Source organism: Actinomycetospora chiangmaiensis DSM 45062 (assembly GCF_000379625.1).
Classification (GTDB): domain Bacteria; phylum Actinomycetota; class Actinomycetes; order Mycobacteriales; family Pseudonocardiaceae; genus Actinomycetospora; species Actinomycetospora chiangmaiensis.
On sequence record NZ_KB903230.1, the window covers coordinates 1 to 45,294 of the forward strand.

43 protein-coding genes and 1 pseudogene are annotated in these 45,294 nt (G+C 69.7%); 18 read left to right on the plus strand and 26 right to left on the minus strand.

Annotated elements, in window-relative coordinates; all coding sequences use genetic code 11:
* A partial coding sequence (locus tag A3CO_RS32545; RefSeq protein WP_425393412.1) for a transposase occupies positions 1–287 on the minus strand: 287 nt, incomplete at its 3' end.
* A 29-nt stretch (positions 288–316) separates the two neighbouring features.
* The gene (locus A3CO_RS32550) at positions 317–1,543 is read right to left on the minus strand and encodes a serine/threonine-protein kinase (protein WP_085942372.1); all 1,227 of its coding nucleotides are present in this window, start codon (positions 1,541–1,543) and stop codon (positions 317–319) included.
* Between the two features lie 317 nt (positions 1,544–1,860).
* Between A3CO_RS32550 and A3CO_RS0115870 the strand changes: the two genes are divergently transcribed.
* Positions 1,861–4,971 carry an FAD-dependent oxidoreductase gene (locus A3CO_RS0115870; protein WP_018333235.1) on the plus strand — a complete coding sequence of 1,037 codons (3,111 nt, stop codon included), beginning with the start codon at positions 1,861–1,863 and terminating at the stop codon, positions 4,969–4,971.
* A 7-nt stretch (positions 4,972–4,978) separates the two neighbouring features.
* Here the strand turns inward: A3CO_RS0115870 and A3CO_RS0115875 are convergent, their stop codons facing one another.
* The 4 genes from A3CO_RS0115875 to ygiD all read right to left on the minus strand — a co-directional run bounded on the left by A3CO_RS0115875 (position 4,979) and on the right by ygiD (position 8,579).
* Positions 4,979–6,073: an FHA domain-containing protein gene (locus A3CO_RS0115875; protein ID WP_018333236.1), complete on the minus strand. Its 1,095-nt coding sequence runs from the start codon at positions 6,071–6,073 to the stop codon at positions 4,979–4,981.
* Entirely contained in the window at positions 6,070–6,630 is a 561-nt protein-coding gene (locus A3CO_RS0115880) for a DUF6529 family protein (RefSeq protein WP_018333237.1), read from the minus strand. The genes A3CO_RS0115875 and A3CO_RS0115880 overlap by 4 nt, the downstream gene beginning before the upstream one ends.
* Before the next feature lie 25 nt (positions 6,631–6,655).
* Positions 6,656–7,330: a hypothetical protein gene (locus A3CO_RS0115885; protein ID WP_169510952.1), complete on the minus strand. Its 675-nt coding sequence runs from the start codon at positions 7,328–7,330 to the stop codon at positions 6,656–6,658.
* A gap of 385 nt (positions 7,331–7,715) precedes the next feature.
* On the minus strand, positions 7,716–8,579 hold the full coding sequence (ygiD, locus tag A3CO_RS0115890; protein ID WP_018333239.1) for a 4,5-DOPA-extradiol-dioxygenase: 864 nt from the start codon (positions 8,577–8,579) through the stop codon (positions 7,716–7,718).
* Between the two features lie 1,055 nt (positions 8,580–9,634).
* Here ygiD and A3CO_RS38120 point away from each other — a divergent pair.
* On the plus strand, positions 9,635–9,790 hold the full coding sequence (locus tag A3CO_RS38120; protein WP_018333240.1) for a hypothetical protein: 156 nt from the start codon (positions 9,635–9,637) through the stop codon (positions 9,788–9,790).
* Positions 9,791–9,896: 106 nt separating this feature from the next.
* Here A3CO_RS38120 and A3CO_RS32555 read toward each other — a convergent pair whose 3' ends face one another.
* Complete coding sequence (locus A3CO_RS32555) at positions 9,897–10,358, minus strand: hypothetical protein (RefSeq protein WP_157647623.1); 462 nt, start codon at positions 10,356–10,358, stop codon at positions 9,897–9,899.
* A gap of 207 nt (positions 10,359–10,565) precedes the next feature.
* On the opposite strand from A3CO_RS32555, the gene A3CO_RS0115910 reads away from it, so the two are divergent.
* Together A3CO_RS0115910 and A3CO_RS40395 are read left to right on the plus strand one after the other, a co-directional pair.
* Positions 10,566–10,721: a hypothetical protein gene (locus tag A3CO_RS0115910; protein ID WP_157647624.1), complete on the plus strand. Its 156-nt coding sequence runs from the start codon at positions 10,566–10,568 to the stop codon at positions 10,719–10,721.
* Between the two features lie 257 nt (positions 10,722–10,978).
* Positions 10,979–11,236 (plus strand): chaplin family protein, encoded by a 258-nt coding sequence (locus A3CO_RS40395; protein ID WP_084681942.1) that lies wholly within the window; start codon positions 10,979–10,981, stop codon positions 11,234–11,236.
* On the opposite strand, the gene A3CO_RS38715 is transcribed toward A3CO_RS40395, so the two are convergent.
* Positions 11,214–11,405, minus strand: coding sequence for a hypothetical protein (locus A3CO_RS38715; RefSeq protein WP_018333244.1), 192 nt, complete (start codon positions 11,403–11,405; stop codon positions 11,214–11,216). The genes A3CO_RS40395 and A3CO_RS38715 overlap by 23 nt on opposite strands.
* 901 nt (positions 11,406–12,306) lie before the next feature.
* On the minus strand, positions 12,307–13,338 hold the full coding sequence (locus A3CO_RS32560; protein ID WP_018333245.1) for a DMT family transporter: 1,032 nt from the start codon (positions 13,336–13,338) through the stop codon (positions 12,307–12,309).
* A 39-nt stretch (positions 13,339–13,377) separates the two neighbouring features.
* Between A3CO_RS32560 and A3CO_RS38720 the strand changes: the two genes are divergently transcribed.
* Positions 13,378–13,986, plus strand: coding sequence for a CGNR zinc finger domain-containing protein (locus A3CO_RS38720; protein WP_169510953.1), 609 nt, complete (start codon positions 13,378–13,380; stop codon positions 13,984–13,986).
* A gap of 416 nt (positions 13,987–14,402) precedes the next feature.
* On the opposite strand, the gene A3CO_RS38125 is transcribed toward A3CO_RS38720, so the two are convergent.
* The 6 genes from A3CO_RS38125 to A3CO_RS35950 all read right to left on the minus strand — a co-directional run bounded on the left by A3CO_RS38125 (position 14,403) and on the right by A3CO_RS35950 (position 20,950).
* Entirely contained in the window at positions 14,403–15,086 is a 684-nt protein-coding gene (locus A3CO_RS38125) for a hypothetical protein (protein ID WP_157647625.1), read from the minus strand.
* Between the two features lie 1,047 nt (positions 15,087–16,133).
* Entirely contained in the window at positions 16,134–17,066 is a 933-nt protein-coding gene (locus A3CO_RS0115955) for a PrsW family glutamic-type intramembrane protease (RefSeq protein ID WP_018333249.1), read from the minus strand.
* A gap of 115 nt (positions 17,067–17,181) precedes the next feature.
* Positions 17,182–18,402: a hypothetical protein gene (locus A3CO_RS0115960; RefSeq protein WP_157647626.1), complete on the minus strand. Its 1,221-nt coding sequence runs from the start codon at positions 18,400–18,402 to the stop codon at positions 17,182–17,184.
* Between the two features lie 47 nt (positions 18,403–18,449).
* Entirely contained in the window at positions 18,450–19,265 is an 816-nt protein-coding gene (locus A3CO_RS0115965) for a protein phosphatase 2C domain-containing protein (RefSeq protein ID WP_157647627.1), read from the minus strand.
* A gap of 269 nt (positions 19,266–19,534) precedes the next feature.
* Entirely contained in the window at positions 19,535–20,269 is a 735-nt protein-coding gene (locus tag A3CO_RS0115975) for a vWA domain-containing protein (RefSeq protein ID WP_018333253.1), read from the minus strand.
* Between the two features lie 93 nt (positions 20,270–20,362).
* Positions 20,363–20,950 carry a hypothetical protein gene (locus A3CO_RS35950; protein ID WP_157647628.1) on the minus strand — a complete coding sequence of 196 codons (588 nt, stop codon included), beginning with the start codon at positions 20,948–20,950 and terminating at the stop codon, positions 20,363–20,365.
* Positions 20,951–21,423: 473 nt separating this feature from the next.
* Between A3CO_RS35950 and A3CO_RS38130 the strand changes: the two genes are divergently transcribed.
* Complete coding sequence (locus A3CO_RS38130; RefSeq protein ID WP_157647629.1) at positions 21,424–22,128, plus strand: hypothetical protein; 705 nt, start codon at positions 21,424–21,426, stop codon at positions 22,126–22,128.
* Positions 22,129–22,363: 235 nt separating this feature from the next.
* Here A3CO_RS38130 and A3CO_RS36935 read toward each other — a convergent pair whose 3' ends face one another.
* Positions 22,364–22,624, minus strand: coding sequence for an IclR family transcriptional regulator domain-containing protein (locus tag A3CO_RS36935; protein ID WP_084681948.1), 261 nt, complete (start codon positions 22,622–22,624; stop codon positions 22,364–22,366).
* Positions 22,625–22,975, minus strand: coding sequence for a hypothetical protein (locus A3CO_RS0116000; RefSeq protein ID WP_018333258.1), 351 nt, complete (start codon positions 22,973–22,975; stop codon positions 22,625–22,627). It lies immediately after the preceding gene.
* A 148-nt stretch (positions 22,976–23,123) separates the two neighbouring features.
* Between A3CO_RS0116000 and A3CO_RS39065 the strand changes: the two genes are divergently transcribed.
* The 3 genes from A3CO_RS39065 to A3CO_RS0116015 all read left to right on the plus strand — a co-directional run bounded on the left by A3CO_RS39065 (position 23,124) and on the right by A3CO_RS0116015 (position 29,793).
* Complete coding sequence (locus A3CO_RS39065; protein WP_157647630.1) at positions 23,124–26,084, plus strand: PD-(D/E)XK nuclease family protein; 2,961 nt, start codon at positions 23,124–23,126, stop codon at positions 26,082–26,084.
* Positions 26,081–29,221, plus strand: coding sequence for a UvrD-helicase domain-containing protein (locus A3CO_RS0116010; RefSeq protein ID WP_018333260.1), 3,141 nt, complete (start codon positions 26,081–26,083; stop codon positions 29,219–29,221). The genes A3CO_RS39065 and A3CO_RS0116010 overlap by 4 nt, the downstream gene beginning before the upstream one ends.
* Positions 29,222–29,310: 89 nt before the next feature.
* On the plus strand, positions 29,311–29,793 hold the full coding sequence (locus A3CO_RS0116015; protein ID WP_018333261.1) for a hypothetical protein: 483 nt from the start codon (positions 29,311–29,313) through the stop codon (positions 29,791–29,793).
* Positions 29,794–30,263: 470 nt separating this feature from the next.
* Here the strand turns inward: A3CO_RS0116015 and A3CO_RS0116020 are convergent, their stop codons facing one another.
* From A3CO_RS0116020 to A3CO_RS0116030, 3 genes are all read right to left on the minus strand, one after another.
* On the minus strand, positions 30,264–30,947 hold the full coding sequence (locus A3CO_RS0116020) for a fumarylacetoacetate hydrolase family protein (RefSeq protein WP_342663167.1): 684 nt from the start codon (positions 30,945–30,947) through the stop codon (positions 30,264–30,266).
* Between the two features lie 208 nt (positions 30,948–31,155).
* On the minus strand, positions 31,156–31,884 hold the full coding sequence (locus A3CO_RS32575; RefSeq protein WP_018333263.1) for a GntR family transcriptional regulator: 729 nt from the start codon (positions 31,882–31,884) through the stop codon (positions 31,156–31,158).
* 47 nt (positions 31,885–31,931) lie between these two features.
* Positions 31,932–33,233, minus strand: coding sequence for an alpha-hydroxy acid oxidase (locus A3CO_RS0116030; RefSeq protein ID WP_018333264.1), 1,302 nt, complete (start codon positions 33,231–33,233; stop codon positions 31,932–31,934).
* A gap of 147 nt (positions 33,234–33,380) precedes the next feature.
* Here A3CO_RS0116030 and A3CO_RS0116035 point away from each other — a divergent pair, with 147 nt between their 5' ends.
* From A3CO_RS0116035 to A3CO_RS0116050, 4 genes are all read left to right on the plus strand, one after another.
* Positions 33,381–34,157, plus strand: coding sequence for a type 1 glutamine amidotransferase domain-containing protein (locus A3CO_RS0116035; RefSeq protein WP_026204667.1), 777 nt, complete (start codon positions 33,381–33,383; stop codon positions 34,155–34,157).
* A gap of 135 nt (positions 34,158–34,292) precedes the next feature.
* A complete protein-coding gene (locus A3CO_RS0116040; RefSeq protein ID WP_018333266.1) occupies positions 34,293–35,456 on the plus strand; it encodes an LLM class flavin-dependent oxidoreductase in 1,164 nt (387 codons plus the stop codon).
* Between the two features lie 10 nt (positions 35,457–35,466).
* Positions 35,467–35,994: a flavin reductase family protein gene (locus tag A3CO_RS0116045; protein ID WP_084681953.1), complete on the plus strand. Its 528-nt coding sequence runs from the start codon at positions 35,467–35,469 to the stop codon at positions 35,992–35,994.
* 40 nt (positions 35,995–36,034) lie between these two features.
* Positions 36,035–36,976 carry a 3,4-dihydroxy-2-butanone-4-phosphate synthase gene (locus A3CO_RS0116050; RefSeq protein ID WP_084681955.1) on the plus strand — a complete coding sequence of 314 codons (942 nt, stop codon included), beginning with the start codon at positions 36,035–36,037 and terminating at the stop codon, positions 36,974–36,976.
* Positions 36,977–37,849: 873 nt separating this feature from the next.
* Here A3CO_RS0116050 and A3CO_RS39070 read toward each other — a convergent pair.
* The 5 genes from A3CO_RS39070 to A3CO_RS0116070 form a co-directional block, all read right to left on the minus strand.
* Positions 37,850–38,161 carry a hypothetical protein gene (locus A3CO_RS39070; RefSeq protein WP_018333270.1) on the minus strand — a complete coding sequence of 104 codons (312 nt, stop codon included), beginning with the start codon at positions 38,159–38,161 and terminating at the stop codon, positions 37,850–37,852.
* A 103-nt stretch (positions 38,162–38,264) separates the two neighbouring features.
* Positions 38,265–39,173: a GTP pyrophosphokinase gene (locus tag A3CO_RS0116065; RefSeq protein WP_157647631.1), complete on the minus strand. Its 909-nt coding sequence runs from the start codon at positions 39,171–39,173 to the stop codon at positions 38,265–38,267.
* 302 nt (positions 39,174–39,475) lie between these two features.
* A complete protein-coding gene (locus tag A3CO_RS38135) occupies positions 39,476–40,747 on the minus strand; it encodes a hypothetical protein (RefSeq protein ID WP_157647632.1) in 1,272 nt (423 codons plus the stop codon).
* Between the two features lie 380 nt (positions 40,748–41,127).
* Positions 41,128–41,802, minus strand: a complete 675-nt coding sequence (locus A3CO_RS38140; protein WP_157647633.1) for a hypothetical protein — start codon at positions 41,800–41,802, stop codon at positions 41,128–41,130.
* Positions 41,803–42,054: 252 nt separating this feature from the next.
* Complete coding sequence (locus A3CO_RS0116070; protein WP_157647634.1) at positions 42,055–42,582, minus strand: hypothetical protein; 528 nt, start codon at positions 42,580–42,582, stop codon at positions 42,055–42,057.
* A 371-nt stretch (positions 42,583–42,953) separates the two neighbouring features.
* Between A3CO_RS0116070 and A3CO_RS0116075 the strand changes: the two genes are divergently transcribed.
* The 5 genes and pseudogenes from A3CO_RS0116075 (at position 42,954) to A3CO_RS40040 (ending at position 44,996) form a co-directional block, all read left to right on the plus strand.
* On the plus strand, positions 42,954–43,256 hold the full coding sequence (locus A3CO_RS0116075; RefSeq protein WP_018333273.1) for a transposase: 303 nt from the start codon (positions 42,954–42,956) through the stop codon (positions 43,254–43,256).
* A gap of 320 nt (positions 43,257–43,576) precedes the next feature.
* Positions 43,577–43,720, plus strand: coding sequence for a hypothetical protein (locus tag A3CO_RS38145; protein WP_018333274.1), 144 nt, complete (start codon positions 43,577–43,579; stop codon positions 43,718–43,720).
* Between the two features lie 45 nt (positions 43,721–43,765).
* Positions 43,766–44,059 carry a hypothetical protein gene (locus tag A3CO_RS0116085; protein ID WP_018333275.1) on the plus strand — a complete coding sequence of 98 codons (294 nt, stop codon included), beginning with the start codon at positions 43,766–43,768 and terminating at the stop codon, positions 44,057–44,059.
* A 2-nt stretch (positions 44,060–44,061) separates the two neighbouring features.
* Positions 44,062–44,301: pseudogene (locus A3CO_RS40400) on the plus strand (type III-B CRISPR module-associated Cmr3 family protein); the annotation flags it as partial.
* A 113-nt stretch (positions 44,302–44,414) separates the two neighbouring features.
* Positions 44,415–44,996: a type III-B CRISPR module-associated Cmr3 family protein gene (locus tag A3CO_RS40040; protein ID WP_018333277.1), complete on the plus strand. Its 582-nt coding sequence runs from the start codon at positions 44,415–44,417 to the stop codon at positions 44,994–44,996.
* A gap of 12 nt (positions 44,997–45,008) precedes the next feature.
* Here A3CO_RS40040 and A3CO_RS32585 read toward each other — a convergent pair.
* Positions 45,009–45,294 (minus strand): integrase core domain-containing protein (locus tag A3CO_RS32585; RefSeq protein WP_018333278.1); only part of this gene is annotated, 286 nt, incomplete at its 5' end.

A 45,294-nucleotide genomic window follows, 5' to 3' on the forward strand; every position in this document is an offset into this window, starting at 1 on the left:
GGTTGCCCGTCGGCACGTCGGGCTCGTTCCCGGCTCGAGCGCAGTGGACGGCGGTGGTGCCAGGCCGACTCGACCAGCAGGCGACGGGCATGGGAGTTCCCGGTCTTGGTGATCCCGCCCTGGACCCGTCGGGCGCCGGAGGAGAACTCCGAGGGCACCAGTCCGAGGTAGGAACCGGTGGTGGCGCCGGTGAAGCGGTGCCAGTCGGCGACCTCGACGCAGAGCCCGGTCGCGGTCAACGTCGAGACGCCCCGCAGACACGACAGCCGCCCGACCGGACCAGCCAACGCTGCCGGGCGCTCCTCCGAGTGACCCGTCACTTCCCGGGCGACGGGTAGACCGCCACCAGGTGCGGCAGGAAGAGCAGCGCCAGCACGCTCAGGGCCACCGCCACCGCGGCGATCACGATGTAGAGCCAGCGCCGACGTCCTGTTGCATCGGGCTCCGAAACTGGAGGCTCGGCGCGATCTTCGGTAGGTGTCCTCGAGGCAGGCCCGGCCGTCCGCGGCGTGGGACGCGACTCGACGGGTGCGTCGGTCGGGCGGGAGAGGGGGCCGGTGGCCGGGGCCGGGCCGGAAGTGCCGGCTCCTGGCCCCGGCTCCGGCGCTCGATCCCGAGCCGCCGGCTCCCGGTCGGCGGCGGCCAGGACGGCGGGGGCTCCGAGCACGGGAACGCCCTCTCGGCCGAGCCAGCCATGTCCCCAGGCCGCGGCCCCGGCCTCGGCGAGTGTCGTCGCGAACGTCTCGGCGCTCCCGGCGCGGTGCGCGGGGTCGGTCGCGAGATTCAGCATGATCACGGCCGCGATCGGTTCGGGGACGTCGGGGGCTACCGCCCGGAGAGCAGCGGGCTCCTCGTAGGCGTGCTTGAACATCAGGGACAGGACGTCCCCGTTGTCGGTGAAGGGGAGCGCGCCGGCGAGGAGCTCGTAGAGCAACGTTGCGAGGCCGTACACGTCGGTGGCGGGCGAGAGGGGGCTGCCACGCACCTGTTCCGGTGCGATGTAGGCGGCGGTGCCGAGGACGTCGCCGGCACGGGTCACGGCGGTGTCCGCGCCGCCGGTCACCTTGGCGATGCCGAAGTCGGTGACCTTCACGACCCCGCTGGTGGTGAAGAGCATGTTCTCCGGCTTGATGTCACGGTGCAGGACTCCGCGACCGTGTGCGGCGGCCAGTCCGGCGGCACAGGCGAGGACGACGGCAGTAGCGGCTTGCGGACTGAATCCCTCGCGGGCCGTCCGCTCGCGGAGGGACCCGCCGCCCAATTGCTCCATGACGAGCAGGCACAGGTCGTCGCATTCGAGGTAGTCGTACACGGGAACGACATGCGGGTGGTCGAGAGAGGCCAGGACCCGCGCCTCGGAGGCGAAGCGGCGTCGTGTGGCGGGATCGGCGGCGAAGGTCGCGGGGAGCTGTTTGATCGCGACGTCCCGATCGAGATGGCGGTGGTGCGCACCGAACACCACGCCCCATCCGCCACGCCCAAGCACCTCGCCGATCTCGTAGGCGGGCAAGGCTTCTCGGAGGCGCTCCGCGTCATCGCTCATCGCGATACCGTGGATACTCGGGGTGAGCGGCACATACCGGCTCCTCGCGTGAGTCTCGGTCGTCGGGGCGATCCTAGTGCCGAGCCGACCGAGATCGGTGCCCGAATGTCGTACGGCTTCGTGACGACTTCGCTACCGTCCGCCGTGACGCGTTCCGACAAAGTGAGCAAATGTGCGAAAAGAGGCCTGTCCTCGCGGGATCGCAGCCGAGCCGACACTCGTTCGTCGTAGAAATCGGCTCCAGCCCACCTCTACGGTGTGTAGCTATCGGCCGGTCGCGTCGGCGAATCGTCCGCGCCCGAGAGCGGGAGTTGTGAATGGACCGCAACCCGATCGTCGAGATCCGCGAACCCGGGCGTGCCGTGCGGCGCCTCGTGCTCGATCAACCGATCGAGGTGGGACGGGAGTGCGACGGCGAGAACCTCGCGGATCCCGGTGTCTCCCGACGTCACCTGCGGTTGGTGCCGACCCCGACGGGGCTGTCGCTGGTGGACCTCGAGAGCCGCAACGGGACGCTGCTCAACGGCGTAGAGGTCAGGGGCCGGGTGGTCCTGGAGCCCGGTGACGTGGTGCGTCTCGGCAATTCCGAGATCGTGATGGTGGGCCGCACCGAACGGGTGGCTGCCCCGTCGCGGGCCACCTCGCTCGTCTCGGGCGCCGACCTCCCGGTGCCGCCGCCCCCCGCCCCGCCCGTCGCCCCGTCACCCCGTCCCGCCGCCGCGGTGCTCGTGGATCGCGTGCTCGGCCGATACCCCCGCCGGGGCGAAACGGTGTTCCCGGTGTCCACTGAGATGCGGACGCGGGTCCCGATCGGGGTGTGGCACGCCGTCCGCATCGGCAGCGTCCTGCTCTACGTGGCCCTCTGCGTCGCCTTGTTCGTCGCGCCCTCGACGGGTCTGTTCTGGTTCTTCGGCGTCATTGTGCCGTTGCTTCCGATCCTGTTCTTCACGGCCCCCGGCCTGTGGCGCAACATCTGCCCGCTGGCCGCGTCGAACCAGGCACCGCGAGTCCTCGGGTTCACGCGGGGCGGCACGGTGCCCGAGTGGCTGCGCCGCCGCGGATACCTCGTCGCGATCACCCTGTTCTTCGGCATCACCGGCGCTCGGCTGGCCATCTTCAACGTCAACGGCGCGGCCACCGGGATACTGCTGTCCATCACGATCGTCAACGCGCTCCTCGCCGGATTCTTCTTCAAAGGCAAGAGCGGTTGGTGCAGCAGTATCTGTCCGCTGCTGCCCCTCCAGCGAGTCTACGGGCAGACGCCGTTCGCAAAGGTCCCCAACAGCCACTGCCAACCCTGTGTGGCGTGCACCAAGAACTGCTACGACTTCCAGCCCGCCGCCGCCTACCAGGCTGATCTCCACGAGCCCGACCCGGAATGGACCGCGCCGCGCCGGCTGTTCGTCGGCGCGCTCCCGGGCTTCGTCCTCGGCTTCTTCGTCCTCGTCGGGCAGCATTCGCTCCCGCTCGGGTCGATCTACGGACAGCTCGCGCTGTTCTTCCTCGGCTCGATCGGGCTGTTCTTCGCCGCGCAGGCGCTGTTCCCCCACCGACCGGCGCTGATCGTGGCCATCTGGGCCGCCGTCGCGATCGACACCTTCTACTGGTTCGCCGGGGTCACGTTGGCCGGCTCCTTCGCCACGCTCACCGGGCTGGCGGCTCCGTGGCTCCGGTGGCCGATCTTCGTCGTCGTCGTGCTGCTCTCGCTGCTGTGGATCGCGAGGACCGTGATCAAGTCCCGCCAGTACGAGTCGGAGATCGGTGCTGTTCTCGGCCGGCCGCTGCCGCTGGTCGAGGTCGAGCGCCCGGCACCTCCGGCGGGCTCCTCGGAGACGGGCGACGACGCCGTCGAGGTCCGGGTGGACGACGGCGCCCCGGTATCGGTGTCCGAGGGCACCAGCCTCCTCGAGGTGGCCGAGCAGCAGGGCCTGCCGATCGAGGCCGGCTGCAGGATGGGAGTGTGCGGGGCCGATCCCGTCGCCGTGCTCGGGGGCGGCGACTGCCTGGCCCCGGCCGAGGAGGAGGAGGCGAACACGCTCCGGCGCCTCGGCCTCGGCGCGAGCACACGGATGGCGTGCTGCGCGCGCGTCCAGGGCTCGGGCTCGGTGACGATGTCGCTGACCCCCGAGCCCGGTGGACCCGACGACGCCGAGACACCCCAGGACTACGACCGCTCGATCGTCAGCGTCGTGGTACTCGGCAACGGCATCGCCGGCGTGACGGCGGCGGACTTCCTCCGCCGCGGACATCCCGACTGCGAGATCCACCTCGTCGGGCAGGAATCGCACGTGCTCTACAACCGGATGGGGATTTCCCGCCTGGTGTACGGCCGCTCGGCGATGCAGGGGCTCTACCTCCTGCCCGAGGAGTGGTACGACGAGCACGGCGTCACGGCGTGGCTGAACACCGTCGCCACCCGCATCGACCTCCGGGCCAGGCGGGTCCACCTCGGTACGGGCGACACCATCCCGTACGACCGGCTCGTCATCGCCACCGGGAGCAGCAGCGCCGTGCCGCCGCTGGACCGCGCCGACCGGCCGGGAAGCTTCGTGCTCCGCTCGGCCGCCGATGCGATCGCGGTGCGGGCCTACGTCCAACAGCGCCGGTGTCGCGACGCCGTGGTGTCCGGGGGCGGCCTGCTCGGGCTAGAGGCGGCGCATGCGCTGCACGAGCTGGGACTCCGCGTCACCGTCCTCGAGCGCGGCGCGCGGTTGCTCTCCAAGCAGATCGACGAGACGGCGAGCGCGCTCGCCCACGCCCACTTCGCCGGGCTGGGCATGCACGTGCTCTATCGGGGCGAGGCGAAGGACCTCGACGGCGACGACCGCGTCACCGGGGTCGCACTCGCCGACGGCCGCGTGCTGAGCTGCGACGTCTATGTGGCTGCCGTCGGGATCCGGCCCAACTCCGGGCTGGCCGCGGACGCCGGCGTCGCCGTGAAACGCGGTGTACTCGTGGACGACCGTATGGAGACCGACGTCCCAGGGGTGTTCGCGGTGGGCGATGTCGCAGAGCACGGCGGGCGTGTCCTGGGTCTGTGGCCCATCGCGGCCAAGCAGGGTGAGGTGGCGGCGGTGAACGCGCTCGGCGGCGACGAGCGCCTCGTCGCCGAAGTGCCCGCGACGATCCTCAAAGGCGTCGACCTCGACCTCTTCTCCGTCGGGCGCTTCGAGCCGGAGACCGGTGACGAGGTCTTGTCCGACCTCGACCCCGCCGAACCGTCGTACCGCAAGCTCGTCGTGGCGGACGGTCGTGCAGTCGGGGCGATCGTGGTGGGGCACCACCCGGCGGTCGTCGCGGCGTTGTCGACCGCGGTCCGCCAGGGATCGGTCCTGGCGCCGGACGTCCTGGCGGCGGTGCGAGGCGGTGACTGGGAGGCGCTCAGCGCGCGCCGCCGACCCGCGGTGTCGTCGTTGCCCAGCGCGTGACCGCCGGTCAGGAGGCGGTGTGGGCGGTGGGCTCGTGGACGAACACCTTCATGCCGATCCGGAGGTGCCAGCCGGGTGGGAGCTCGGTCGGCCCGGTCCCGACCCGGGTCCAGCTCTCGGCGCCGGGCTCGGCGAGATAGGTGCCGCTCACGGTCGAGGCGTCGCGGACCACGACGACGCCGTCGTCGACGGACACGAACGCGTGCACCCGCGAGACGAGGTTGGTCGGGTCGCTCACCGTGATCGGTGTCGCCCGACCCGCACGCACCGCGGGCTCGTTCTGGGGATCGCGGCCCAGGACATAACTGCGGTCGAGGAGCACGGTGGGACCTTCGTCGCAACGCAGCACGCCGATCGGCAGCGGGGCCGCCGCAGTCTCCCGGGCCGGCCCCCCGGCGGGCGCGTGACCGGTGTCGGGCCCCGGGGCAGCGGCCGCGGTGGGAACGGCACGCGCCGCGGATGGGGCTGGTGCCTCCGCCTTCACCGCCGCAGCCGAATCGCCGGTGGATGGCCCACGCGCCGGCACGGGCGGGCTGCTCGACGGTGCCGCGGCGACGGCCGGCGGTACAGGCGGCCCGACGTCGGGGACGACCGCCGCGTCGGCCGGGGGGTCGGCGTATTCGCCGTCGGCGCATTCCCGCACGAAGCCGGCGCCGGGGACCACCCCGCCGGACAGATCGCTCCGGCGGGTGGCACGCAGCGCCCGGGCCGCTCCGGAGCCCACGGTCACGCGGTGGACCGGCTCCGGGACGAGACGGTCCACCCACGTCGACGTCTCGCGGCCGGTTGAGGTCATGGTCGTGGCGCCCTGCACGACCTCGCACCAGACCTCGCCCCGCAGAAGCACGACGAGGCCGTCGGGCACCGGGACGACGAGACCGAACGCCACCGGGTCCGGGTCCGGCCGCCCGGCGACCCACTGGGCGAGGGCCGCTGCGATCCGCCCGGCGCTCCCCCCGGCCGCGGCGGTCTCGACGGCGTCCACCAGGCGCTCCGCCTGCTCCTCCTCACCCACGACGAGGACGACGACGTCCCCGTAGCGCGCGACGAGGCCCTCGCCGCGCTCGACGCCGACCCGGAGGAGGCACGGAGGGGCCGTCACAGATGCAGTCCCTTGGTGGTGAACAGCCACAGCGCCGAGGTCAGCCAGAGCCCGGCCAGCGCGGTGAACAGCAGCCCGCCCAGCACGGGGATCGACCAGGAGGGCATCCCGCGTCGGGTCAGTACGAGCATCTTCGCGACGAAGGCCCCGTAGAAGAGACACCCGAGCACCGAGTGCAGGAGCACCCGGACCCCGTCCCACTGGAACCCGAGCGCGTACATGCAGTGCACGGCGACGGGCACCGTCACAATCAGCGCGACCCGCCCCGACCACCGATGAACCGGTGCGGTCCAGGCCGGCGCCTCGGTGCGGTGCGGCCGGGCGCCCGAGCCGACCTGCACGAGCGCCAGGACCGCCGCGAAGGTCGCGACCCACGCCTTGGCGTACGCGGCGCTGGAGAAGCCGGCCAGGTCCAGCGCGGCGCCCGTCGGATGGTGGACACGCGCGTACACGCCCAACATCAGGGCCGTCGCGCAGCCGGCGAAGATCGCCCCGATCAACCAGCCCGACCAGCGGTCCCCGGTCGGGGTCCGGACCGGGACGGCGCTGCGCGTCATGGCATGCTCCCGTCTCTGCGTCGCATCACGGGTCGACGACGGTGTCCGTGCCGGTGACCGTCGCTGCGGTCGTGGTGACCCCGTTCTCGGTGAAGGTCCCCGTCCCCGGGTCCAGCCACGGCGCCGGCGAGCGCGCCGCCCCGCTGTCGACGAGACCGGCCTCGGAGCCGTCGGGCAGCACGACCCAGCCGACGCGGGTGGCAAGGCCGTTGACCTCCTTGCGGTACTGGAACACTCCGGCGGGTGGCGTCGAGACCGCCGCCGAGAAGGGGATCGCCGGTTGACCAGCAGCGTTGAGTGAGCCGAACAGCGCGCTGCCGTCAACGTGACCAGTCAGTCCGGCGCCACCATGGCCTGACAGGGTCATCGTCGTCCCGGTCACCGTGCCCTGCAGCCACGCCTCCACCGAGCGCCCGTCGCACAGGTACGCGGCCGCCTTACCGCCGTTGACCGCGATCGCCACCGGGATCGCCCCGTCGCTCGTCCGTCCGGCGAAGACGCCCTGCACGGAAGGCGACGACGGGGCAGCGGCCGGAGCCGACGCCGGAACGCCCGCCGTCGGCGTCCCGGCCACCGCGGAAGCCGCGATCGGGCTCGGTGGTCCCGAACGCCCACCGACCAACGCCGTGTTCGCTCCGATCAGGAGCACGAGCAACGCCGCGACGACGCCGAGGGTGACCAGGGGCGTTCGAGTAGTCATCGCCGCGGGACCTCCCGCCTTTCCACCTCACCGAATGCCGAGACGGCCGGCCTTCGAGGGGAGGATGGGGAAAGCGCTCCGGTTCGTCTGCAGTAGTGACCTACTGAACGACTGAGGGCGTCGCAGCGGTCGCGCTCCGCGAGCGACGTAGGCTCCGAACAGTGCTTGCCTCGATCGCTTCATCACCCATGGGTCGCGACGGCGTCGTCTCAGTGATCGTCCGCCTCAGCAGGTGGGCCACTCCGCGACGGAACGGGATACCTAGTTGGGCGTCGACCCGCCGGGCGGTGAGGCCGGAGACGGCCCCGAGCAGGTCGTTGCCCTCGTCTGATCCGAGCCCTCGGCACTTCCCGTCAACCAGGCACCCCGATGCCGCTCCGGCACGTCAGATGTTGGAGGCGTCCGGGGGGAGGTCGGCCGGTGGCTGCGGGACACCGTCGCCGCCGCTGGTCGCGGGACACGTGGCACCGAGGGTGTAGGCCGTCATCGACAGCGACCCGTAGGCATACCCATCGACGAGGACGTCCAGCTTCGGGTCCGGGTCTGCTCCGGCCAATCCCGCGAAGTACAGGGCGGGGATGAAGTGGTCCGGAGTCGGGACGGCCGCCGGGAAGTCCGGATGGCCGTCGAGCGCGGCGAACTCGGTGGGAGCGGTCAGCATCCGCTCCCGGGACTGGTCGCTGAAGCGCCGAGCCCAGGCGTACCCGTCGTCGGCCAGCTCCCAACTCATCGCGCTCAGGTTGTGCACGACGTTGCCGCTGCCGATCACGAGCACACCCCGACGGCGCAGCGCCGCGAGCCGAGCTCCCAGCTCCAGGTGGTAGTCCAGCGGCTTCTCCGCGTTGATGGAGAGCTGCACGACCGGGATCGAGGCGTCCGGGAAGGCATGCAGCAGGACCGACCAGGTCCCGTGGTCGATCCCCCAGCTGTCGACGTCGGCGCCCACCCACGTCGGGTGGACCGCGTCGCTCACCTCCTCCGCGAGCTCGGGCAGGCCCGGCGCGGGGTAGTCGACGGCGAACAGCTCGGGCGGGAACCCGTAGAAGTCGTGGATGGTCCGGGGCCGGGGCATCACGGTCACCGCGGACGCGTTGATGTACCAGTGGGCGCTGATCACCAGGATCGCCCGCGGACGAGGCACCGAGTCGCCCAGCGACCGCCACGCGGCGGTGTACCGGTTGACCGCGAGCGCGTTCATGGGGTTGCCGTGCCCGAGGAACGCGGCGGGCATCAGGTCCTGCTCGGCCATGGGCGCCATCCTCTCCGGTCTCTACCCGCCTGACCCCACCCGATCGGGCGTCACACAGGCCCGTCGGTCGACACTCGCCGAGGAAGTCGACGAGCACCTGCCCGCACGCGTCGCTGTTATCCCCGGCGACCACGTAACCGACCTCGACCGGTCAAGCGCGCATCCGGGACGACGTGCAGGACGTCCCGCTAGCCTTCGGTGAGCAGGTCGGCGTGGACTGCGAGGAGAGATCAGGCCGCAGGTGTTGTTGATCAGTCGCGATGAGCGAATCGGCTGCTTTCCATGATCCGCTTCGGTGTGACGGCGGTGATGCGGTCAGCGAGTCTTGCGGGGACGGTCCAGTCGCCGGGGACACCGGTGTCGCTGGCCTCGTAGGCGGCGGCGTCGAGGAGGCCGTGGGCGTCGTCGGGTCGACGTCCGTACCAACCTGCTCGGAGAGCACTGACGTACACGAGCTCCTCGAGAAATGAGCCGCCCACCTGCAGCGAGCCCGAGGCCACAGCGGGTGCCGGTGCTCGGAGCCCTGTCACCCCGAACCGGAGCCGAGCCTCTGTCATACATCCGGTTATCGGTCCCCGATACGCGCGGTCCCCGCCCTGAGGAACCTTCGCGGTCTCCGCCGCCCGGTCGACCCCGTCAAGGGAGGAGGGCTGGACGAGAACCGGCTGTTCCGCGTCGAGTTGCTGCGCACCCGGTTCCGGGAGGCGCCGACCTCTCGGTCCGCGTCCCTGACCATCTCGCCGCCGTCGCGGCCGAAGTTACGACCTGCAAGACGCTCGACTGGGACTGACCAGCCGAGCGCCTTATCGACGTCGTCTCACAGGCCATGAGCAGCGTTGGTGCGACCACCCCTTGTCCCCCTGGCGCCGTGCGCGAGAGTGCCATTCCTTGCGGTCAGGACGCGTGATGTCCCTGTTGCCCAGCGTCTCCGCGACCATGGTCGAGCCGAGGCGCACGGTGACCTGGTCACGGCCCCCGGCCCGGTCCACGACGGTTAGCGTGAACGGCACCGACTTCCCGGAGCTGGTGATCGCGGTCCGGTCACCGTGGAACCGGTGGCGGTCTTCTGCACCGAGGTGATGGTGCGGGCGCTCGCGGTGGTGTGGGCCCCGCCGCCGGAGAGCGCGAATCGGCCCGAAGCCGGCCCCGACGCTGTTCCCTGGACGTTCACCGACAATCTCGTCGTCATGCAACGGCTGCGTGGCCCTTGAGGTTGTCGCCCGCCTGGCTGGTGCGGAGAGGTGCTGGATCACCGGTGACAACATTCGAGCCTGGGAAGGGCTGCCTCAACGACCAGTAGGGGACGCGGATTGCTCTTTACCATGGCCGGTCCGGCACGATTATGCGTGCGCGGTCGATCTCGGCTTGGTCACGAATGGCCTTCTGACGGAGACGATCCATGGAGTCCCGTACGCGTTCGATGCGATCGGCCGAGCGGCTGAGGGCCTCGGCGGAGCGGTCCAACGCCTGCTCAGCACGATCGAGGAGAGTGCCCGTCGTGACCCGGAGAGCCCGGGCCAGCTCGTCCTGAGTCGCCTCGCGCCGGTCAGCGCGGCGCTCTCGGTCATCAGCTTTGACCTCCCGGTCGTCGGCCCGCTGTTCGCGCTCATCGGCGACCGTGTCCCGCGCGTCGGCGCGCCCATCTCGCTGGTCAGCTTCGGCCTCCCGGCGGTCGGCGCGCTGCTCCCGCTGATCGACGACTACGTCCTGCACGTCGCTGAGCCCGTCCCGCCGACGGGTGACCGCGTCCGCGTCGGGGGCCTCCGCGTCTTCGCTCACGAACCCCACCCCCTGACGAAGATGAAACAACCATCGTCGCTGATATAGCGTCGACCTGACAACTCAATCACGGCTTCGATCGACCTGCGTCGGGCTGCGCGTGAGCGACGGTCGAGCGTCGTCGTGTCCGTGCACGGGCCGGGCACCCCCGACGGGCAGAGCCGCCTCGAGCTGCAGCGGCTGGTGCCTTCCCCAGGAGAACCGGTCATGCTGGATCTTGTGAACCGCTCCTACCGAGGCCGGGTCGCGCTGGAGTGGCGCGCGGCCGTCGTGGTCGCCGCGGCGGCCGCGCTGGTCGCGGTGCTCGGCCCCCTCCTCTCGGCGGCGACTGCTTTTGGCTGCCGGTGGCGCTCGTCGGAGTGAGTGCTGATCGCCGTGGGGTTGGCGGTGAAAGCGTGATTCCGGCCCGTTGTGTCGACACCGGTGCCCACACGGTGGCGAGATCAACACATCGCTGCTGCAACCAAGCAGGTGGCCCCGCTGACGGGGCGGCCGTGGCCCAGCCGTCCGTGACGGCGGCTCGACCGCCGTCCGCATCCCTCGTGGGCGATGTGTCGTTGTTAAGGCAGAACCGGGCCCGCTGTCAGGCGTCGGCCCGCACCTCGACGTCTGAAGAGAATATGAGCGTCCGTCGCACCGTTGCCGGGATCGTGGTTGGTTCCGGGCTGCTGGGCCTCCCGCTCCTGGCGGCCGGAACCGCCTCGGCCACCGAGGGGTCGGGCCACGGTCACGCCGCGGCTCCGTCCTGCACGACGACGGGCACCGCGAGCAACAGTCCGGGCGTCAGCAGCGGAAACGTCACCCAGGTGCCAGTGTTCAACTGCAGCTCGGTGTTCGGCTCCCCCGCCGTCGCGGTCACAGGGCCGTTCGTCGGATGACCGCCAGGTCCACCTCGGCGGCGCGGTGCCGGTCGACGCGCCGCGCGTAGCCGTCGGCGCGGTGGGCCCGCTCGAGCTGTGCGCGCCGGGCGGAGCTGGCGGCGCCGGGTCGGGGGGCGAGGGCGGCCTCGAGCTCGCCGCGATCCGGCCTCGCGCCATCCCCGCCCACGAACTGCTGCGCGAGACGATGCCGCGGCCGGCCCGTCCCTCGGCGAGGTTCACCTGGACCGCAGGGGCGGCCGCCGCGGTCTACGTCACCGGGTACACGGTCCCGGCTCTGGTGCAGGGCCTCCCCGCCGATCCCCAACTCCGTGGCCGGGCCGGCGTCCTGGTCATGTCTGCGATCATTCTCGGGGCGACGGCGTCCGGGCTGTGGCGATGGGCCGGGCAGCCGTGGCTCACCCGCGCTCAACAGTCCCGCATCCCGATCGTGCTCGGCCCAGAGAACGTGCGCCTGGTCCGCCGGGCCTTGCGGCGAGGTGAGGCGCTGCCCGGGGAGCTGCACCCATGGGCGGCTGCCCATGCGGTCGCCGCCGGCCAGCTGCTCGTGAGGCTGTTGGGCACGGAGATGGTCGTCGCGGGCTGGGCGATGGCCAGCGCCGGGGACGGCGGCTTTCCTCACTGGGTCCCACTTGGATTCCTCGCCTGCTACGTGGTTGCGACGACTGCCGCGCAGGTCGACGTGGCACGGCAACGACGGCGCGCCGACCAACTCCGTGATGGACCGGAGGACCTCTCGGGGGTCGACCCGTGGTCCTGTGGACGAGTCTCCGAAGTCCATTGCTGTCAGATATCCGGGCTATCGGTCAACGGTGCGCGCCGTCCCGGCCTTGAGGCCCTCGGGGGCGGCTTGGAGAGCGGGATTAAGCAGCGCCAGCAAGAGAAAAGCTTCCACTACAGGGGCCGTGTCGTGGCGGCTGCATCAGAACGCGGTCAGTCGGGGGGCTCAGCGTCCGCGTCGTTGGAGCAGGTGCACTGTGACGATGTCGCCGTCCTGCTTGCCGGGGGCAGTCCGCAGCGCGGCCGGGAACGCTGCGTCGGCCCGCGCGACACGGAACCCGCAGCGGATGTCAGCCGACGCTGTCGCGGAACTGCTGGGTGTGTTGCGGGTCGTTGGCCTCGCTGACCACGTCGGGGAAGTCGCGTGCATCGGGGAGCTGACGGGTGCCGGCGCTTTCGGACCGACTGACCAGGGCGACGCCGACCGCCGCCAGGGCCACCCCGGCGAGCGCCGCGATGTCCAGTGGCTCCCCGAGCACCGGGACGGCGAGCAGCGCGGTGACCGGCGGGACGAGGAACAGGGCGCTCGTCGCTCCCGCGCCGCTGCGGCGCCGGAGGATGACGAAGAACAGCAGTAGCCCCCCGACCGAGTTGACGACCGCGAGCCAGAGCGCGGACCCGACGGCGACCGCCGTGAGTGGGAGCGCGAACCCGCCGCCGACGGCCGCGAGCGGCACCGAGACGATCGTCGCGGCGCCGATCTGGATCGTCGTGCCGGTCCGCAGGTCGGCCGAGGCGGGGGCGTGCTTCTGCAGCAGGGTTCCGGCGACGAATCCCACGAGCCCGACGACGCACAGGACGACCGCCGAGGTGCGCGCCCCGCCAGAGAGTTCCGAGCTCACGGCGACACCCACCCCGGCGAGACCGAGGACGAGTCCGAGCCAGCCGACGGGACGCAGCCGCTCACCGTCGAGCGCGATGCCGGCCACGGCGATCACGAGGGGACTCGAGCTCACGATCAGCGAGGCCAGACCCGCAGACACCCCCAGCGAGAGTCCCGTATAGACGCCGGCGAACTGGACGTCGAGCAGAAGCACCCCCGCCGCGGCCGGCCGCACCCAGTCCCGCAGCCGCGTCGGCCACGGCGCCCGGGTCACCGCGGCGATGGCGCCCATCACCGCGGTCGCCACCAGGAACCGCCAGAACAGCAGCGTCGTCGGCGCGCTGGCAGTGGTCCCCAGGTCACCGACGAGGTAGCCACTCGCCCACACCAGCACGAAACCCGTCGCGAGGACGAGACCGACCAGGCGGCCCGATCCCGCCCGGTCCCGCGCGACCGGACCGGGGACCTCGACGTAACAGCTATAGGTGTTACTCAGCATGAGCGCGACCGTAACAGGTCGATCCGTTACGATGAAGTGGTGCCGACCGACCCCGCCCAGCGCTTCGACACCGGCGCGATCTGGCTCGATCTCCTCGCCACGGTCGGCAGCGCCTACGGCCCCGACCCCGTCGACCGCATGGACAGCGTCGAGCTCCTGCGCAGGTGGCTCCAGCACGAGGACCTATCCCCCCTCGCCACGCCCGGCCCCGACGACGTCGTGCGCGCCCACGAGCTGCGCGAACTGCTGCGCCCACTCGGACTCGCCGCCGCCGCAGGTCACGCGCCCGACCCCGCCCACGTCGAGGCCCTCAATGCCGTCCTCGCACACGACACCCCGATCCAGCTGACGGCCGACCTGCGAGCGGCACCCCCGGCCACGGCGGCCGACGCCCTCACCCGGATCGCGCGCCAGGCCGCCGAGCACCTCTGCGGCCCCGCCGCCGCCCGCCTGCGGACCTGCGATGATCACGACTGCGCAATGCTGTACGACGACGTCACCGGACGCCGCCGCTGGTGCTCCGCCGCCATCTGCGGCGTCCGCCACCGGGTGCGCGCCCACCGCAGCCGGCTCGCCGGCGGTAGCGAAACCCCTCCCCCTCACCGCGTCCGGCCAGAGCAGAACCCGGGTGGGCGCGCGGGCCGGTGAGCTTCTCGGCTTCGGTCCCGACGCGTTCGGCCCCGACGCGCGCATGCCGGTCGCCAACACGGACGACTTCGGGATGAGCCACCGGGTCAGCGAGGCAGTCGTCGAGCGTTCGTGCGCGGCCCCGAAAGGATCATCATCCTGCTCGCAGAACAGCTCCACCGAGCCCCGCGGATCACGTCGAAGGCTCAGGACCTGTTACAGGCCTGAGCAGGCCGGACCAGCCGGCTACGCGTGCGGGCCGCCCGAACCCCGCGAACCTGAACCTTCGATAACTACAACCCTTCGGCGGCCCATATCATCCGGAGCCGCCCATTATGTCAGCCCAGACGGTTCGCATCGGCTGGACTGAGATCGGCTGCTAAAACACGCCCGCCGCAATCTGCTAATTGACTCTTGATTCCGCGCGTGCGCGAGGCTTAGCAGGAGGATGAGTCCATCATCTGATACGCGGCGGAGGTGGTCGCGCCGTACCGGGCGTGTATCGCGTCTGCCGCGGCGGGCTTGCCTTGCTTGTTGCGCAGTGGGCAGACCCATGATCGAAAGCCGAGTACCTCCGTGTCGCTCCACGTGTTGATGTCGGGAAATTGAGCCTGGATTTTGCTGCGCATCTGCCCGACGCGGTAGGTGGGGTCGTCGGCGCAGCTCAACTCGATGTCGCGCTGGTAGCGCTGCGTGGCGACTTCGAGCCCGGCAGAATGGGCGGTGTTGTAGTAGTCGGCGGACACGTCGTCGTAGGCGTGGTTCTCAGGGGAGGATTCCCCGAATTGCTTGTATATCCGGACAGCCTCGATCCGGTTGCCTGCGGTGTTGTCTAGTTCGAGGGCGGACTCCACGGTTGCCGCGCACGAACCAGTCGGTTCGGGTGCCGTCGACGCCGCGCCTGACGCCGTAGGTGGAGCGTTGGTGTGGATCGGGCTGGCCATGGGGGTGTTGAACGGGGCGGGCGCTGCGCGGCTCTCAATGATCACGAAGGTGGCCGCGCCGGCGACAAAGAGGGCGATCGCGGTGATCAGTCCGGGCCAGAACCACGAGGCGCGAGACGGTGTCGTGGGCAGCGTGACTGTGGGCCCGTCGGTGTCCCGTTCGGGTGGCGACTCCACTGGTGGTTCCTCTCAGGCGTGGGTCACGTCGCGGTCGACTCGGCGTGCGGGTGGTGGGCGCTCGAGGTGGGGGTTTTCGCTCTGTCTGTGAGAGCGGCGGCAGCGGTCTTGAGGCGTCTCGGCTCGGTGTTCCCGGCAGCGGCCCCAAGTCGTGGCGGTTCTGGAAGAAGTGTGTGGGCGGCCATTAGGGGCAGCTCTGGGCGACCGTGCCGGCGGCCTGGCCGATGGCGTCGTGGGCGCTGGCGCCGTCCGATTCGAGTCGTTGCACTCCCTGCAGTTCGCGGGTGAGCGCGTCCGGAGGTATTGAGGCTGGGAGTTGGCTCTGAGCCTGGCTCATCGTGATCTGGCCGGTGGCCAAGCGAGTGAATACCGCCATGGCCTGCGTCGAACAGTCTTCTGACGCGGAACCTATGGTCGGTGCCGCGGTGCTCGCGGGCGGGTAGCCCCCCGGCCAGAAGGGTGAGGGGGCTGGGCCGGCTACGGTCGAGACCGGGAGAGAGGCCGGCGCGGGGCTCGAAGCCGTGGTCTCGGAGTTTCCGGAGGTCAGTACGGCGAAGCCGACCAGTATTGCCGCTACCGTCAGCGAGCCCATGGTGACGATCTTCTGAGTTCTCGACCACCTGACTGCGTGTCGCTGTATGGGGGGATCGGGCGCAAGTGCGGTGAGTGGCTGTAGCCGACCTGATGCGGTGCGGGTTTCGCCGTGGCCCGCCGCTCGGTATTCGGGCAGAGCGGCGGGCGTTGCCCGTGTAGCTGAGGCGCCGCACTCGACGCAGAAAGTTACGTCCGCCAGCAGCAGGGCCCCGCATCGACATGTCTCAGTCATATTCTTCCCTCGATGTCCAGCAGCGCGCCCACCACTTCGGTACTCTCTCCGGCACTGTCTGCTCGCTGCCGGCTGCTGGCTGCTGGGATCAGTCATCTTGCCTGGTGCTGCGCCATCGCCCACGGGAGCCCGTCTCGCGCCGCGTGTTCCAGGTCGTTCGGATCTGAGAGCCTCATCCCGGGTGGATGCAACGTCGCCGCGGGTGGCAGGCCAGGCTGGACCTAGCCCTGTGGTCGACCGTCCGGGCGGGTCCAGCGTCCGTCAGGACCACGGACCCATCCTGGGGGCGCCGGCGGAGACGGCGAGGCAGCCGCCGGGTTGGGGCCGGACGTGGTTCTGGGAACGGGGCCTGGACGGGTGGGTGGGGGCGGGGTTGGCGCAGGAGCCCGATGGTGGACCGGCGGTATCGACGTCGCTGCGGATGCGACGCCGACGGTGGCGTAGGCGAGGAAGAGCACTGCGCTCAACGCGTTGATTGCCACCCACAGGACGCTGGTGTTGACCGGGGTCCAGTCGTTGAGCCCGTGAAGGACGGTCGGTATGGCGAGCCCGAGGCCGGCGAGGGCCGAGCGGGCGAGCAGGTCGCGGTGCGAGATGGCCAGGCCGATGAAGTAGGCGGAGATCCCGGCCCAGCAGGCGTGACTGACGGGGTCGGTGACAAAACGCCACATCATCTGTAGTGCATCGGGGCGGGAGAGGTCGTCGCCGAAGGCGACCTGGTAGTAGTGGATGGCCTCTCGAGCGCCGAAGGCCAGGCCGCTGACTGCTCCCAGGAAAAGGTAGTCGCGAGTCTCAAGGGAGTTCCAGGTGCGGCGGTGGAGGACGGCCAGTATGGCCACGGGCAATGCCTTCGCGAGTTCCTCGGGCAGACCGACCGCGGCGACGGTCGAGAACAGGTTGTCGTTGTCGGCGGGGAGCGCAGCCTCTAGTGCGAGCGCGACCGGCACTTCGATGATCAGGGCAAGCAGGACGATCTCGCAGTAGATGCGTCCGGTCAGGTGCTGTGGACCCACCACGGTTCGCAGCAGCAACATCCATGCCGCGGCGAAGTAGAAAGCGAAGACGTCAGCCGCGAGAGCTCCTTGGTCGGCGCCATCGACCGCGAGCAGGACCGCCGCCGGCGGCACCGTGACCAGCGCGACGAACAGCCACACGGGCCAGGTCCGTAGTCGAGGATGGTGCCACCAAGCTCGCCAGGGCAGCAGGGAGGACAGCTCGGGCAGCCCAGGGCTCGGGGAGTGGTGGCTGTTGGTCATCGCTGGGCTCCGGTCACCGGTGGGGACGCGCGTGGCGACCCTGCGGGGACGGCGCGGGGTCCGGGGGGTCGTGCTGAGCGGAATCGGCGTCGTCCTGCGCGGTGCGGCTGTGATGACTGTGCCGGCCTGCTGCTGGCGCTGCTGGCGTGGGCCACACGGCGTCGGTGTCGGGGACCTCCTGTCGGTTTTCAGGACCTGCAGTCGGCCGCAGGGGGAACACGGTCGCTCTCGCACCGCGCGGGCGCGCCTGGGTTGGATCGGGGTGGCGCTGCTGGCTGGCGGCGGTTCCGCGCTGACCGGGCAGTCCCGAAGCGGAGGCGGCGCTGTGCGGCGGTCGCGGCGTGCTCGACGGGTTAGCCCGGTCCTCGCGTGAGCGGCGGCCGCGCAGGGCCGCCACCCGTTCGGCCAGGTAGTTCGCCCAGTGCGAGGCGCTGGGGCGCTCTGCCGGGTCGGTGCCCAACGCCAGGTCCAGCAGCGCGCGTCCGGTGTCTTCGAGGAGGGCGGCGGCGCGGGCGGGGTCGCGGGCCACCGAGGCCTGCGCGCTGGGGCTCAAGGTGCGCAGTACGAACAGCCCGAACTTGTACATGTCGGTGGCCTGGCTGAGGACCGCCCCCTCGGGGGGATCCCAGTCCGGGGAGTTGAGCTGGCGAACGACTGCACCTCTGCCGCGGACTCGCACCGAGTCGCAGTCGACCAGCAGTACGCTCGCGGCGTCTGCGCGTTGGAACAACACGTTCTTGGCGTTGATGTCGCCGAAGACGACGCCGAGGTCGTGCAGAACGGCCAGGGCGGCGGCGAGGTCGCGGCATACCGTCAGCCGGCGCTCGAGCGACATCAGCGGCATGCCGACCCGAGCAGCGACGTCCGGGTCGACGAACAGGTTCTGCACCTCGCGGGGTGCCCGTTCAGCCCGCCCGGAGGGCAGCGTGCGCTCCTGCAGGAACTCTCCCGGGATCAACGGCATCACCACGCCGGCGATGCTGGGCCCGTGATGAACCACCCGCACCGGCCACACCGTGCAGGCGTCGAGAACGACCCGGTGCGCGGGCGGGAGCGCGCTGCGCAGCGCGACGATCCCGCTCAACCCGTGGACCGGGGCCTGTCCGGCCTTGTATTCCTTGAACACCAGTGGGCCGGGCACGTCGGGAAGGGTCAGCTCAGGCAGCGCCACCACGCGGGCCTGCCCGCCGCGACCGAGCTCGGCGCCGCGTTCGCCGAGTTCACCGAGGGACATCTCCGTGGGTGTGCCCCCGCTCGGGCTGTGCGGGGAGAAGGAGCCAGTCATGGGCCCTCCAGCGGCCAGACCGCGATCGCGGTGCGGTCGTCGTCGTAGGAACGGCGGGCAAAGTCAATCTGAGCGGCGAACTCCAGCGGCGGGGGCGCGCCTCGCCACTGGGCGGCCAGGAACGCACCGACCTCGCCGGCCCCGTCTCCAAGTGGGTCGCCGATGCCGTCTGTCATCAGGACCAGAGCCTGCTCCGCGGGAACAACGGTTCGTACGGGTTGCGGCGGGTGGGACGGCAGGACCGGCAGCGCCGCGGTCGCCGAGTTCGCCAACACCCCGTCGCTCTTCCCGCCGAGCAGCCGGTGCCACCCGTTCCCGCCGAGACGCCAACCTGACGTGTCACCCACACCGCACAGGTGGACTTCCCGCGACCCGTCCGCCGCTGCCTCGACGGCTTCGACGGCCACGATCAGAGTGGCTGCAGCCTCGGCGGCGAGCGTTGCGAGGTCCGCGCCGGGGTCACGGGCGCACCGTCCGAGTTGCACGCGTGTCTCGGCGGCAACTCGATCGGCTACGCGGGCGAACATCGACGCCCAGTCGATCTCCTGGGGAGGGCCTGCAGCCAGGAGGATGCACACCTCGAGGGTGGCAGCGAGGCATGCGGTGTCCGCTGCTACGTGGGAGTGCGCCCCCGCCGACACGCCGTCCGCGACCGCGGCGATCAACCAGCGACGGTCATCACTGAGGCGCACTGCGTACGAGTCCTGCCGCACGGTCCCGTAGTAGCGGTGAGCGAGGCCCCGCACGCTGGCCGCGCGCACCTCCAAGCCGGCCCGGTCTGCGGGTCCGGTCACAATGTAGCCGTCGACCACGGTGTCCGGTCGGTGCGGGAAACGCAGGTCCGGGCTTGGGCGGACCTGACCGGCTGCCCGTCCCGCTTCCCCGACCACGTAGCCCGCGTGCAGTGGTCTCGGACCCTGGTGGTCGCGGTCTCGTCCAGCACCTGGCCCGAGACCCACAGCAGGAGCCGGAGGCGGAGCATGGTTGACGGCCGGATCCCGCGGATCGTCCCCCGCGCAGGTCTCGCCGGAGGCCGCGGGCTGGCCGAAGAACGCGCGCCCGCGTTTAGCTGCTCGGCCCCTCACACGAAATCCTCGTCCGCCGCGACGGAATGGATACCCTGTGGCAGGTCAGAATCGGGCGGCAACACAATGCCCGATCCTCCGCCGGCCAGGCTACCGCCCGAGGCCAACACACTTGAGATGAGGATTTCCGCGATCGCCTTGATCGCGACGGCCGGGTCCTGACCCTCATCGGCGAGGAACATCCGCATCGGCTTGGACCCGGTGACGGGGTGGATCAAGGTCTGCAGGGTACGCGGATTGGCCTGATCGATCCCAAAAGGGATGACGTTCGGGTACAGCGCGAAACCTTGACCCGTCGTCCGGTCGTAGTGCGTCAGCGCTGCGAACTCCGAGCGCCATCCTCGCTCAGGGTCGGTAGGGTCACCGTCGCTGATGAAGAACACCGCCGGGCGGTGCACGGAGAAGCCGTCTGCCTTGAGCTGGGCGACGTCGTAGGCGATGGCCTGCCTCAGCATCCTGAAAGCTGCACCGTAGGAGGTGCCGCCACGCGGTGCCAGCCCCGGAAGGACCAGGTGTGGGTCGAGCGGGTCGCACAGCGGCAACCGCACCTGAGCGTCATCAGAGAAGTCGATCAACCCGAAGCGCACTTTGTCGGAGATGATCGGGTTCTGCGCCAGGGTGTCGACGATCGCGGGCAGGATGTTGTTGGCCCGCTCCAGCTTCGGCCCGTCCATCGAGTACGACACGTCGATGACCAGGTAGAACGGCAGTAATTTGCCGTGCTCAGACATGGTGAACCCCCCGAGGTGTCGACCCGCTGACCCCAGGGTCTAACGGCCCGCGGGACTATACGTTTCGCTCTAACACGCGACCCGCTCGCGGGGTCACGCGCGCGGCTTGCTCGACCCTCGCGGACCAGCCGTGTGCGAGAGCTTGACCGCGAAGCAGTCGTCGGGTCCGATCCCCTGCTGGTCGCACCAGTTGTTGGCGGCGTCCGCGGAGGCGAACGGCTGCTCCACGACCGTCACCCAGAAGTCGCGGCCCGTGAACATCGACCAGTCGTTGGAGGTCACCAGACGCGCGGTTGAGTACCGGGCACGCAGCGCTTCGTGATCGGCCAGGATCGCCGAGTAATCGTAGCTAGTGCCGTTGACGACCATGCCGTTGCGCTTCGAGGAAAGCTGCGGCACCCATTGCCCAACCAGCATTGAGACATCCAGGCTGTCTGAGGACAACAGCGACGTCAGCTGGTCGTACGCTCCCGGCTCAGACCCGGCAGCAGAGGAGACCGACGAGCCGGAACCAACCCCGCCCGCGCCAGCCGTGGACGTCGCGGAAGCCGCGGCCGCCGTGCCGGCCGAGCCGTTCGCGAGCGAGGTAGGCGCGCTCGACGCCGCCGGCGAGGCCGCGGCAACCGCTGGCGCCGACGCGCGGGCAGCAACGAAAGCCATCAAGACCAAGGCCGCGATCACCGACGCAGACGCGAGCCACACAACCCACGTGCTCCGCGGGCGGAGCGAGCCGGTAGCCGCGGGCATCCTCAACGGGGCGGCAGCTATCGGGCGTGCGAGCGCGGGCCGCGAGAGGGTCGCGATGGTTGTTCCAGAGCCAAGGGCTGGTTGGGCAGCGCTAACGAGCGGCGCTTCCGGTCGCGCCCGCCGCGAGACCGCTGAGGCCCCGCACCCGACGCAGAAGGTCACGGCAGGCACCAGAGGCGCCCCACACTGACAGAGCTGGTTCATCGCGCAGTCCCCCGACTTCCCCGATTCCAGCCACCTCGGCCGGACAGCGAGTTCATCGTCGGCGCGGCCCGCCCGTTAGCGTCGCGTCGCTGTGGCCTGCCGAACACCGGGCAACTGCGACCCGCGGTAACGCCGTGTGCGTGTGTTGCGAGGTAGGTGGCGACGGCACGACGCTCAGGTGAAGGACGATCGGGGGATCACAGATGAGCACGCAGACGGGTTGGAGACGCGACCCTGACACCGGGATGTGGACGGCGAATGCCACCCCAGTGCAGCCCGCCAGTTACGCCGTCGGCCCGTCGGTCGCCGCGCCGCCGTCTACCCCAGCATCGGCGAGCGTCCGGCCTCAGATCGGCAGGACCATGTTCACCGGGGAGGACGGTTCTCCGGCTGCCGACCTGCACGCCGGGGCGTCCACCCCGGCCGCCAACGTGGCCCAGCCGAAAACCCCCTGGCCCTGGATCATCCTGGCCATCTCGGCCGTCGCCGTGCTCCTGATCGGCATCCTCATCAGCACCAACAGGACCGCGGCTGACAGCTCCGGATCGACCTCATCCTCGATCGTCGTGACCGGTACCTTCCGGCACAGCGACGCGAGTTCCCCCATGACGCCGGGGGCCGACTGCCATGTCGGCCAGAAGTACCAGGCAGGGAGCTCAGTCACGGTCAGCGACGCCTCCGGCACGCTGCTGGGTTACGGAGTGTTGAGCAGCGGAACTGCAGTGATCAACGCCGGCTCGATGTACGGCTCCGAGGGCTACGCCACCGACTGTAATTTTACCTTCACCGTCTCCGACGTCCCTGCCGGCAAGAGTGGGTACCGCCTGACCGTTGCAGGCCAGCCCAACACCCTGATCTATAGTGAACAGGAGATGCGAAACGGGCCGGGCATAGCCTCCGGAAGCTAACCGCTCGAACGCTCGAAGAAGGCGTCCACTGAGAACGCGGTGGACGTCGGCCGGCGAGTAGCGCATCTCGACAGACGCCAAAACGTCCCACGAAAGTCTGCTCGACGCTCGAGCGCGTTGTACCCGCGATAACTCCATTATCGCGGGCCTCCGACGAGGACAGCCCGTCGCGACAGTTCGACGGCGGGACCGCGAGTCGGACGGGAGCCCTGGAGATCGAGCACGTCCGAGCGTTTCATCGCGCGCCGAGCTCGCTCGACATCGTGGCGGTGATCGAGAGGAGAGCGCCGACGACCCGGTCGATCTCCGCGCCGGTGGCGGTCCGAGCGGGGAGCGCGACGGCGACCGCGAGCGGCAGCGACTCGCCGGCTGTGAACACGGGCGCGGCGACGGAGGTGACGCCGGGGATTACGCCGCCGGAGGTCAGGGCGTACCCACGGTCCTGGACCTCCTCGCCGATCCGCCCCCGACGTCCGCGAGGGTGGACGCGTTCCAGCTAGGGGGCCGGGCCGGTCGCGATGCGGTCCCCACCGTGGGGCCGGACAGTATGCGCGCCGGGTTCTCGGGCGGTGACCAGGGCGAGGAGGACCTCGGCCCGCCGTACCAGGGCGCGGCACTGCTCGGTGTCCAGACCATCCCGCTCCGCGCGTTCGGCCAACGCCCAGTACAGCGTGAAGTAGCGCGCGTACTGCGTCAGCGTCGACAGGCCGGGCACGAGGGTCGACACCATCGCGAGTACCGGGGCCTCCACCCCCAACGGGTAGCGGCCCTCGCGTTGGTCGAGCCCCTGGCACGCCCACGCCGGCCCCTCGACCGTCGTGGCTCTGTCGATCCCCCCGGAAAGCACGCCGCGGACCGTATCGTCCGGCCACCACGGCTCGGTGCCGCCGTCCGCGGGGGATCTCCTCACGCGTCCGCCCGGCGCTCGCGGGCCCACCGACCCGCCCGGATCTCCCAAACAGATGGGTCCTAGCCTGCGTGGCCGGGGGGATGGCATGTCCGATCGCATGACCCAGCTCGGCTCCGCGGCGTACCGCACGTTGGTGAGCTTGGTGCGCGAGTTGAAGGCGGACGACGCGCTGCGGCTGATTACGGTGCTCGTCCCGTCCGAGCACGTCGGGGTCGTGGCCCGGCGCGCTCTGGCCCACGGGGACGGCCGGCCCGGGGTCGCCGCGGTGCAGGTCCTGACCCTGCGTCGGCTGGCGGAGTCGCTGGCCGCGGCGGATCTGGTTGCCCAGGGACGCCGCCCGCTGACCACCACCGCTCTCGCGGGTGCGGTGCGGGATGTCCTCGGCGAGCACGAGGGCCTGTTCGCCTCGGTCGCAGGGCAGATCGGGACGGTCCGCGCCGTGGCCGAGGCACACCGCGCGCTCCGCGCCGTTCCGAACCCGGAGCAAGCCGTCGTGGGTGTCCGCGTCGCGGAGGAGACGGTGCGTCTGCACCGCGACCTGACGGCCCGCACCGCCGCGACGAGCTACGACGAGGTTGATCTGCTGCGTGCGGCCCGCGACCATGGCGCCGCCATCGACGGGCCGGTCGTGGCGTTCCTGCTCCACGACCTCGACCCCGACGAGCAGGCGCTGCTCGACGCCCTTGCCGATCGCCACGACATCCGCGGGATCGACACCACCGCCGACCCCGCCGGTGCGCCGAGAGCGAGCCGGGTGCTGCACGCCTCCGATCCCGACGACGAGGTCCGGGCGGCGGTCCGCGAGGTGATGACGGCCCTGCGCGACGACGTGCCCGGGCATCGCATCGCCGTGCTGTACGGGTCCGCCGATCCCTATGCCCGCCTCGTCCACGAGCACCTCCACCAGGCGGGCGTCATGTTCTTCGGCCGCGGGATCCGCTCGACGCTGGACCACCCGCTGGGCCGCGGGATGCTGCGGATGCTGGAGCTCCCGGCCCACGGGTTCCGCCGCAACGAGGTCCTCGCCTGGGTTGTCGACGCCCCGGTCCGCCACGACGGGCGGCGGGCGCCGTCCTCACGCTGGGAGCGGGTGTCCCGCGCCGCGGGCGTGGTGAGCGCCGAGCACTGGGACCGGCTCCGCGCCTACGCCGACCAGCGCGCCGAACGCGACCGCGCCGCCGCCGACGCCGCCCGCGGCCTCGCCGACTTCGTCGACGACCTCCGCACCCGCTTCGACGCCCTCACCAGCGCCACCTCGTGGGCGGAGGTGGCGGCGGCTGCCTGGGGATTGTGGGAGGTGTTCCTGGCCCCGCCGGAGGACGACGGTCTGGCCCCGGAAGATGAACGAGCGCTCGGGCGGGTGAGCGCGGCTCTCGACGGGCTGGCCCGTCTGCCCGGTCAAGGGGATCTGCGGTCGCTGCGGGAGCTGCTCGAGCTGCAGCTGGCCGACGCCCCGGACCGGGTAGGCAAGATCGGGGCCGGGGTCCACGTCGGGTCGATCGCCGACGGCTACGGCGCCGTCGTCGAGCGTGTGATCGTCATGGGCGCCGCAGAGGGCATGCTGCCGACCCGGCCCGCGGACGACCCGCTGCTGCCCGACCGGGTCCGGGCCCGCACGGGCGGGGTGCTGGCGACGACCACCGAGCGGGTCGCCCGGCAGCGCCGCGACTTTCACGCCGCCCTCGCCGCCGCCCCACCGGGCGGCCGGACCGTGTCGTTCCCGCGCGGGGACCTGCGCGGCGGCGGGGAACGGGTGCCGTCACGGTGGCTGCTGCCCTCCCTGCAGGAACTCGCCGGGAACGACGACCTGGTCCTGACCGACTGGGCGCAGGCGTCCGGGTTGGTGGAGGTGGCGTCCTACAGCGGGGCGGTGCTCACCGCCGAGCCCGCGACCGAGCAGGAGTGGCGCCAGCGCGCGGCCGCCGCCGGGCAACCCGCGGGCGACCTCACCGGCACCTTGCGGCGGCTGCGGGCCGGGCGCCGCTCCCCCGAGTTCACCGCGTTCGCCGGGAACCTGCACGGCGCGGTCCTGCCGTATCCCACCGCGGGGGCGCCGATCTCGGCCTCCGCGCTGGAGGCGTGGGCGCGCTGCCCCTGGGCGTACTTCGTGCGGCACCTGCTGGGCGCCCGAGCGGTGGAGCAGCCTGAGGACGTCGTGCGGGTCTCGCCGTTGGTCCGCGGCAACCTGGTTCACCGGGCGTTGGAGGGCCTGGTGGACCAGGCCCGCGCCGAGGGGTGGGCCCCTGGGCCCCATCAGCCCTGGCCCGTCCAGTCGTGGGAGGTCCTCGAGGCGCACGCCCGGGACGCGTTCAAGGAAGCGGAGGCCGATGGGCTCACCGGGTTCCGGCTGCTGTGGGACGAGGACAGTGCCGCGCTGCTCGCCGACCTGCGCCAGTGGCTCGTCCGGGATGACGAGCGCCGCGCCCGGCTGGGTGGGCTCACTCCGCTCGAGGAGGAATGGGCCTTCGGCGGCCCGGACCAGCCGGCGGTGTCGCTCGAGCTCGGCGACGGCCGCCGGCTGCACCTGCGCGGCAGCGTCGACCGGATCGACACCGACCCCGACGGGCGTCTCCTGGTGACCGACTACAAGACCGGCCGCCGCCCCACCCGCGCGGAGGCGCAGCCGTGGGACGGCGGTCGGCGCCTCCAGCTCCCGCTCTACGCCCTCGCCGCCGCGACTCACTTCGGGCACCGCGACGGGGAGCCGCTGCGGGCGGCCTACTGGTACACCTCGCGCCGGGAGGGGTTCCGCGACGTCGTCGAGACCATCGACGACGCGGCGCGCCGCTCGGCCACTGACACCGTCCGCGCCGTCGTCGACGGCATCGTCCACGGCGTCTTCCCCGCCCGCCCCACCGCCGAAGGCACCTACTACCAGGGGAAGAAGACCTCCCGGATCTCGTGCGCGGCGTGCGACCCCGACGGGCTCGGCGAGCTGATCCACCCCTCCTGGGAGCAGCTCGCGGACAGCGGCGATCTGCTCGCCCTACCCGAGGTCCACGCCCTGCTCTTCCCCAACCCGCCCCAGCCGGGAGGCACGGCGTGAACCGCGACGAGGACGCCCGCCGCCGGATCCGCGCCGACCTCGACGAGACCCTGTTCGTCGAGGCCGGCGCGGGCTCGGGGAAGACCCGCTCCCTCGTGGAGCGGATCGTCGCGCTCGTCGCCGCCGGCACCCCGCTCCGCCACATCGCGGCGGTGACCTTCACCGAGAAGGCCGCGGCCGAGCTGCGGGACCGGCTGCGCGTCGAACTCACCCGCGCAGGTCTCGACGAGGCCCTCGACGACCTCGACGGCGCCGCCATCGGCACCCTGCACTCCTTCGCCCGCCGCATCCTCTCCGAGCACGCCGTCGAAGCCGGTCTGCCACCGCTGGTCGAGGTCCTCGACCCCGTCGCCTCCCGCGTCGCCGCCGACCGGCGCTACGACGAGCTGCAGACCGAGCTGCTCGACGACCCCGACGCGGCGCCGGTGCTGCGGCTCGCGCTCGCCGCGGGCATCCGCCTCGATCACCTTCGCGCGCTGGCCACCGCGTTCGACGGCGACTGGGACCTCGTCGACGAACGCGTCCCCACCATGCTGCCGCCGCGGCCCCGCCTCGACGTCGACGCGCTGCGCCGCCAGGCCGACGAGCTCGTCGCCATGGCCCGGCATTGCGACACCGGGGACGACAAGCTGCGGCTGCGGCTCGGCGAGGTACAGGACTGGCGGGCCAAGCTCGACGGCGCCGACGAAGCCGAAGCGCTCGGCCTGCTCGCCGACGTGCCCCGCCCCCACGCCCGTCTCGGGCAGAAGGGCAAGTGGAACGGACGGGTCGACGAGGTCCGCGACGCCCTCAAGGAATTGCACGACGCGGCGACCGACGCCGCCGCCACGGCCCTCGACGACGTCATCCGCTGGCTGGTCGCCCGGATCGGACGCCGAGTCGTCGACGACGCCCGCACCCGCGCGAGCGAGGGCCGGCTGCAGTTCCACGACCTGCTCGTCCTCGCCCGCGACCTGTTGCGCCGCGAGCCCGCGGTGCGGGCGGCGCTGCAGGACCGCTACCGGCGGCTGTTACTCGATGAGTTCCAGGACACCGACCGGCTGCAGATCGAGATCGCCGTCCGCATCGCCGGCGGCGCCGCGGCCGACGCCCCGCGGTGGGAAGACGTTGCGATACCGGCCGGGTCGTTGTTCATGGTCGGGGACCCCAAGCAGTCGATCTACCGGTTCCGCCGCGCCGACATCCGCACCTACCTGCAGGCCCGCTCCATCGTCACCCGCCCCGTCGAGCTCTCCACGAACGTCCGGTCCACCCGGGCGATCCTCGACTGGGTCAACACCACCTTCACCGCGCTGATCCGCGAGACCGACGGTGCGCAGCCCGCGTTCCACCCCCTCGACCCAGACACCGACGCGGCGGACGGCGAGCCGGTCCTGCTGCTCGGCCGCGGCAGCGATCACGCCTCGGTCGCCGAGGCCCGCGCCGGCGAGGCCACCGACATCGCCGCCCTCGTCGCCACCGCGCTGCGCGAGCACTGGACGGTCCGCGACCCCGACACCAAGCAGGACCGGCCGGTCCGGGCCGACGACATCACCGTGCTCGTCCCGACCCGAACCGCCATCGGCGGCCTCGAGGCAGCGTTCGACAAGCTGCGAATCGCCTACCGGACCGAAGCGGCGACGTTCGTCTACTCCGCCCCCGAGGTCCGGGAACTGATGGGCTGCCTGCGTGCGGTCGACGACGAGACCAACCAGCTCGCCGTCATCGCCACCCTGCGCAGCAGCCTCTTCGGCTGCGACGCCCGCCAGCTATGGGAGTGGAAAGCCGCCGGCGGATCCTGGAACCCGTTCGCGCCGGCACCTCACGCGGGCCCGGTCGCCGACGCGATGACGGTGCTCGCCGGCTGGACCCGGCGACGCTCCCGGGTTTCCCCCAGCGAACTGCTCGACGACATCCTCGAGGCCCGCCGCGCGCTCGAGGTCGCCGTCGACTCCCCCCGCTACCGCGAGACTTGGCGGCGGCTGCGGTTCGTCGTCGACCAGGCCCGCGCCTGGTCCGACGCCGAACGCGGCTCCCTGCGCGAATATCTCGCCTGGGCGACCCGGCAGGCCGAGGATCACGCCCGCGTCGTCGAGACCGTCCTGCCCGAACGCGACAGCCACGCCGTGCGGATCACCACCATCCACGCCTCCAAAGGCCTCGAGTTCCCCTTCGTCGTGCTCGCCGGACTCTCCGCCAGGAAACCCACCGTGCGGCCCACCGTGCTGTGGCCACGCGGCGGCGAGTGCCAGGTCGCGTTCGGCCGCGACCACACCACCCGCGGCTACGGCGACGCCTACGCCATCGACCAGGAGCTGGAGGACCACGAGCGGCTCCGGCTGCTCTACGTCGCCGCGACCCGCGCCACCAGCCGCCTCGCGGTCTCGCTGCACCGCGCCGACGACGCCTGCCTCGCCGGCCTGCTCACCCCTGCCTGCGGCGGGCACGACTGGGCGGCTCCCGCCGGCATCGAAGCAATGCGGGCGACGTCGGGAGCGGTCGAACCGCCGACCGCGTGGGACGACTGGGCTTCGACTCGATCGACAGCGTTGAAGGCGGCGAGACGACCGCAGGCGGAGTCAGCCACCGACATCGCCCACGACCGGGCCACCGTGGCGTTGCCGTCGATCGTGCGCGCGGGTCTGGAGAAGCAGCCGCGGGACCTCGAGCTCAGTCCGTGGCTCAAAGGCCGCTACGGCACCGCGATCGGTCGAGCCGTGCACGGCGTGCTGCAGTCCGTCCCGCTGTCCACCGGTGACGGCCTTGACGCCGCCGCCGAAGCCCAGGCTCTCGCCGAGAACGTCCCGGACGCCGCTGCGGAGATCGCAGATGCAGTCCGCGCCGCTCTCGACTCGCCCATCCTGCGGCGCGCCGCCACACGGCCGCACTGGCGAGAGACCTACGTCGGCACCGAAGTCGACGGGACCCTCGTCGAGGGCTACGTCGACCTGCTCTACCGCGACGACGACGGACTCGTCCTCGTCGACTACAAGACCGACCAGGACGCCGGCCCCATCGCGCTCGCCGCCTACGAGACCCAACTCGGGGTGTACGCCCGCGCCATCGCCGACGCCACCGGCGAACCCGTCGTCCGCTCGGTCCTGCTCTTCCTACGACCCGACGCAGCCGTGGCCCACCAGATCAGGCATCTGTACTGACCGCTCCACCGCCGAGCCGACCGCCGCCGACTCGTCGTCACCGCGTTCAGCTTCGTCGGGGACCAGCGATGTAATAGGAAAGGGAGCACGTGAGCTTTCAGACCGGGTTGTTCCAGCTCGACCTCTACCAGATCGACGAAGCCACACCAGCCCAAGCAACCCTGGCCACCGACCCGATCGGCCAGGTCGTCGCCGTTATCTGGGCCTATCTGCCCGAAGGGTTCGGGTCCGAGCTCTACGCCTGGCAGGAGACTGCCTACCTGCGCGCCGAGTTCGCCCGCGAGAAGGTCGAGCTCGTCCGAGCGATCGAGGGCGAGTACTCCATCGAAGGTGAATGGGACCTCGACGTCCACGACGACGACGCCCGCGAGTACCTGCTCCTCACCGGGGGCGAAGTGCCCGACGGCAACGCCTTCGCGACCCTCGCGGCGTGCGCATCCGACCTCAAGATCACGCCTCCGCCACCGGAGCTCCGGGCTGAGTGGGACGAACGCCCCTTCCGCAAAGGAGTCTCTGACGAGGACTGGCCTGGTCCAGGGCCGGGAGAGCACGAGCAGTCGGGCTCCGAATAGGGGAAGACACTGAGGGGCGGGAGTTAACTGCGACTAGTAGGTGAACGGCGCCGTCACTAGCGAGCGACGCGGTTGATGATCTCCTAGCTGTCGGGGGGATGTGCCAGAGGGCGACGGTGTCGGTTCCCGAAGTTGGCTGCACAGTTTCCCGGAGTGGACTGCGCACGACCGACTGACCAACCGCAGGTATCCAGCGATGTCGCGCTAATCCCCGTTATCGCGGCCTCGGCGAGGCCGCCCGAAAGAGTTGGCGGGTCGAGCGCCGGTGAGATGGCGACAACCGGCCGCGGGCCGGTGCCCGACTCCCTATCTGGATCTCGGGTCTCGGTCCCCGCCCGATCCGGTAGCGCAGCCCTGCGACTGGCGTGCGATGAGAGGCGGTCAGCTACGTTCAGGAGCGGGTCGCCCCGCCGTGCTCCGGTCGAGGTGGCACCCTCTGGCCCGAGTCCGGCGCGGCCTTCCACGTTGGCCTACGCGGGATCGATCCCCGTCTCCCGCTCCACAGCGTCGGCCGATGCTTCGATGACCTGTCGTTGGCTCCCGAGCCGCTCGATGTGTGTCTCGATGACGTCGCCTGGCTGCAGGTAGGGGAAGCGTTCGGACAATGCGACCCCTTGCGGGGTCCCGGTCAGGATGAGGTCGCCGGCCTCGAGCGCGACGTACTGGGAGAGATCGACGATCAGGGCCGCAACGTCGAAGATCATGTCGGCGGTCGTCGAGTCTTGCCGTGGTTCGCCGTTGACCCAGGAGGCGATACGCAGGTCGCTGGGGTCGATCTCGTCGGCCGGTACCAGGGCGGGGCCGAGGGGGCAGAATCCGGGGGCGATCTTGCCCTTGGACCACTGCCCTCCGGAGGTGTCGATCTGCCGGTGCCGGTCGCTGACGTCGTTGGCGATCGTGTAGCCCGCGATCGCGTCGGCGGCCTCGCTGCGCTGGGTGAGTCGGTGGGTTCGTCGGGCGATGACGACGGCCAGCTCGACTTCCCAGTCGAGGGTGTCGCAGCCTGCGGGTCGCGCGACGGTGTCGTGGGGTCCGATGACGGTGTTCGGGTGTTTGAGGAAGACGATCGAGTCCGTCGGAGGAGCGGAGCCGGTCTCGGCCGCGTGGGCTGTGTAGTTCTGTCCGATGCACAGCACCGCGGTGGGTCGGGCCACCGGCGGCCCGACGCGGAGGTGCTCGGCGTCCTCGATGAGCGGCAGTGCCCCGCGTTGCAGGGCGTCCCGGGCGGCCGCGAGACCTCCGGCGGCCAGCCACCGGCCGTCGACGTCCTCGGTCAGGGGGGTGAGATCGAACAGGTCGCCGCCCTGACGCGCGACGGGACGTTCCCGGCCCTGCGGGCCGAGTCGCAGGATGTCCAACCGGCTACCTTCCTGTTCCTGAGGCTCGAGGCGTGCTCCGACGCTTGGTCGTGGCGTCCTCGGCGGTGTCCTGGGCTCGCCACTCGCGGGTGATGCGCGTGGTGAGGTTGTCGAGGTGGCGGATCATCGCGGCTTCCGCGGCCTGCCCGTCCTGGTCCTGCAGCGCGCGCAGGACCCGTTCGTGCTCCAGGACCGCCGGTCCACGGCTGGTGACCCACGCGGTGGCGTACGCGCCGAGGATCACCTGTGTGCGCACCCGTTCCAGGGACTCGGCGAGACATTCGTTGCCCGCGAGGTCCTGGATCGCGTGGTGGAAGTCGGAATCGGCGCGACGTGCGCCGTCCTGGTCGCCGCTGTCCACGGAATCGCGGAACCGGTCGTGGATGACGACCAGTTCCTCGAGGGTCTGTTCGTCGATGCGTGGGGCGGCGAGCCGCGCGGCGAGCGCTTCGAGCTGGGTGCGGACTGCCAGGGAGTCCAGGAGCTCGTAGCGGTCGGGGGCGGCCACGGCGATCGTGCCCGCCACCCGCCGCAGCAGTCGTTCGGAGAGCAGCCGCTCGACCGCGTTGCGCACCGGGCTGCGGCTCATCTCGAGGTCGGTGGCCAGCCCGAGCACGCTGACCGGGGCACCGACCCCGAGGTCGCCGTCGAGGATCCGGTTACGGATCAGGCTGTAGGCGGAGTCGGCGAGGGAGTCGGTGCGGGGGTCGGAGTTGAGGTCTGCCGAGGTCACGAGTGGCCCTCTCGCTCGGTGCATTTTTGGGTGCTGGGCGGAGGAGCCTAACCAGGCTGGATCGACAGACTGGCCTCGGCGAGGTCGGCCCACCGCCGATGCCCCCTGGTCTCGGGTGCGGGTCCCAGCCGAACGAGGTCGGGAGTCAGCTCGGCGATCGAGCGGGCCCCGAGCAAGGTCATGGTGGTGGTGATCTCTTCCTCGAACAGGGCCGCGACCCGGCGCACGCCCAGCTCGCCGGCGGCCATGAGGCCGTAGAGGTAGGCCCGGCCCACGAGCACGGCGTCGGCGCCGAGCGCGAGGGCCGCCACGACGTCGGCGCCGGAGGTGAAGGCGCCGTCGACGAAGACCTCGCAGCGGCCCTCGAGGCGATCGAGCACTTCGGGCAGCTGGCGGAGCGGGGTGGCGGAGCGGTCGAGCTGGCGGCCGCCGTGGTTGCTCAACACGATCGCGTCGACGCCCGCTGACGCGATCCGGACCGCGTCCTCCGCGGACTGGACTCCCTTGACCACGAGTTTGCCCGGCCACTGCTCGCGGAGCCAGGCCAGGTCCTCGAAGTCCACGGCGGGGTCGAAGAGCGTCGCGGCCAGCTCGGCGACGGTGCCCTGCCACGAGTTCAGCGACGCGAAGTTCAGCGCGCGGGTGGTGAGCAGGTCGATCCACCAGTGCGGGTGGCGGGCACCGTCGATGAAGGTCCGCGGTCCCAGGGACGGTGGGAGGGTCATGCCGTTGCGGACATCGCGCAGTCGCCGGCCCGCGACCGGGGTGTCGACGGTGAGCACGAGGGCCTCGTAGCCGGCGGCGGCGGCGCGGTCGACGAGCTCGCGGCTGCGGCCCCGGTCGCTCCAGAGATAGAGCTGGAACCAGCGTCGACACCCCGGGATGATCTCCGCGACGTCTTCCACCGAGCAGGTGCCCATGGTCGAGAGCGCGAAGGGCACCCCCGCCGCTCCGGCCGCGCGGGCGGTCGCGAGTTCGCCCTCGTGGTGCAGGACGCGTGTGAAGCCGGTCGGGGCGAACACGATGGGCAGCGCGCTCGGGGCGCCGAGGATCGTCGCGCGGGTGTCGACGGTGGACACACCGCGCAGCACCCGCGCGATGAAGTGGACCGAGTCGAGAGCCTCGCGGGCGCGGGCCAGCGATCGCTCGGACTCCGCGCCGCCCTCGACGTAGTCGAAGACCGCTCGAGGGACACGGCGGCGGGCCATCGCGCGGAGATCCTCGACGCTGGCCGCCCGCGCCGCCCGGCGCCGGTCGCCGTTGAGCACCACCGGGCGCGGGCGCAGCAGATCGGCGAGCTCCGCCGCTCGCGGCAGCCGGCGCGGCCCGTCCAGCCCTGTCCATCGCATGACCGGAACACTGCATCCACGAAGACGCACAGTCAAGCTCCACTGCATGCAGCTACTCGGGATAGTCCCCGCTGATGCACAAGCAGGTGTTGACTGGATCACGCTCTCGGACTACACCTGCATCCACCCCAGACCGAGGAGGAGCTTGTGTCATCGCGTCCGCCGTCCGTGCTCATTCCGCTGCCCGACCGCGACTTCGACACCACCGAGTCCTCGATCGCCTGGCGCGCCTTCGTCGACGCCGGCATCGAGGTCACCTTCGCCACCGAGACGGGCCGGGTCGCCGCGTGCGATCCGCGGCTGCTGCGGCCGGGCTTCTTCAACTGGTTCCCGGCCGGGCCGGACGCCCTGGATGCCTACCGGGCGATGTCGAGCTCCCCGGCCTTCCAGTCCCCCATCACCTACCGCGACATCGACCCCGCCGAGTTCGACGCGGTCCATCTCGGCGGCGGGCACGCCCCGGGCATGCGCCAGTACCTCGACAGCGCGGTCCTCCGCGAGCGCGTGCTCGGGTTCCACCGCCAGAACAAGACGATCGGCGCGATCTGCCACGGCTCGCTGATCCCGGCCAGGACCATCGATCCCCGCACCGGGGCCAGCATCATCGAGGGCCGCCGTTTCACCACCCTGACCCGCCCGATCGAGAAGTTCGCGTTCCGCTGCACCTGGTTCCGGGTGGGCCGCCGTTACCGGACCTACTGGAAGTACACCGAGACCGAGGTCGGACAGGCCGTGGGGCCCTCCGGCGCGATCGAGCGCGGCGAGACCCGCTTCGGCCGGTTCGGGTACTCGCTGACCCACGACGAGCCGATGGTGGTCGAGGACGGCCACTTCCTCAGCGCCCGCTACCCCCTCGACGCGCCGCGCTACGCCGAGGCGTTCGTCCGTCGCCTGGTCGACGACCGCGCCACGGCGACGCCGTAACGGCTCCCCGCCCCCTGCTCCGGCTGAGGCCCTACACCCGGGGCCCTGCGCCTCGCCCGCCGCGGCGAGCACCACTGCACCGCCACCACGCCGACCCCGTGGCCGGCACCAGACGACCTCCGAGAGGGAACGCCCATGTCCAACCACGCCCCTGCCGACGAACGCCGGGATCGGCGCGCCACCAACGCCCTGTTCTCCGCGAACCCCCTCAAGCTCGGGCTCTTCGGACCCAACTGCGACCGCGGCTGCGCGATGACCCTCTCCGACGACGTGCCGTTGCTGACCTGGAACTACACCAAGAAGATCGCCCAGCTCGCCGATGAGGCCGGCTTCGAGGCCCTGGTCCCGGTCGCCCGCTGGAAGCAGATCGGGGACAACGGCTTCAACGGCCGCAACTTCGACACCTACACCTGGGCCGCCGGTCTGGCCTCGGTGACCCAACGGATCACGCTGGTCACCACCGCGCACGTCCAGGCGTCCCACCCGGCGGTCGCTGCCAAGCAGGTCGCCACGATCGACCACATCAGCGGCGGCCGGACCTGCCTGAACATCGTCAACGGCTGGTTCGAACCCGAGTTCAAGATGCTCGGCGGATCGTTCCTGCCCCACGACCAGCGCTACCGATACACCAGCGAGTGGTTCGAACTGCTCGAGCGGTTCTGGCTCGAGGAGAACGACTTCGACTTCCGCGGCGAGTTCTTCACCGTCGAGGGCGGATACTCCCAGCCCAAGCCGATCCAGCTCCCCCGACCGGCCATCATGAACGCCGGGGGCTCGAAGACCGGTCGCGACTTCGTCGCCCGCTACGCCAACTGCGGCTACGCCCTGCTCGCCGGCTACGACCTCGCCTCGACCCGAGCGCTGGTCGAGGAGCGCCGAGCCGAGGCCGCTGCCTACGGGCGAGACGTGGACACCTGGACCACCGCCTACGTGATCCAGCGCGACACCGCCGACGAGGCCGAGGCCTACCGGCAGCAGGTCTTCGTCGACGAGGTCGACGAGAGCGCCGGCCAGGCCGCCGCACACTATCTGGGTCTGAATTCCTCGGCCATGGCGCCCGACCAGTGGGAGGAGTTCAAGCTGCACCTGCGCGCCGGCTACGGCGGGTACCCCTTGGTGGGCACCGCCGAGCAGATCGCCGAGAGCCTGATCGGGCTCAGCCAGGCGGGCGTCACCGGGGTGTCGCTGTCCTTCGTCGACTTCGTCTCCGGCCTCGAACGTTTCGTCGCCGAGGTGATGCCGCTGCTCGAGAGCGCCGGCGTGCGCAAGCCGGTCCCGGCGTTGTCCGCGGTCTCCTAGCCCGCCCGCTATGGCTGCTCGCGACCCGGGAACCGACGGCGCCCCGCCCGGGGGCCTCTGCGCGGTACCGCTGGACGCGTCGGGACTACGGCTGGTGCTCGGTGCTCACCCCCAAGGGGTCATCGCCCTCGCCGCCGTGGTGGACGGTGCCCTCGAGGGCATCGCGGTCAGCACGTTCACCCCGGTGAGCCTGGAACCCGCCCTGGTCTCGGTCTGCGTGGCACACACCTCGACGACCTGGCCACGACTGCGCACCGCGCCGGGGCTCGGGGTCAGCGTGCTCGCCGAGGACCACGCCCAGCTGGCGCGCCGCCTTGCCGCTCCCGGCCAGGACCGGTTCGTCGGGACCTCGGTCACCGTCGGGGCCTCCGGGGCCGTCCTGATCGACGGCGCCTGCGCCTGGTTCGACTGCGTGGTCGAGAACGAGATCACTGCCGGCGACCACCTGATCGCCGTGCTCGCCGTGCTGGAGGCACACCATCGCCCCGACGTCCGCCCGCTGGTCTTCCACCGCAGCAGCTTCGCCCGCCTCGCCTGACCCGTTCAGCGGACGCGTCCTGTCGCCCGCGTGCCGCGCCTTGAGGGCCGCGAACCCGGTCGTCCTCGAGGTGCCCGGCGGGGCCGGTTCCGCGGCGTTCCTCGTCTGCTGGGCCGGTCACGGGAGTGCTGAGCTGCTGGGCTACACCGCCCGCGTCGCGGGCGGGCCGTCCTTCCTCGCCGTGTCCCCGGCCACCCCCCAGGCCACCCGAGTGCTGCCGGTGAACCACCGCCCGGTCGCCTGCACCATCGCCGAGCGCGCCGAGATCATCACCAGTCTGGCCGGCCCGGGCTTCGATGCCGACACGGCCCGCCGCGCCGGCATCCCGGTGGTGGTCGCCGACGCCCAGGGGACGCTGGGTGCCGCGCCAGGGATCGCCGAGTTCGCGGTCGACCTGGTCCAGGCGGCTGGACTGGGCCAGCTCGCCCTCGTCACCGAGATCGTCCTCGACGACGGCGCCGGGCCGCACGGCCTAGACGATCTCGCCACGCGGCGCGCCCTGGTCCGCGTCACCGGCCAGGAGATCATTGCCGAGCGACTGCGCACGCAGGCTCTCGCCGTCCGCGGGCCCGAAGTCGTCCTCCCGACCGACCACGGCCTCGTGCTCGCCACCGGCTACCGCGATCCCCACACGGGCGCCGAGCACCTCGTGCTCCGAGGCCCGGCCACCGAGCGGTCCGCCCGACCCGTCGTCCACGTGCACCGCGAATGCCCCACAGGCGACCTGTTCAGCTCGTTGAGCTGCTCGTGCCGATCGGAACTCGACGCTGCGCTGGTCGACATCGCCGGTTCCAGAAGCGGCATCGTCATGTACCTACGCGGCAAACCCGGCCGGCCGCTCCACCACGGACCCCACCTCGACGACCGCCAAGCCCACCTCCTCGCCTTCATGCTCCAAGACCTCTCGGTCCCCCGCATCCAGCTCCACCGCAGCGACCCCCAGCAACGGGCCGCCCTCACCGCTCGCGGCATCCCGTACTGACCACAGCCGCCCCAACGAAACTGCCATACCGCTGCCGGGGACAGCGCTTGCAAACGGCGTCGAACCCCAGATCGAGGTATGGGTCTAGTGATTCTAGCTAGATCTTCTCTGACTTGTGGTGTATCGGTGAAATCTATCGTGCAGGTCATCGGCGGCCGGCTCGATGACGGGCTCGGCCCGGAGCTCGTCGACGTCGTTTGTCCGTGCTACCAAGCCGCTCGGTGGAGCGTCGGAGGATCGCTCGTCGAGGTCGGTGTCAGTGATGTCGCGGTGGGCGTCGTCCTCGGCCTGGGCGGCGCGGTGAGCTTCGAGTCACTCGGCCGCGGCGACGGCGGGCTCGGGCGTGGCGTCGTCGGCGGGCGCGAGGCGAGTTCGGCCTTGGCGCATTTGGCAGCCACGGCGGCTGCGCGAAGTGTAAACCAGCCATCGCGACCCGGCTTTGTCGAGCTCGGCGAGCTCCTCGCTGCGCGCCCTCAGGGTCTTCCCGAGAGCGGCAGCTTCTCTGCTGCCTCTTCCTCCAGCCGGGCTGGCTCGTCGTCCTCCGCGGTAGCCGCCTCGGAGCGGCGTAGTTCGGCGTCCTCCTAAGCTCGCGCAACGGCCTGGTGGGTGCCGGCGGGCTCGTTGCCGACGTAGCGAGGTGCCCACGTTGGTCGCGTTCGTGCGCGCGGACCGGGACGCGCAGCTGTCCGTCGGAGAGTTCGAGTTCCTCGCGGTCGATGTCGGGTCGACCGGCGGCGGGCCAGGCGGCCTGGTAGGCGGCCTGGTAGGCGGCCTGGTAGGCGGCCTGGTAGGCGGCGTAGGCCTCGACCCGGCCGGGCGCGGGAGCTGCGCCGATGATGTGTGTGGTCTCGGGACATGGCTGACGGATTGTCGTCAAGACATGGTTGTCGTCTCGGCACGTGACCAGGCCTTGAAGCGGGTCAGAGGTTTGCTGGGGTCGCGGGCGAAGCTGCTGAACTCATGGTCGCCGTCGAGGACCCGGAAGCTGGTGTCCTCGGCGATGACGGTGATGGTCTTGCCGGCGTGCGCGCGCCCGATCCGCAGCCGTTGACGGGCGACCATGACCACGCCGTCGGCGCCGACGACGCGTTGGGCGCGCGGGGCCTGCGCGGGGGTGGGTGCGGGCAGCGCTCCGGTGGCGCGGCGGGCTCCGCGCAGTGCCAGGCGGCGGTCGACCTTGGTCATTGTTTCAGCTACGACAGCCGTTCTCTTGACCGCCACTACGTTCTATTTCGTCCGCCGCACAAGAAGTCGAGCTGAACAGCTGGGTCCTCAGGTCGGTACCCGTTTAGTTGTAGGTGGAATCCATTTGCAGCGCTCGACGCGCCATTCCTACGCAGGTGTACGCTGTCGCCGTTTCATGATCATCTGATGACACAGGAGGATTACTTCGCTCATCGGCCTCGATCTTGCTCTTGTACCGTCGCATAAGGTTGATCAGGGTGCCCGCTTGATCAATGTCGGCCGCCGCAAGGTCTTCAACGAGTTCCGAGACTCCGACTAGGTTACCAAGTTCGCGGTCGGGGAACTCCTGTTTAAGCAGTGCGCTAGTGACGTCGAGATCGAGCACCAAGTCGTCAGACCCCTCCGACCCGACGGCTTCGCCCGCATTCCTCCGGGCCTCCATCGCTCCTTGGTAGAAGAACTGAAATTGTCGGTCTGCTACAAAGAGTAGGCCGCTTAAAGCGTTGAAGTCTCTCCGCAAAGAGGCAGGGACACTACTCTCTCCTTTGTACGCTAGGTAATGAGAGACGTTCGCCCAAGCGTCCATGAGCAATGTGCGGCACTGAAGTTCGAATGTTATCCCTTTGAGCCCATCGTATCGACGACCAGACGCGCCCGGCTGTATCTGGCAGAGAAAATGGTGAGACATGTACCCGAAGGTGTCGTCCGCGCCATCCACCTTGTTCTCGCTCTCAAGAATCAAAAATTCGACCCCGACTGCCTCACGCACAATGTCGAGGTCGTCAATAAAAAGGCACACGACCCGCGCGCCGACAAGGTCGGTAGTTTGACGAAACGGATCGGAGTAGTTCTTGCGCTCAAGCTTCTCCAGGAAGCTTCCTAGCTCCTTCACACGACCGTCGATCGAATGAACGCGAACTTCTTTCAGCAACTCAGATTGGTTTAACGAATGGAGGACTTCAACGAGCAGTTGCTCGTATACGGGCCTACGGCGCCGAAAGTCCTCGACCACCGGATTGTCCCTCAACACTGCGCTCCTCCCAGGTGCAGCCAATTTGCTAGAAGACGTGGAGGCAGACGCACGGTGCAAGTCCCTCAAGTCCCTCAAGTCCCTCAAGCCCCGCAGAGCCCCTCAAGCCCCGCAGAGCCCGCAGAGCCCGCAGAGCCGGTAGAGCCCGCTAAGCAGTACCCGGCAGGCTACTGCGCGAACCGGGCAGTACGTAATCCATCAGGTTCTACGACCCGAGGATTAGCGAATCGACGATTCCCAGATGCGCGACACTCGAGGAGCACTGCCGGCGTGAGTAGCGCTTCTCAGGTGGCGAGTAGTCCAGCGCGCACGTCATTGCGCCATTCTACTAAGTCCAAGGAGGTCATCTCTTCAATGGCCCGTTGAAGTTCGTCTACTGATAAGCACGGCCGTTTGGCTGATAGGCAGAGAGGGACGCGCTGACGCGTGACGATTATTCCTACCACATCTACTGAGAAAGATTCCGGTATACCCAAAGATGGCGCAAGCTTGTGCCAATTGAGGGCCACCCATGCGCGCTTTCGCTCTATCTGGCCTTCAGCGCGAGACACCGTCTCTCTAAGAATCTCATAGGCGGAATCCTTATGGAGCGTGCCGTCGACGTTCTTCACCTCGCATACCACGATTAGACCTTTCGCGTCGCGGGACTTGACAATGCCCCCGATGACATCGATTTCGCCACATGAGGGTTGCTTGCCCCCGAGGCGATCGAAGGCCACGAGAGTTGAGAATCCCATGCTTCTTAAGCGGTCTCCGACCAACCTCTCCAATTCTGCGTGAACTTCTCTTTTTAAGCGTTGCACCTCCTTCTTCTTCTCCCCTTCTGCAACTTGCTCGAGACTGGCTAGCAGGTGCGCGTGCGATCGTGTTGCTACTACTATTGCAGTTGCAAGCATTCGCTGCGTCGTAATAGCGACTCGTTCCTGACTACCCGCTCTACCCGGATGGCGGCAATCCAAGAAAGGATAGTAGACGCACCACATCATTGATGATGACATGGCGACTGTTTCAAGCTCATCGCGTTGATCGTTGAGTTGCCTACCCATGTCGAAGTAGAACGGGGCTTGCAGGACGCGGAGACGGCCGGCGGTAAGGGTCATGCGCTGCAAGACATTCCTCGATTGATCCGGTACTTCTTCGACCCGTACGCAGATGAAGTCATCCCCACCCTCGTTGAGCCACCACCCGTGGTCGTCCACTGCCGACGCGTTATGCAGCATTCCCGCGACATCCTCGATCGCGAAACCCTGTGCCGTCCGTTGAGCAGCATCTACAAATTCCTCGAAGTATCCGCGGAGTTGCTTCTCGGGCCGGACTGTTGTATCCAGGACGTATTCGAACAGGCAGTCGTCCTCCTTGGTCGGAGTGGAAATTAGCTCGCCCTCCTCTATCCGATAACGCCGGAGGCCGCGTCGACCTAGTGTTACACAATTGCTTACTGTAGCAATATCACCGAGTAGTGAATAGACGTCTTGAAATACTCCGGCATCTGGACGTTGAGAGGATCGGAAATCAAGTGGTCCATCAAGGATCAAGCACGCATACATTAATTGCATTACTCGAACGGGCGTACTGTCGGCGCCCTCGTAGCCCGCCCCGTTGTCGACGAGCGAGTCAAGTTTCCGGAGAAGAGCGAAAAGCCAAGATTCCGCTTGCCTGCGTCTAACACGGACTAGCTGCAGGACGTAGGCGATGGCATTTCGATTGAGTCGTTCCAGTTCAACGACTGCTGACTCGGTCGTATGGGCTGCGCGTATCGCTTCACCATACGAATACGGAGTTATCAACGAAGCCAACGGGATTCGGGATACGCGCGGGCGCCCGGAAGCGTTTGTGTAGCCACAGCGCGTGCACTCATAACCATATGTTCCTTGGTCGGCACTAGCTAGCGATTCGCTGCATCGGCGACATACTCGTGGCTTCTCCAAAGAGTTGTTCATCGCTTGACTCCAAGGCCAGGGTTTTGCTTGAGAAGCTCCGCCTCAAGTAGGTCCCGAACTTCTCGGCTAACTGTTTTGTCGAGATTCTGGAATCCTTGACGGGATGAAGTAACTTTCGTCCTATCCAACTCCCTCACTAGTAGGCGGAGGTTGGCTTCGGCTGCAATAAGTCGGTCCCAGTAGTACTGACTGCCCGACTCCGCTCCAATCAGGAAGTTGTCAAGATCGGCAAACCAGCGCCGGAACTGTGCGTCTTGCTGGTGCGCGATGCAAAACTCGGTAAACAGCATGCACCCTTGATCTCCTGGAGGGTCAGCGCTCGCCATAACCTCCCCGATTGCTGTTAACATGCGACGGGGAATCGCGGAGTCTGCCACCGAGCCTTCGTCGTCGCTCCATCGGAAGTATCGAAAGCTTGTCACTGCTCTATATAGGCCATTGAGTCTGTAGTTGAATCGTCGCCCTGCGCGTGACCGATCGATCGCGACGAAGCCGAAGCGTCGTTCGATTGCATGCACCAGATAGAGGTATTCGCCAAATCCGTAAAGTAGGCTCAATTTGTAATAGTCTGAGGTTTGGTACCACTTCTTGTCGACATTTCGGACTAGATTATTGATCTGGCGCTCAAGCGATTCAGATGAACGGAGGAGAGGGGTGGTATAGGTCTGCATGAGATGACGAGCATCGCGTTTCCACCCGACTCGCGGCCTCAGTATGTCTTCGAAAAGGAACTTGACCCCGGTTCCAATGATTCCGCCCAATAGCCCTGAAAGCAATACCCAGACGACGCTGTATTGCGCAAACGATCGTGTAAGCCAGTCCACAACCATGCCTCTTCCGGTAGCTTTCACCCAAGCGTTGTTTGCCATATTTGACCAGTAATGCCATAGCTTTTGGAGCGGCAAACATACCTGGGAACACGCCTAGGTCCCGAGAACCACACTCTTAAGTTGATCCCGAATGGCCTCCGGCATGCTCGCGAGGTGCCCCATCACGACCTCTCTGGAGTAACCGTGAATTTCCGCAAACTGCGCCGCTTGCACCAAGGCGCGGACAAACCCATAAAGCCCGGCTTCTGAGATCCGAATTTGATGTCCGCCGTCCCCGCTAGCAAGGAGGTCGCCCGGTGAGACCGCCGCGATGATGAAGTGAGTAGATGAGGTTCCCGGAAGATCCGAAAGAAAGAAGAGGAGGTGCGGCACCGCGTCCAGCAGTTGCCCTAAGAGGGCTTGAACCCCGGGATCGAGGAGCGGGCTCTCATCTGGAAATTCTTCATCGGGGAAGGCGATGACGAAGGTGCCGCGTAAGGAAGCCAATTCCTCTGGGTCTTGGACGCCGTTTAGTAGAGCCGCCATATGTTCGGCTACTTCTTTTGTTCTGTTCTCTCGGGTGAAGGTCAACATCCGAAGTCCGTAAGGTTCGTCCATGTCATCAAGAACGGAGCCGGTCATTCGAGCCCAACCTCCCCGTGGCAGGTGCCGTAGCCTCCGCTCATAACGACCTCCTAATTCACCCGATCGAGCGTATTACCCAACCTCACCGCACACAGAGCGTGCCGGTAGGAGGGGGTGCCGTGCTAGCACAACCCCGAAGTGCACCCGTTCAGGCCAGTCTATGGGTGGCTATCGTGAGACTCCGACGTGGCGGGCGGTGTCGACTGGAGGACAACCCGCGGCCAGTGGGTCCGAGGGTCGGACGGCGTCCAGCTCGGCGAGCCCTGAGGTTCCCCCTGTAACCCGGAGTGGTTGATGTGCCCCGGGTTGGCTGGAGTCGGCTTTCTGGATGATCACGGTCCTCCGCCGCCCGAGAGGATCACCAGCCCGTGCCCAAGAGATATCCCGCGGAGTTCCGCCGCAAGGTCCTGGATCTGGTCGAGGCCGGCCGCCCAATAGCTCAAGTCGCCGCCGATCTGGAAATCAGTGACCAGACGATCTACGTGTGGCGCCGCCAGCACCTGATCGACACTGGCCGCCTACCCGGCACGACCAGCAGCGAGAACGCCGAGCTGATCGCCGCCCGCCGCCGGATCGCCGAGCTCGAGGCCGAGGTGGCCATCCACCGCCGGGCCGCGCAGCTGCTCGGAGAGGTGGTGCCCCCAATAGACGCTACGAGGCGATCGCGGTGATGGCCTCGGAGAAGCTGCCGGTCCAGTTGGCCTGCCGGGTGCTCGGGGTGGCCTAGTGCGGGTTCTACGAGTGGCGCTCACGGCCACTCTCGGCCCAGGCGTTGCGCCACGTCTGGCTCACCGAGCCGATCCAGGCCGTGCAACAAGCCTCGTTCGGCACCTACGACTCTCGTCGTCCTGCCGCTCGCCCCCGCCGCAGCCGCGCTCCCCCTCGCCGAACGGATCCGGGCGCTGATCTGCGAACAGCTCACCGGCTCTGCGCTCGTCCCCGCCCGCCCGACGTCGAGCGCCGTGGTCCTCGCGCACATGTCCCCAACCCGTTGGGCGACGCCGTCGCCGCGGCCCGCGACGCCTTGGCCACCGCGAAGTCCGCCCGCCGCGCCGGCGGGGCCTCCCGGGACGCGCTGGCCGTCGTCGCCCGCCGCCGCGGCGGGGAGCGGGCCCGCACGGTCCTGCCGTGGTAACTGCCCAGCAAGAGCACAGCGACCCCTGCGACCCCGGCGACGCCCGTGACGCTGCTGGCCGACCTGCGGCCCGCCGCCGTAGCCGACGCACTCTCCGCCGGGCTGTCGGCCGACCTGGAACGCGACCGGGACGAGTTCGGCGACCTCGCCGCCGACGAGTCCCACCAGGACCTGCTGCGCGACGAGATCACCCGGCTCGTGCTGCGCCGCGGCGGCTCCCCGGCCACCGCGACCGCGGCGTGGCAGGCGGGGCTCTGCGAACGCGGGCTCGACAAGAGCCCATTCGAGCCCGCGCCGGCGCTGCTGGTGGCCCGGTTCCTGGCTTCGGAGGCCATGTGAGCGTGACGACGTGGCTGGATTTCCGGCCGCCGGACACGGTGATGGTCCGCGACGGCCGGGCGTTCGACCTCGGCGCCACCCACCGCGCCGAGGCCACGGTGCCGCCGCCGAGCACGCTCGGCGGCGCGGCCCGTACCGCCCTGGGCGCCGATGCCGACCGGCTCCTCGGGCAGGTCCTACGCGCCGAGTACCAGAGCTGGTTCCCGATGCCCCTCGACGTCGTCCGCGACGACGAGCAGGGGATGCGTCGACTCGCCCTCGAACACCGCCCCGAGGGCATCGACACCGACCTCGACGACGACTGTCGTTCACCCACGTTCCCGTCGGGGTCGGCGACCCACTGCCCGCGACCTGGGTGGGCCAGGACTTCCTGCACAATTGGCTCGACGCTGAGTACGTGGCGCCGGGCGCGGAGCTCACCGAGTCGGATCTGGGCGAGCTGCGGGGGCAGGAGACTCTGCTGGCCAGCGAATCGCGGGTCGGTCTGCTGCGGCACCGGGATGGTCCCCTGCAGGGGGCCGGCCAGTCCGGGCGGCTCTACGCCATGGCGCACCTGCGTCCGGTCGACGGGCTCAGCTTCGCCGTCGGCTGCGAGGCCGACGTTCCGCTGGCCCCGGTGGAGTCGGTGGTGCCGCTCGGAGGGCAAGGCCGCCACGCGCAGGTCGAGGTACTCACCGCCGGACCGGAGTTGCCGCGCGCGCCGCTGAGTTTCCCCGGCGGGCGGGTCGCGGTGTATCTCGCCACGCCCGCCCTGCTCGAGTCGTGCTGGTGGGCTCCACGGGGGCCGCGGTTGTGCGCGGCGGTGCTGGGGCCGCCGCAGCCGGTCGCGAGCCTGTCCGCGCGGCGCGGGTGGGAGGCCCGGTCGCTGTGCTGGGCCGTGCTGGCGGGGTCGGTGTTCTACCTCGAGTTCGGCGACGACGAGGCCGCGGCGGGGTGAAGCGCCCCGGGTTCAGTGGAGGCTGGGTTCTCCCGAGAGTGGATCTTCTCGGGCTGCTTGGTGAGCGTAGTAGTTCTGTTCGTGCTCGACCGGCGGAACGTGGCCGAGCTTCGAGTGGATGCGGCTGGTGTTGAACCAGTGCGCCCAGGACGCGGTGACCAGTTCGAGGTCGCCGACGGTGCGCAGAGGTCCGTCTCGAGTCACGCACTCGGTCTTGTAGAGCCCGATCAGCGACTCGGCCAGCGCGTTGTCGTAGGAGTCGCCGATCGAGCCGATAGAAGCCAGGGCGCCGGCTTCG

Coding starts and splice junctions, on each gene's coding strand:
- A3CO_RS0116045 (WP_084681953.1), top strand. CDS start 35,467: ATGGCTGCTCGCGACCCGGGAACCGACGGCGCCCCGCCCGGGGGCCTC.
- A3CO_RS0115975 (WP_018333253.1), bottom strand. CDS start 20,269: ATGTCTGAGCACGGCAAATTACTGCCGTTCTACCTGGTCATCGACGTG.
- A3CO_RS40395 (WP_084681942.1), top strand. CDS start 10,979: ATGAGCGTCCGTCGCACCGTTGCCGGGATCGTGGTTGGTTCCGGGCTG.
- A3CO_RS39070 (WP_018333270.1), bottom strand. CDS start 38,161: ATGACCAAGGTCGACCGCCGCCTGGCACTGCGCGGAGCCCGCCGCGCC.
- A3CO_RS32550 (WP_085942372.1), bottom strand. CDS start 1,543: ATGAGCGATGACGCGGAGCGCCTCCGAGAAGCCTTGCCCGCCTACGAG.
- A3CO_RS38135 (WP_157647632.1), bottom strand. CDS start 40,747: ATGCAATTAATGTATGCGTGCTTGATCCTTGATGGACCACTTGATTTC.
- A3CO_RS0116040 (WP_018333266.1), top strand. CDS start 34,293: ATGTCCAACCACGCCCCTGCCGACGAACGCCGGGATCGGCGCGCCACC.
- A3CO_RS0115885 (WP_169510952.1), bottom strand. CDS start 7,330: ATGACTACTCGAACGCCCCTGGTCACCCTCGGCGTCGTCGCGGCGTTG.
- A3CO_RS0115880 (WP_018333237.1), bottom strand. CDS start 6,630: ATGACGCGCAGCGCCGTCCCGGTCCGGACCCCGACCGGGGACCGCTGG.
- A3CO_RS0115910 (WP_157647624.1), top strand. CDS start 10,566: ATGCTGGATCTTGTGAACCGCTCCTACCGAGGCCGGGTCGCGCTGGAG.
- A3CO_RS39065 (WP_157647630.1), top strand. CDS start 23,124: ATGTCCGATCGCATGACCCAGCTCGGCTCCGCGGCGTACCGCACGTTG.
- ygiD (WP_018333239.1), bottom strand. CDS start 8,579: ATGGCCGAGCAGGACCTGATGCCCGCCGCGTTCCTCGGGCACGGCAAC.
- A3CO_RS0115960 (WP_157647626.1), bottom strand. CDS start 18,402: ATGTCCCTCGGTGAACTCGGCGAACGCGGCGCCGAGCTCGGTCGCGGC.
- A3CO_RS38130 (WP_157647629.1), top strand. CDS start 21,424: ATGAGCACGCAGACGGGTTGGAGACGCGACCCTGACACCGGGATGTGG.
- A3CO_RS38140 (WP_157647633.1), bottom strand. CDS start 41,802: ATGCAGACCTATACCACCCCTCTCCTCCGTTCATCTGAATCGCTTGAG.
- A3CO_RS0115870 (WP_018333235.1), top strand. CDS start 1,861: ATGGACCGCAACCCGATCGTCGAGATCCGCGAACCCGGGCGTGCCGTG.
- A3CO_RS0116070 (WP_157647634.1), bottom strand. CDS start 42,582: ATGACCGGCTCCGTTCTTGATGACATGGACGAACCTTACGGACTTCGG.
- A3CO_RS0116030 (WP_018333264.1), bottom strand. CDS start 33,233: ATGCGATGGACAGGGCTGGACGGGCCGCGCCGGCTGCCGCGAGCGGCG.
- A3CO_RS32560 (WP_018333245.1), bottom strand. CDS start 13,338: ATGCTGAGTAACACCTATAGCTGTTACGTCGAGGTCCCCGGTCCGGTC.